This window comes from Brevundimonas sp. GW821-FHT10A07, from assembly GCF_059415785.1.
The window spans coordinates 1-54,580 of record NZ_JBWKNX010000007.1; the positions used below are offsets into that span (position 1 = coordinate 1).

Here is a 54,580-nt window from a genome sequence, read left to right on the forward strand (position 1 = left end):
GACATCGGGATCAAGTGGCGCTCGGACTATATCTCGGGCGTGGTGCGGCGCGAGGACGGCTTCGTCGTCCTGATCGATCTGCCCCGACTGCTGTCCAGCACCGACACCGTCTCTCTGGCGTCCTTCCCCAACATCGATCGAGCGGCCTGACGGTCGCAGCCGGTTTCTCAGAAAGAGCATCGCCTTGTCCCACGCCGCGCTGGAACAGTCCTCGCCTCCCGTCGATCAGATCAGCGCCCGCAATTTCGAGCGGATGGCGGCCTATATCTACGACTACAGCGGCATCAAGATGCCGTCGTCCAAGCGGACCATGCTGGAGGGGCGGCTGCGCCGCCGTCTGCGCAGCACGGGCTATGCGACCTTCGACGACTATTGCGACTATCTGTTCAAGGAGGACGGGCTAGAGGCCGAGTCCGTCTTCCTGATCGACGCGGTGACGACGAACAAGACCGACTTCTTCCGCGAACCCCGCCATTTCGACTATATGACGTCCCACGTGCTGCCCGAGTTCAAGGCGGCCGGGATGCGGCGGATCCGGGCCTGGAGCGCCGCCTGTTCGATGGGCGCCGAGCCCTACACCATGGCCATGGTCATGCAGAAATTCGCCGATGAACAGGGCGGCCCAGACTATCAGATCCTGGGCACGGACCTGTCCACCGATGTGCTTGAAACCGCGCTGCGCGGCGTCTATCCGAACGAGATGCTGACCCCGGTCCCCGCCGAAATGCGGCGCTGGGTCATGACCGCACGCGACAGCGGACGGCGCGAGGGCCGCATCCATCCGTCGCTGCGGGCGAAACTGTCGCTGGCGCGGGTCAATCTGATGGATGAGACCTATTCGGTCGGCGATCCATTCGATATGATCATGTGTCGTAACGTTATGATCTATTTCGATAAACAGACCCAGGCCAAGGTTCTGAAACGGCTGTGCGACCGGCTGAAGCGCGGCGGCTATCTGTTTATCGGCCATTCCGAGAGCATCACCGGCATCGAACTGCCTCTGGTGACTGTCGCCAACACCATTTTCCGAAAGACCTGATCCCATGCCCAAGGTCCGCGTTCTGGTCATCGACGACTCGGCCAGTGTGCGCCAGACTCTGGTCGACGTCCTGTCCGCCGACCCCGGCATCGAGGTCATGGGCGTGGCCTCCGACCCCTTCGTCGCCGCGCGTCGCATCGCCGAGGACGTGCCCGACGTCATCACCCTGGACGTCGAGATGCCGCGCATGGACGGCATCACCTTCCTGCGCAAGCTGATGGCCCAGCGGCCGATCCCGGTGGTCATGTGCTCGTCCCTGACCGAGGCCGGATCCGAGACCCTGATGCAGGCGCTGGAGGCCGGCGCGGTCGACATCATACTGAAGCCGCGCATCGGGGCGGCGGACCATCTGGCCGAGAGCGCGGATCGCATCCGCGATGTGGTCAAGGCTGCGGCGCGCGCCCGGCTGGGCGCAAGGCGAACGACGACGCGAACGCTGGATCCCGGAACCAAGCTGACGGCTGACGCCATGCTGCCGCCCCCGACCGGGGCCGCCATGGCGCGCACGACGGAGATGGTGGCCTGTCTGGGCGCCTCGACAGGCGGGACCGAGGCGCTGCGCGAGGTGTTGCAGGCGCTGCCGGCCAATGCGCCCGGCATCGTCATCGTCCAGCACATGCCGGCGGGCTTCACCGCCGCCTTCGCCAAACGGCTCAACAGCCTGTGCGAGGTCGAGGTCAAGGAGGCCCAGAACGGCGATCCGGTCCTGCGCGGCCACGTCCTGATCGCACCGGGCGACAAGCACATGCTGCTTGAACGCCACGGCGCCCGCTATCAGGTGGCGATCAAGGACGGGCCGCCCGTGTCGCGCCACCGCCCCTCCGTCGACGTCCTGTTCCGCTCCGCCGCTCGGGCGGCCGGACGCAACGCCATGGGCGTGATCATGACCGGCATGGGCGATGACGGCGCACGCGGCCTGCTGGAGCTCAAGGAGGCCGGGGCCGTCACCGTGGCGCAGGACGAGGCGACCTCGATCGTCTTCGGCATGCCCAAGGAAGCCATCGCCCGCGGCGCCGCCCAGAAGGTCATGGCGCTGGAGCATATCGCGCGCGAGATCATGAACGTCGACCGCTCTCGCTGACTGCGGCCCCGCGGCCCCGCGGACAGACAGACAGGCAGACGGACGGGGCAGGCCTGCGCCTATCGCGCCCGACCGCCCCCCGGATCAGAACAGAAGGTCGTCGAACTCATCCTCGGCGGCGGCCGTTTCACCGGCTGTTTCCGTCGTCGCCTCGTCGGTCTTGTCGGTCTCGGTAAAGACCGCATGGGCCGCGTGGACCGTCCGCTCGCGCGCCATGGTGTAGCAGCGCCCGATTTCGGTCATGGCGGCGTCCACCACTCCGGCGATATCGGTCAGGTCCTCGACCACCGGTCCGGCGGCCTCGGCCAGGGCGATGGCGGCGGTGTGCAGGGCGTCGCCCAGGTCTTCCTTCAGGCCCAGCTGGTCGGCGGCCAGGGCCAGCGACCGGGCCGTGGCCTCGCCATGGGCGCCCAGACCGACCAGATCGTTCTCGACCACGTCGGCGGCGCGGCGCAACTGGCTCTGCACCCCGTTCAGCCGTCCGGCGTCCACGTGCGCGTCGCCGGATTGGGTGGTCTCCATCCCGTTGGCCAGGCCGGCCAGGGCGGTCAGGGAACCCAGGGTCTGGTCGGCGGCGTCTTCCAGATGGCTGGCGTGGCTGCTCAGCTCGATGGCGATGACGCTCAGGGGCTTGCCGATTTCCCCCAGACGATTGCAGCGCAGGCTGCTGTTGATCGCCATCTGCTGGATGTCGCGTTTGACCTTCTGGATGGCGTCCACCCGTCGGGCCAGGGCCTCGACCGCCGAGACGGTCTCGCCGCTGATGCGCTGGGCGTTGGTCATGGCCGCTGTGACGTCATCAATCAACAGACCGGCCCGACCCAGACTGATCTCGAGGTCGCGCAGGTCGCCCCCGCCGTCGGACAGGCCGTGAATGACCATGATCTGTTTGGTGTCCTGGGCCATGCCGGACAGGCTGTGGACGACCTTGGCCGCTTCGGCCTCGAAATCGGTGGCGATGTCCGCCATCTGGTCGGCGACCATGTGCAGCAGGCGGCGTTCGGCCCGGTCGCGCGCCTCGGGCGACAGGTCCGCCTCGCGAACCGTGCGGGCCGCGACCTGGATGCCCAGCTGGACGTGTTCGATCCGCTGGCGGGTGATGTCCCCGATCTGCAGGGCCATCAGGGCCTTGCCGACCTTCATCTGGATGTCGCGCGCGATGGCGGCGACCGAGGCGGCGACCTCGGCGATGCGGGCGTGGTTCACGCGGAGCGTCTCGGCGTCGAGCGCCAGCTTGTCCGGCACCGCCGGAATCAGCTCCTTGTACTTGCCGCCCAGCCCCTCTTCGAAGGTCAGGGCGCCGTCCAGTTGGCGTGCGAGCCGCGTAAGCTCCTCGGCCAGTTGATCCAGTTGCGACACGCCGAAGTCCAACTGTTCACACATCCGCTCGGCGAAGCCGGCGAACTCGTCTGCGGCCCGGATGGTCGCGCCGGCCGTGATCTTCACGTTCAGGGCGAAGGCGCGCAGATAGCGCAGCGTGGTGCGCATCACGTCTATATCGGCCTCCAGCAGGGCGCCGGCGGTCTTCAACTGATCCAGATCCGCCACCCGCCGTTTCTGCGTAAGGGGCAGGGCGTTCAGGCTTTCCGCCGTCGACAGCAACTCGTTGCTGGTGTGCGAAACGGATTCGACGTTCAGCGTCAGGCCCAGCCGGTCGAGCGCCTCGATCAGCCGGCCGACCATTTCGAGCGATCCGGCCAGGCGTTCGCCCGCGTCGGAAAAACGGCTCTCGACCAGGGCGCGCGCCGCCTCGAGCTGATCCGTGACGTCAGAAGCGACGACGGGCGCGAAGAAGGGGGGGGCGGAATCAACGCCTGAATCGACGACGGCGTCGGCGGTCGCTGCGGGATCGAAATGCTGCGCTTGCGCCTGCATGCTGGGTCTCATTCTGAGAGTCATGAACCCAGGTTACGCGGCACAGGAAAACCGACCGTAAACGCCGACTCGAATTTCTGCGCTGGGCGGAAGAGATCAGGGCAGGCGATCCCAGGCGATGGCGTGAACCTTGTCGCGGCCCAGGACGGCCGTCAGGGGCTCTGTGGCAAACAGGCCGGCGATGACGGGGTCGCGCACGTCCAGCCCGCCGGTGAAGGCGCCAAAAGCGGGCAGGATCAGGCGTGATCCGTCGGTGACGAAACAGGGACGACGCACGCCGCGGCCGTAGGCGACGACGCGGGCGGCGGGGTGCAGGTGGCCGGCGACCTCGCCCTGGCGGTCGTCCGCCGGCGTTCGGGGCTCCGGCTCGTGGGTCAGGCGCAGGGCGCCCAGGGCCATGTCGCCCACGACCCGGCCGGGCAGGGACGCCTCGGTCCGGGCGTCGTCGGCCAGGGCCTTGTGGTCATGATTGCCTTCCAGCCACAGCCAGTTTCGGCCGCCCGCCAACCGGTCCAGCCGCGCCCGGTCCTCATCCGCCATCCGTCCGATGGCCCGGGCGTCATGGAAGCTGTCGCCCAACAACACGACAAGGCCGGGGTCGAGGTCGGCGATCTCGGTCTCCAGCCGGTCCAGGGTGGCGCGGCTGTCGTAGGGCGGCAGCATCTGGCCGCGCGCGGCGAAGGCCGAACCCTTCTCCAGGTGCAGGTCAGCGGCGATCAGGGCGCGATGGGCCGGGAGCCACAGGGCGCCCGAACAGCGCAGCACGCAGGTCTCGCCCGCGATCTGAACGCGCAACGAACCGCAGGGCTTGCGCGCGGGGGACAGGGTCTGGCGCAGGGCGGCGTTCATGGCGCGTCCTCGTCCATGACTTCGGCGATCAGATGTTCGGCGCTCTCATCCAGGATCATTTCGGCCGCGTCGCCGCCGACCCGCTCGCGCCCGATCTGGACCAGAACCGGCACGCAGAAGGGCGAGGGACGGGTCAGGGCCTGATGCCGGATCCGGCCCTCGATCCGCGCCAACATCTGGCCCAGCCGCGCCACGTCCAGCAGGCCCGAGGCGGCGTCGGCGCGGGCGGTCTTCAGCAGCAGATGGTCGGGCTGGTGGCGGCGCAGCACGTCGTAGATCAGGTCGGTGGAGAAGGTGACCTGACGCCCGGTCTTCTCGGCGCCCGGCTGGCGGCGCTCGATCAGGCCCGAGATCAGGGCGCAATTGCGGAAGGACCGCTTCATCATGAAGCTTTCCTCCAGCCAGGCCTCCAGGTCGTCGCCCAGCATGTCGGACTGGAACAGGGCGTCCAGGTCGATCTGGTCCATGGGCTTGATCGACCAGATGGCCAGAGAATAGTCGGTGACGACGAAGCCCAGCGGCCCGACGCCCAGCCGGTCCAGCCGTCGCGTCAACAGCATGCAAAGCGTTGTGTGGGCCAGATTGCCCTCGAACGGATAGGCGACCAGGAAATGCCGACTGCCGCGCGGGAAGGTCTCGACCAGCATGGATTCGGCGTCGGGAATGGCCGAGCGCTCGGCCTGGAGTTCCAGCCATTCCTGCACGTCGGGCGGCAGGACGCGCCAGTGATCCGGGTCCTGGACCATGGTGCGCACCCGGTCGGCCAGGGAGGTGGACAGCGGGAATTTGGACCCGCCCCAGGAGGGGATCTTCGGTTCCTTGTCATTGGCGTGGGTGACCAGGGCGTCGGTCCCGACAATGCCCTGAAACGCCCAGACCTGGCCCGCGAACAGGAAGGTGTCGCCGGGCGTCAGCTGTTCGAAATACCATTCCTCGGCCTCGCCCACCTTGCGACCCGCAACCAGTTGGCGCGAGGCGCCGCCGCGACGGCCCGCCACGCGCACGTTCAGGGTTCCGGCCGAGACGATGGCGCCGACATTCATCCGGTGGCGCTGGGCGATATCCTTGGTGCGGGCCTTCCAGCGGCCGTCCGGGGTGCGGACGATACGGGCGAACCGATCATAGGTGCGCAGCGCGTATCCGCCGGTGGCGACGAAATCGACCACCTCCTCGAACTGCTCCCACGCCAGGTCGCGATAGGGGCCGCAGCCGGTGATTTCGTCATACAGGGCCTGCATGTCGAAGGCTTCGGAACAGGCGACGCCCATGACGTGCTGGGCCAGCGCATCCAGCGTGCCGATATGGATCGGCTCCCAGTCGAAGGCGTTGTCGGCCACCGCTTCGCGGGCCGCCTGGCATTCCAGCATCTCGAACCGGCTGGCGGGCACCAGAAGGGCGCGCGACGGTTCGTCCAGACGGTGGTTGGCGCGGCCGATCCGCTGGACCAGACGGCTGGAGCCCTTGGGCGCCGCCATCTGGATGACCAGATCGACGTCGCCCCAGTCGATGCCGAGGTCGAGGGTCGAGGTGCAGACCACGGCCCTGAGGTCGCCGCGCGCCATCGCCGCCTCGATCTTGCGCCTCTGTTCGGCCGCCAGGGAGCCGTGGTGCAGGCCGATGGGCAGATTGTCGTCGTTGATCGCCCACAACTGCTGGAAGACGAACTCCGACTGCCAGCGGGTGTTGACGAAGATCAACGCCAGGCCCGCGCGCTGGATAGCGGCGTAGACTTCCGGGATGGCGTGGCGGCCGGTGTGGCCCGCCCAGGGGACCTTGCCCTCGGAGATCAGCACGTCGATCACGGCCGGGGCGCCGGGGTCGCCGCGGACCAGAGCCACATCCTCGACGGCGGGGGTGGGGCTCAGCCACCCCCGGATCAGATTCGGATCTTCGATCGTCGCGCTCAGCCCGACCCGCCGCATGCCCGGCGCAAACTGTTGTAACCGCCCCAGTCCCAGCGACAGCAGATCGCCGCGCTTGCCGCTCCAGATGGCGTGGACCTCGTCCAGAACGACGCATTTCAGGTCGGCGAAATAGGACCGGGCGCCATCCCAGGCGCAGAACAGGGCCAACTGCTCTGGCGTGGTCAGCAGGATGTCGGGCGGGAAGTCGCGCTGACGCTGGCGTTTGGATTGTTTGGTGTCGCCGGTGCGGGTCTCGACGTGGATGTTCAGCCCGATCTCGCGGATCGGGGTCGTCAGATTGCGTTCGACGTCGGTGGTCAGGGCCTTCAGCGGCGACAGATACAGGGTATGCACGCCCGAGCCCGGCCCGTGTTGCGGCCGGGGCCCCCGTTCGGCCAGGTCGATCAGGCTGGGCAGGAAGCCGGCCAGGGTCTTGCCCCCGCCGGTCGGCGCCACCAGCAGGGCGTGCCGACCCGCCTGGCCCGCCGCCACCATCTCCAGCTGATGCCGCCTGGGCGACCAGCCGCGCCCCGCGAACCAGTCGGCGAAGAGAGGGGGAAGGGACGTCACCCCAGCCGAGCGCCTACGCAGGCGTGGCCGTTCCATACGCCGCCTGCATCAAGACAAGAATCCTGGGCGACAAATCCCCTGATCTTGGGCCAGGCGGCTAATCCAGCTACGCCGACGACCATCGCCGCCAGCAGGGTCACAGCCAGCAGGCCGTTAATGGTCAGGAGTTTTGTCTTAGCGGCCATGGCCGACAATTAGCGCGCAAGAGCCTCAATCGCTAGATGTTCTCGTTCCGTTTCTATCTCAGGCCCGCTATCTATCGCGCGTGTCCGACGAATCCGTCCTTGTTGAAACCGGCCTGAGCGCCTTCGCGCCTCAGCAGCCTCTCCCGCCTGCGCTGGCGACCCCGCCAGGCGCAGGCGCGGTATGCGACGACGCGGGAGCGCGCAAGATCGGGCGGGGGGCGGCTGAGGGCTTCTTCACCGGCGGGCCGGTGATGGTGGCCCACGCCTCGTTGACGGCGCGGCGGCTGGGGCTGACGCCACCGCCGCGATCAGCGGATCTGATGGATGTGCTGGAGCTGTACGCCTTCGTCCGGCCGGCGCGGTTCTGCGCCCCGTCGCCGACGGGCCTGGCCCTGTCGCTGGGCCTGGCGGAGCCTCGGTCGGCCGAGGATCAGGCGGGCGCGCTGCGCGAGGCGGCGGGTCTGCTGCTGGGCGAACTGGCGGCGCCCGCCTATCTCGAGCGCGAGGCCGCCTATGTGCTGGCTCTGACGATGCAGCGCGCCGGCTGGGCCTGGGGCGACCGGGTGGTGCAGGCGCTGAAGGACGGCGGGGTGCGCGCGCGTCAGCATCGCGGTTCGGGCCTCGACGTCTGGAGCCGGCTGACGGAATGGGAGGACGAGGCCCCGCGCGGCGAGGCGGGGTCGGCCCCGGTCGATTCCGAGTCCGCCCGTATCCGGCTGGAGAAATTGTTGCAGGCCTCGGGGCTGGACGAGACCCGGCCAACCCAGTCGGACTATGCGGCCGAAGCCGCCTTCGCCTTTTCGCCGCGGAATGAGGAGGGGAGGCCGCGCGTGCTCCTGGCCGAGGCCGGGACCGGCACGGGCAAGACCCTGGGCTATCTGGCGCCGGCCTCCCTGTGGGCCGAACGGAACCAGGGGGCGGCGTGGATCTCGACCTACACCCGAGCCCTGCAACGCCAGATCGACCGCGAGAGCCATGCCCTGTGGCCCGATCCGGAAGAGCGCAAGAAGAAGGCGGTGATCCGCAAGGGGCGCGAGAACTATCTCTGCGTCCTGAACCTGCAGGACATGGTCCAGGCGGCCCAGCTGGGGAACGGCGACCTAGTCGGCCTGGCGCTGGCGGGGCGCTGGGCGGTGCATACGCGCGACGGGGACATGACGGGGGGCGACTTTCCCGGCTGGCTGCCGGGCCTGTTCGCCATGCCCGCGGCCCATACGGCGGGGGCGGCCAATCTGGTGGACCGGCGTGGCGAATGCGTTCACGCCGCCTGTCCCCACTATCGCAGTTGTTTCGTCGAAAAGACCATCCGCGCCAGCCGCCGCGCGGACCTGGTCATCGCCAACCACGCCCTGGTCCTGACCCAGGCCGCTTTCGACGGCGCGCGCTCGGCCCGGGGCCAGAAGCAGGACGGCGAGACGGCCGCCCTGAAACGCATCGTCTTTGACGAGGGCCACCACCTGTTCGACGCCGCCGACAGCGCCTTTTCCGCCTGTCTGTCGGGCCAGGAGGCGGCCGAGCTGCGCCGCTGGATCCGCGGTCCTGAGGGGCGAGGTCGGCGCGGGCGCGGGCTGGAGCAGCGGCTGGGCGACATGGTCGGCGACAACGAGGCGGCGCTGAAGGCCTTGCAGGACGCCATCCGCGCCTCGGCCGCCTTGCCGGGCGAAGGCGTGTCGGGCCGCGTCGCCCCGGCCTCGGGCGAGGTCAACCCGATCGGGCCGATCGAGGCCTTTCTGGCCGCCGCGCTGGACCAACTGCGGGCGCGCACGGCCGAGGCCGGCGGCAATGGCGGATTCGGGGGTGGTCCGGAGTTCGGCATGGAGTGCGCGTTGAAGCCGGTGACCGATCCCGTGGCCGAGACCGCCCGCGCGGCGGCCCAGGCCCTGGCCGCGCTCGAGGCGCCGCTGCTGGCCCTGTCGCGGCATCTGGAGGACATCCTCGACGACGAGGCGGCGGAGCTGGACGGGTCGCAGCGGTCGCGGATCGAAGGAGCGTTGCGCGGCCTGGACCGGCGTGCGCGCATGACCCTGCCCGGCTGGCGCTCCATGTTGGCGGCGCTGGAGGACGGCACCGATCAGCCGGATCCGGACTTCGTCGACTGGCTGTCGGCCGAGACCGCGTTCGGGCGCATCCATGACGTGGCCCTGCGCCGCCACTGGATCGATCCGACCGTGCCGCTGGAAGCCGCCGTGATCGTGCCGGCGCACGGGGTGCTGGTGACCTCGGCCACCCTGTCCGACCCCTTGCAGGAAGACCCGTTCGACCTCGCGCGTCTGCGCACCGGCTCGGCCCGGCTGATCGAGCCGCCGCGCACCCTGAAGGTCGAGAGCCCCTTCGACTATGCGTCCAACAGCCGGGTCATCGTCGTCAACGACCTGGTCAAGGACGATCCGCGCCAGACGGCGGCGGCGATGCGCGAACTTTTCCTGGCCGCCGGGGGCGGAGGGCTGGGCCTGTTCACCGCCATCCGGCGGTTGAAGGCGGTCTATGAACGGCTCGGCCCGGATCTGGCGAAGGCCGGCGTGCCCCTGTACGCCCAGCACGTCGATCCGCTGGAGGTCGGGGCCCTGGTCGACATGTTCCGGGTCGAGGAGAACTCGTGCCTCCTGGGCACGGACGCCGTGCGCGACGGGGTGGATGTGCCGGGGCGGTCGCTGCGGGTTTTGGCCTTCGACCGCGTGCCCTGGCCCCGCCCGGATCTGCTGCACAAGGCGCGGCGCGAACGGCTGGGCGGCCAGTTCTCGCAAGGGAGGGGCTATGACGACGCCCTGGCCCGCGCCAGGATCGCCCAGGCCTTCGGGCGGCTGATCCGGCGCGGCGACGACAAGGGGGTCTTCGTGATGCTGGACGCGGCCACTCCCACCCGCCTGTTCGCCAGCCTGCCGCCGGGCACGGAGGTCCAGCGCATGGGCCTGGCCGACGCCGTGGCGCTGACCCGCGGTTTCCTGAACCCCGAGATGACCTGAAATGTCGAAGACCACGCCCGCGACCGTCGCCCTGACCAAGGCCGGGGTCGCCTTCGAACTGTTCGCCTATGACTATGACCCCGAGGCGCCGCGCGTGGGGCTTCAGGCGGCCCAGGCTGTAGGAAAAGCCCCGGAACAGGTGTTCAAGACCCTGATGACCCTGGTCGACGGCGCGCCGGCCTGCGTCATCGCGCCGTCCGACTGCGAGGTCAGCATGAAGAAGCTGGCGGCGGCCATCGGCGGCAAGTCGGCGCAGATGATGAAGCCCGCCGATGCGGAACGGTTGACCGGCTACAAGGTCGGCGGCGTCAGTCCCTTTGGGCAGCGCAAGACCGTACCGACGGTGATGGACGATACGGCCGTTCTGTTTGATCAGATCCTGATCAACGGCGGCCAGCGCGGGCTGTTGCTGGGGGTCGCGCCCGAAGCGGCGGCCCGGGCGGCGGGGGCCCGGCTGGTCGACATCACGGCCTGAACGCCTTGGGCGGTCGTCCTTCCTTGGGCTATAGCCGTCTCGACCCCGGAGTTTGAATGACCGACGCACCGACCCAGCGACCCAGCCGTGCGGGCCTCTACGCCCCCTTCATCATCGTGCTGATCGCCCTGGCCGCCTGGACCGGCTGGTGGTTCTATCTGACGCGCCAGATCGACGCCGGGCTGGAGGCCCAGTCGGCCGCCCTGCGCCAACAGGGCTGGGACGTGCGCTACGCCGACAAGCGGATCGTCGGCTGGCCCTTCCGCGCCAATGTGAAACTGACCCATGTGACGATCGCCGCCCCGTCCGGTCACGCCATATCCGCGCCGGAGCTGAACGCCGAGGCCAACGCCTATCAGCCGACCAAATGGGTCGTGGTCGCGCCCGAAGGTCTGGTCCTGACCCGGGCCGGCAAGGGCAAGGTCGCCATCAATGGCGACGCCATCCGCATGAGCGCCAGCGGCATCGACCAGCGCTGGCCCAATCTGGCGCTGGAACTGGTCAATCCGATCTTCACCGTCCATCCCGACGGCGAGCCCTTCCCCATCGCCCGGGCCGCACGGATCGAATTCTATTCGCGGCCCCATCTGGCAGGCTCGACCGCCCCGAGCGACGCCATCGACGTGATGTTGCGGCTGGTGGACGGCCAGGGACGCCGCGACGGACCGGTCGAGGGCTTCGCCCAGGACGGCCAACTGACCACCCAACTGGAGGCCACCGTCGGCCGGGCCGACCTGCTGAAGGTCGGGGATGCGGCGGGGGTGTTTTCCCAATGGACCCAGGGCGGCGGGACCTTCCGCAATCTGCGCGGCGATCTGCAGGCCGGCGACAGTCGCGCCACTCTGAGCAGCGACGTGCTGCGGGCCGATGCGAACGGGCGCCTGGTCGGCCAGGTGGCCCTGCAATCGCAAAAACCCTTGCCGGCCCTGTCGGGCCTGTTGGAGTCGCGCCAGGGGGCGGTGAACCGGGTCGGGGCGGCTGGAGCCGCCGCTGCTGCGGGGGCGGCGGATGCGGCGGGGCGTGAGGATGTGGCCCTGACCCTGGTGTTCCGCGACGGTCGGACCTGGCTGGGACCCTTCCCCCTGGCCCCGGCGCCCAAGCTGTTCTGATGGGGCTGCTGGAAGCGGCTTCGCCGGACGAGGACCTGCTGGGGTTGGACCAGGCGGTGGCGGCGGCGGTGCGCGCCCGTGTCGCCGCCGGGATGGCGGACCGGTTCGACGCCTCGGTCATCGTCCTGCGCGGCCTGCTGGCGGACGCCGGTCCGGCTGAAGCCGCCGCGCTCAAGGCGGTCTGGGGACGGATCGAGGCGGCGGCCGGGCCGGCGCTGACGGCGAGCGGCGGCATGGCCCAGATCCTGGCGGCGGACCGCTACGGCCTGGGCGTCCGGCCCCTGTCGGCCGACGCGGCGCTGAAGGCGGTCGAGGGCGGCGGGCGCGCCCTGATCGACCTGTCGTCCGATCGGCCCTGGTGGGGGCGCCTGCTGGCCCGGCCGGACCTGAGGATCGTCGCCGCCCTGCCGGACGACCGCGGCGCCCGGCCCCAGGCGGTCCTTGTGTCGAAGGCCGTCTCGGGCCCGACGGGCGACGACCGCAGCTTCTGGGTCACTGACAGCGGCTTGTCCGACGCCAGGATCGTCGAGGCCCTGGGCGAGGCCGGACTGGCCGCCGAACCCCTGGCGGCGGCGGGCGGCTTGAAGCTGTTCCTATTGGCAGGCTATGTGCAGGCCGAGGACGGACGGCTGAGCGCGGCCCCCGGCCGCCTGACCGGCGTCATCGGCGCCGCGCCCGTCTTCTGACTTCCCCTCATCTTCCGAGTTCAAGGCTTCCCATGACCGACGCGCCCCAAGGACCCCAGGCAAAGCCCGGCATCCTCGACATCGCCCCCTATGTCGGCGGCAAGTCGTCCATCGCCGGCGTCGCCGAGCCGATGAAGCTGTCTTCCAATGAGAACATGCTGGGGGCCGGGGAAAAGGCGCGCGCCGCCTATGAGGCCGCGATCAAGTCGATCCACATCTACCCGGACGGCCGGGCGACCAAGCTGCGCGACGCCGTGGCGGAAAAGCATGGGCTGGAGCCCGAGCGGCTGATCTTCGGCAATGGCTCGGACGAGGTCTTCGCCTTGCTGAACCAGACCTATCTGACGGCGGGCGACAATATCGTCTGCGGCCAGTACGGCTTCCTGGCCTATCGGATCAGCGCCCTGGGCTGCGAGGCCCAGGTCAAGCTGGCGCCGGAGCCGAACTTCAAGGCCGAGGTCGACGCCCTGCTGGCCCAGGTCGATGACCGGACCAAGATCGTCTATGTCTCCAACCCTTCGAACCCGACCGGCAGCTACAACACGGGCGAGGATATCCGCCGCCTGCACGCCGCCCTGCCGGCTCATGTGATCCTGGTGGTCGATGAAGCCTATGCCGAATATGTGACCGAGGCCGACTGGGAGACCGCCTTCCCCCTGGCCAAGGCGGCGGAAAACATCGTCGTGACCCGCACCTTCTCCAAGATCCACGGCCTCGGCGGTTTGCGCATCGGCTTCGGCTATGCGCCGCTGAAGGTGGCCGAAGCCATCGACCGCATCCGCCTTCCGTTCAACGTCTCCGTGCCGGGGCTGGAGGCGGCGACCGCCGCTCTGTTCGACGAGGCGCACCAGACGGCCTCGCGTGAGCTGGTGTCGAACTGGAAGCCGCGCCTGACCCAGGCCCTGCGCGGCTTCGGCCTTGAGGTCCTGCCCAGCGCCGGAAACTTCGTGCTGGTCGTGTTCGACGGGGCTGAACGGGCCGCCGCCGCCAATGAGTATCTGAACACACGGGGCATCATCGTGCGGCCGGTCGGCGGCTATGGTCTGCCCCAGGCCCTGCGCATCACCATCGGCACGGAAGACCAGAACCGCGCCGTGATCGACGCGCTCAGCGAGTTCGCGGCGACCTGATCGGTCGCCGCCTTTCCCTCAGCCGCCGAAGCGACGGGCGAAGAAGACGCCCGTGCGGAGGGTGTCGTCTTCCTGGGACAGGGGGCTGTCGGCCACGTCGCCCAGGCGTCGTTCATAGTTGACCAGGGCGCCGGCGCCCCATTTGTCGTTGATCGGGACCAGCAGGAACAGGCTGGCGCCGGCGCCTTGCAGGCCGCTGCCCGGCGAATAGGCGTCGATGCCGTTGCGGGCGGCCTCGGCGGCGCTGACGCCGTAATAGGCGTCGGCCAGCTTGGCGTCGCCGCCGCGCGCATAGACCGAGACATTCATCAGACCGATCGGCGTCACGCGCTGGTGGCCGACCGAGGCGTAGTATTCCGTGCCTTCGCTGACGTTCGTCACGTCGCGGCTGACCCGGCCGCCGACCACGATATTGCCGGGCAGGCGTTTGAAGGCGTAGGCGGCCACGTCGGCGCCGAAGTCGGGACGATCCAGGTCCAGACCCTCGATGTCTTCGGGCGAGAAGCGCGGACGCAGTTGCAGGCCGGCGCGGAAGTCGTCGGTCTTGATCGCGTTCCAGCCCAGACCGTCGATGGCGCCCAGATAGACGACGTCGCGGTAATTGGCGGAGACCCAGGGCACGACCCGGGTCTCGGAGCCCGTGTCGCCGCCGCTGTCCTTGCTGTAGAGGGCGCCGACGCCGAGATCGACGGTCCAGCCGTCGGGCGCGGGGCGCATCTGCTCATAGGGCTGGGACTGGGCAAGGGCTGAGCCGGCGAAGGCGGTTGCGGCGGCGGCTGTCAGGGCCAGGGTGCGCAAGGACATTTGGAGCTTTCTCGTACGGAATAGGTCAGTCCATACGTTCGAGCTGGGCCTTTGGCTCCAGCAGGGCCGCAGATGCCGTCTCTATGCGACTTTCCAGCAACGCCATCATCGCCCCGCGCTTCAGGCCGGCGGGGATCGGCTCGAGGAATTCGAACACCACCTTGCCCGGATAGCGGCGGAATCCATGGGCCGGCCAGTGGACGCCGGAGTTGGTGGCGACCGGCCAGCAGGGGCCTTCCAGATCGCGATAGATGGCGGCGACGCCGGGCTTGTAATCGCCGGGCACGCCGGGATCATTGCGCGTGCCCTCGGGGAAGATGACGATCTGGCGGCCTTCGGACAGGCGTTCGCGCGCCTGGCGGGTCATGTCCTTCAGCGCCTTGGCGTGGCCGGCGCGGTCCACAGCGATCATCTTGGCCTTCCAGGCGAACCAGCCGAAGAAGGGCAGGGGCATCAGCTCCTTCTTCATCACGAAACAGGCGTCGGGCAGGACGGCCAGCAGGGCGACGATGTCCAGCATCCCCTGGTGTTTCGACGCGATCAGGGCGGCGCCCGACGGGGCGTGCTCCAGCCCCCGCACCTCGACCTTGACCCCCGCGATCCAGCGCAGGCCGAACAGGACGATCTTCGCCCACAATTTGCAGACGCCCTGCACATAACGGTGCGGCGCAAGCAGGATGGGCGACAGGCCGACGGCGACGATCGGCATCGACAGATAGAGCCAGGCGGTGAAGAGCAGGGAACGCAGGATGTTCACTTAGGCAGGGGCCTTTTCGGCGGAGGGTTCGGACGCGGGGGCGACGCGGCTGAGGCGGCGAATCCCCTCGCGGCCCAGGGCGGCGAGATATTTCATATATTCCAGCGTCATGCGCCGCGCCGTCACCGTCGCGCGCCACCAGTGCCGGTTGTCCAGCGACGGGGTCGAGACGGCGTAGGGGGTCAGCTTCACGCCCGGCAGCTGGCCCCGGATCTCCACCAGCGAGCGCGGCATATGATAGTCGGAGGTGACGACGATCAGGTCGTCATAGCCCTTGGACCGGGCCCAGGCCGCGATTTCCTGGGCGTTGCCGACGGTGTCCTCGGCCTCGAAGCCCAGATCGACGCAGCAGTTGAACAGACGGCTGGAGCCCGGCGTCAGCTCACGCAGCTCGCGACGGCGGACCTCGCGATTGACGCCCGAGATCAGCACGCGCTGGCCCTTGCCCTGCTCCAGCAGGCGGATGGCGGCGTTGACCCGTTCGGCCGAGGGGCCGGTCAAGGCCACGATGGCGTCGGCCGGGGCGGGATCTTCGGCGGGCGTCAGTTCGCGCACCCGATGGGCGAAGGCGAACAGGCCGACCAGCCAGATCAGGGCGACAATGCCGATGACGACGAGCAGTCTCATCCCTACCCCCGACCTGAACCCAGAACCTGCATGGCGGCGAATCTGGCCGCGACAAGCGCCACCGTAGCCGCCAGCAGCGGACATGGCGAGAGCAGCAGCAGGTCGCCCCAGGTCACGGGCAGGGCCTGGGTCAGACCGTCCGATCCGCCCAGGAACCGCAGGAAGGCCAGGAGCAGCCCCGCCAGTCCCGCCCCAATGGCCCCGGCCCCGGCTGCGATCAGGGCGAAGCGGCGCTGAAACAGCCAGGCGATGCGGCCGTCGGTCGCGCCGTTCAGGCTCAGGGTCTCGATCACCCCGCGCCCGGCGGCCAGGCCGGCGCGGGTGGCGTAGGCGATGGCGGCGGCGGCGGCGAAGGCCGTGGCCAGGAAGGCGGCGCCGGCCAGGGCGGTGATCAGGGCGGCCGAACGTTCGACCTCGCCGCGCCAAAGGCTGTGGTCGTCGACCGTGGCGTCCAGCCCGGCCTCGGCCAGGGCGCGGCTGAGGCTGACCGCGCTGGCGGGGGCGTTCGGGTTCAGCCGCACCGTGACCAGATGGGGCAGGGGCAGGTCGGGCAGGACGGCGTCGCCCAGCCAGGGCCGCAGCAGATCCTCGGCCGCCTTGCGGTCCAGGGCCGCCGCCTCCTCGACCCCGGCGACGCCGGACAGGGTCTCGGCGGCGCGGGCGGCGGCGGTGTCGCCGGTCTCGCCGACGCGGGGGCGGACCTGCACCGTCGCCTCGGACCCGAGCTGACGCGCCCAGCCGTGGGCGGCGCGGTCGGCGGCCGAGGCGGCGACGGCGGCCAGACAGGCCAGGAAGCACAGGACGGCGATGACGGTCATCAGCCAGGGCTCGCCGGCGGCCGCCGGGGGCAGCAGGCCGGGACGTCCCCGTGAAAGCCGGAAGTCGGACAGGCGGATCATGCGGCGGCTCGGGCGGCTTCGGTCAGCCGGCCCTGGTCGAGCCGCAGGACCTGGGCGCCCGAGCGCTCGGCCAGGGCCTGGTCATGGCTGGCGATCAGGACGGTGGCGCCCAGCCGGTTCAGCGACTGGAACAGGCGCAGCAGCTTCTCGGCCATGACGGCGTCCACGCTGCCGGTCGGCTCGTCGGCGACGATCAGGCCGGGGCGGGTGATGACGGCGCGGGCGATGGCCAGCCGCTGTTTCTCGCCCCCGGACAGGGCCGGGGGGCGGGCGTCCATCCGGCGGCCCAGGCCGACCCATTTCAGCATTTCCTCCACATCGGCGGCGTAGTCGGCTTCGTGCCCGCCCGCCAGCCGCAGGGGCAGGGCGGCGTTGTCGAAGGCGGACAGGTGGTCCAGCAGGCGGAAATCCTGGAACACCACCCCCATGCGGCGGCGAAAGGCCGGGATGTCGCGCCGGTCGATGTCGGACACATCGGCGCCGAACAGGCGAATGGTCCCCGTGGTCGGCCGATCCACCAGGGTCAGAAGCCGCAGAAGCGAAGACTTTCCGGCGCCGGACGGCCCGGTAAGGAAGTGGAAAGAGCCTCGCGTCAGAATGAGGTTAACGTCTCGCAGCACGTCGGGCGCGTCCGCATAGCCGAAACCCACGCCCGACAGGCGGACGGTCTCGGTCACAGGGGCGGAATCGACGGCGCTGGGTGGCGAGGACGGCATTGAGATTTGTTTCAGGGACAGGGCGCGAAATCGCGCCTTACAGGAGGGGGCGACAGCCTCGCAGTCAGCCACATGATACTGACCTGCCCCGCCTGCGCCACCAGCTATTTCATTCCCGACGACGCCGTGGGCGCGAACGGGCGCAAGGTGCGCTGCAAATCGTGCGGCGAAGTCTGGCGCGCGACCAGCGACGAACCGCTGGAACTGAGCGTCGCGCCCGAACCGCGCGTCATCTCCACGCCCGAGCCGGACGCGGCCTCTGAGCCCGCCAGCCTGGCCGAGACCCCGGCGCCGGAACTGCCCAAGGCCTTCCGCGCCCGCGCCGAACAGCAGCGCCGCCTGCGCCGCGCCGCCACCCATGGCGTGGTGTGGGCGGGCCTGGCCAGCGCCTTTGTCGGCCTGATCGTCTCGGCCTTCCTGTTCCGGGTCGAGGTGGTCGAGGCCTTCCCGCGCGCCGCCGCCGCCTATGCCGCAGTCGGGACGCCGGTGAACCCGGTCGGCCTGGACTTCGAGGCGATGACGGCCAAGGAGGTTCCCAATCATCCCGGCATGGTTCTGGTGTCCGGCGCGCTGCGCAATGTGCGCGACGCCGAGATCGTGGCCCCGCCCGTCCGGGTCGCCCTGCTGGACGAACATGGCGCAGAGGTCGGGTTCAGGATCGTCGCCATCGACGCCGCCCCCGTCCTGCCCGGCAAGGTCCAGGGCTTCGCCGTCCTGATCCCCGATCCCGGCGGTCATGCGGCCGACATCGGGGTCAATTTCGTGACGCCCGACGCGCCTCACGCCAAGCCGGCCGCTGCTCACGCCGCGCCCGCCGAAGCGGCGCCGGCGGCGGATCACGGCGAAGATCATGCTGCGCCTCAGGCGGCTCCTCATGCTGCCCCTGCTCACGAGCCCGATCACGCGCCCGCCGAAACGGGCGGCGGTCATGCGCCGGCGAACGCTCATGCTGAGCTTGCGCCCGCCTCCAACGGCCTGAGATCGGCGGTCGCGCCGGGCGTCGCCGCGCGCAACGCCCAGGCGCCGATCGAGGCCCGACCCATTCGCGTGGTGGACAACGGGCACGGCGAGGCGGTATCCGCCTCGCATGGCTGATCCCTCCCCCAAGCCGACCGTCCTGCTGGCCGAGGCCGACATCGCCCGCGTCGTGGCGGACCTGGCCGCGCGCATCGCCCCCGTCATCGACGACGACACGGTCGCCGCCGTTCTGCTGACCGGCGGTCTGTGGTTCGCCGCCGACCTGACCCGCGCCCTGTCGCGACTGGGCCGTAATGTCCGGTTCGACGCCCTGTGGCTGGCCTCTTACGGCGACGACAAGACCAGCCGGGGCAAGATCGACGTCTACGCCCCGTTCCAGCGGCCCATCGCCGGGCGGCGCGTGCTGATCCTGGACGATGTGTTCGACACCGGCCTGTCCCTGGCCGAGGCGGGACGGATCGCGCGCGAGGCCGGGGCCTCAGAGGTCCTGACCTGCGTCTTCGCCCGCAAGCCCTGGCCCGCGCCGCGCGCCCCCGAGCCGGACTTCGTCGGCTGGGAGGCCCCGGACCGTTTCTTGGTGGGCTACGGACTGGACAACGCCGGCGGATTGCGTGGCCTTCCGGACATCTGCGCGCTGGATTAGAGATCTCAGCGATAGAGAGAGGCGCGATCCAGCGGCAAGCCCGACTTACCGGCGCGTCGCTTCTGGGCCATGGTCTGGTAGACGAGGATGGAGCCGCGTTCGAAGCCCTTGGCGCACATGGCGAAGAATATCAGCCACAGGCGGGTGCGTTCCTCTCCAACCATGGCTATGGCCTCGTCCCTGCGGGCCATCAGGCGGCGGGACCATTCGGCGGTGGTGGCCTGGAAATGTTCGCGCAGGTTCTCGACGTCCAGCACCTCGAAACCCAGGCGGCCGAGGTTGGTTACGGTCATGCCGATGGTGTCCAGCTCTCCGCCCGGGAAGATGAAGCGGCCGATCGTGCGCGTTGCGGTCGTCTGGGGGGTGATGTTGCCGATATCGCGGCCGCCGCGGCGGACGGAGGCCTGGTGGAAATACAGGCCTCCCGGCTTCAGCAGGCGATGCATCTCCAGGAAGTGACGGTCGTGGTTGGCGAAGCCGACGTGTTCGAACATCTCCACCTGGCTGATGGCGTCGAACCGTCCGGTCATCTCCAGGTCGCGATAATCCTTGAGCTCCAGGGTGATCCGGTCCTGCAGGCCGAGGCGGGCGATCTTGGCGTTGGCGAAGGCGAGCTGTTCCTCGGACAGGGTCACGCCGTGGACCTTGGCGCCATAGTGCCGGGCCGCCCAGCACGACAGACCGCCCCAGCCGCAGCCGATGTCGAGCAGGGTTTGGCCGGGCTTGAGACGGAGCTTCCTGCAGATGAGGTCCAGCTTGCGGGTCTGGGCGTCCTCCAGCGACTGGTCCGCGTCGGCGTAACAGGCGCTGGAGTAGACCATCTCCGGGTCCAGGAAGAGGCCGTAGAAGTCGTTGCCGACATCATAGTGGAAGGCGATGAAGTCCTTGTCCGTGCGGGCGGACTTGTCCTGACGCTGGCCGGCCTCGCCGGTGGGGTCATAGGCGGCGTCGCCGACGGAGCGCGCGCGGCCCGCCAACAGGAAGGGGATCAACGCGCGCGCGATCAGCCCCTTGTTGACCCGGCGCGGCAGGTGGACGGCGCGGCCATGGTCCCACCGATCGGCGGCTTCCAGGGGCGATCCGCCCTCGATGCGCACGTCGCCGGTAGCGTAGAGCTCGAACAGGGTCATCAGGCCGGGTTTCAGCATCAGCCGGCGTACGGCGGAGGGGTCGGACAGCACGATGCGGATGTCGTCCCTGGCGTCAGGACCCAGCGGAAGGATTTCGCCGGTCCAAAGCTGCAGCGACAGGTCGGCCTGTAGATGTCCCGCGATATGCGCAACGATCCGACGTGCGGCGGCCGTGCGCGAATCCTGGCCGCCTGTAGCGACGGTGGTCATGTGATCTTGTCCTCAATTTCGTGCAGGCCGCGACCTTACCGGATTGATCGAGCGGCGCTAGATGACGGGGTGAAATGCTGCGCCGCTTGAATTTCCGCCGTGTGCAGCGTTGACTCCGAGACGCCCTTCCGTATATGTCGCCGCTCTTCGCCCCCGGGGGTCTCTCCGGAGGGCGTATTCATTTTTGCGTTTGCGCTGAGGCTTCAACATGTACGCGGTGATCAAGACCGGCGGCAAGCAGTACCGGGTCCAACCGGGCGATACGATTGTCGTCGAAAAGCTCGATGGCGACGCCGGCTCGGAGCTGAAGTTCGACAGCGTCCTGATGCTGGGCGGCGACAAGGGCGTGACCCTGGGCGCTCCCCTGATCGACGGCGCCTTCGTCGGCGCGACCCTGGTCGAAACCCGCAAGGGTGAGAAGATCAAGATCTTCAAGAAGACCCGTCGTCAGGGCTATCGCCGCACCAACGGCCACCGCCAGATGGAATCGGTCCTGCGCATCACCGGCATCGAAGGCGCCGGCGAGACCGCCAAGTGGGACGGCAAGGTCGATCTGACGACCAAGGCCGAGATCAACCTGCGGGCCCGCAACCTGGCCACCCGCGGCGCGACCTCCGCGCTGGGTTCGATCGAGACGGTCGTGACCGACGTGGACGGCGCCGAGGTCAAGGGCGTCGTGGTCGAGAGCTCGGCTCCCGCCAAGAAGGCCCCGGCCAAGAAGAAGGCCGCGCCCAAGGCTGAAGCCGCCGGCGACGAAGCCTAAGACATTTCACCGGCGCTTCACCGCGCCAAACGGTATCACGGACGCGCTCAAGTAGGCCGAAAGGCCGGTAGCGCACCAAGAAGAGACGGAGCGGCAAGATGGCTCACAAGAAATCCGGTGGTTCGTCGCGTAACGGTCGCGACTCCGAGTCGAAGCGCCTCGGCGTGAAGAAGTTCGGCGGCGAGCGCGTGCTGGCCGGCAACATCATCGTGCGCCAACGCGGCACCACCTTCCACCCGGGTGAGAACATCGGCATGGGCCGTGACCACACCCTGTTCGCCCTGACCCACGGCGCGGTGAAATTCACCAAGAAAGCCGGCGGCCGATGCTATGTGTCGGTCCTCGCGGCCAATGACGACGCCGCCCAGGCTATGGCGGCCGAGTAACGCAGTCTGGAACACTCCGGATCGCGTTGCTCCTGAAAGCAGCCGATCCGGACCAGGGAAGATATTCCGCGGGGAGTCTGGATCACCAGGCTCCCCGTTTGCGTTTCCCCGCCTCGTAGCCCGCCCGAGCCCTCCAAGGTGGCGGTCCTTACGAAGAGGCGACTGTCATGTGCGTCATCGAAACCTCCCCCATCGTCGAGACGCGGCGTCTGGTGCTGCGCGCGCCCGCGCCCCAGGACGCGCCGCGCATCGCCGCCCTTGCCAATGATCTGGACATCGCGCGCATGACCAAGCGGATGCCGCATCCGTTCCGGGTCGAGGACGCCGACGACTTCGTGCTTCAGGTCGCGTCGCAGGATCCTGCGCGGGCCAACACCTTCGTCATTGAACATGAGGCGGCCGGGCCGGTCGGGGTCATCGGCCTGTTCGAGGGCGAGGATCGGGTTCCGGAGGCGGGATACTGGATCGGGCGCGACTACTGGGGGCGGGGCTTCGCCACCGAAGCCCTGGACGCCGCCCTGGTCTGGGCCAGTCGCAAGTGGCGGCGACGCGCCCTGGTGGCCGGGCATTTCGCCGACAATCCCGCCTCGGGCCGGGTGCTGGAGAAGTCCGGCTTTCTCTACACGGGCGAGACCCGCCGGGCCTGGAGCCGGGCGCGGCGCGCCGAGATCGAGACGCGGATGATGGTGTGGCTGGCCTGAGCCAGCCCTAGCCCCAATCAGCCCGCCAGGCTGGGGCCGAAGACGGCGGCGGCGCCGACCAGGCCGGCGACCAGCATGGCTACGGCCCCGGCGACGAAGGCCGTGGCTGTGCGGGCCCGACGGCGCCGTGCGCCGCCCGCGCGGTATTTGCGGATCAGGATCATGGGGCCTCGGGTAAAGGCCTCGGACCCGATGATGTTGTGCTGGGACAAGAAGGCGCTCCCCGACTGTCTCTTGAGCAGGGATCTGTCCGGGGTCGGAGTGGTCAGAAGATGGCGATCCGCGTTACCGGGGTCGCATCTTCGTGAGGCGCAGACGCTTTAGAGGCGTCGCGACCTCGGTCAGCCGCAGAAGACGAGCCGGCCGTCATAGGTGCGATAATAGCCGCTGGCTGGGTCGTAGGAGCGGTAGGCGCTGCGGCACCAATCCACCCGGCGGGCGTCTCGATCATGGCCATAGGCCGAGCCCCCGCCGGGATAGACCAGGTCCGGCCGGCCATAGGCGCCGGGATAGACGCCGGGGCCGCTGGAATAGCTGTAGCCATAGCCGGTAGAGCGATAGCGCCGCGTCTGGGCCGGCCGCTGGTCGCGCCAGGCGGCGCCGCAGTCGGTGCGGGCGGCGTCCCAATAGGCGTCGCAGCGATAGTCGCCGGGCCGGTCGGCCTGGCCGTTGAAGTCGTAGCGAGCGCCGGAACCATAGGTCTGGTTGCGTCCATAGGAACGATAGGCGTCCCGCCCCTGATACGCCCCGTCACGGGGATGATCATAGCGGGGCGGGGCGTCGTACCAAGTCTGAGCCACAGCCGGGGCGGTGGACAGGGCCGCGGCGACGGCGGCGACTAGAGCGAGTTTCATGGTCAATCCCAGTACGGCCGTCGGGGCCGGGCGGATGGGAACGCTTGGATGACGCCTACTGTATCGAACGACGACTTACAGGCCGGTGCTACAGGCCGGTGTTACAGGGCGACATTGACGACGCGGCCGCCCCGGGTGTCAACGCGGCGCATCAGCACCAGGGGGGCTTCGTCGCCTGTCCGGACCGGGACGATCAGGAACCAGCCGCCGTCGGGCAGGCCGCTGAACCGGAAACGGCCGTTTTCGCAGCGCGTGTCCCGGACGAAGCCGCTGTAGTTGGCGTTGGCGTCCGGCACGGTGCGGGCGCGGACCACGGCGGCGGGCACGGCGGCCCGCTCGGTCGAGCCGTACAGGGTGCGGAAGCGGGCGCGGGTATAGGGGGTGTCGGGCGTCAGGCCGGCCGAGGCGACGCAGGCGTAGGCCTTGCCGTCCTGAGTATAGGTGACGCGGCCCTCGATGGCGGCCTGGCCCGGACGTTCCGACCAGGCGAAGTCCGCGGTGTTGAAGGCGGCGGGGCCGCCGACGGGGGCGCCGGTCGGGAAGGTGGTGGGGGCGCAGGCCGACAGGGCGCCGACGGCGAGACCCAGGACCAGGGCGGCGGGGGCGAGGGGGCGGATCGACATGGGGCTTCCTCCGGAAATCCGGACCGCCCTGGGGGGAGGCGGGGCCGGAAATGATCGTGGACCGGTCGCGAGGGTGCGACGGTCCATCTATCGCACGAGCGACAACGCGACTGCCACGGTCAAGGTTGCGCCCTCTAGACCGGGAACCGACAAAGCGCGAAAGAAGCGCGAGAAAATTCGTCGGGCGATCGCCCGGCGGCAGAGTGGAATCCGATCATGACCGTCACCTTCGCCGATATCCAGGCTGCTCAGGGCCGAATCGCCGGTCAGGTGGACCGCACCCCCACCCGCCATTCCCGCAAGCTGTCGCAGCTGACCGGGGCCGAGGTCTGGGTGAAGTTCGACAATCTGCACTTCACCGGCAGCTTCAAGGAGCGCGGGGCGTTGAACCGGCTGCTGATGCTGACGCCGGAAGAGCGCAAGCGCGGGGTGGTGGCGGCCAGCGCCGGGAACCACGCCCAGGCCCTGGCCTATCATGGCGGACGGCTGGGGGTGCCGGTGACCATCGTGATGCCGGAGGGGACCCCCTTCGCCAAGATCAACGGCACCCGGTCCCACGGGGCGACCGTGGTGATCGAGGGGCTGGACTTCACCGGATCGACCGAGGCGGCCAAACGGCTGGAGGCGGAGAAGGGTTATGTCTTCGTCTCGGCCTTCGACGACGAGGGGATCGTGGCGGGCCAGGGGGTCTGCGCCATCGAGTTCCTGGAGGACGCGCCGGATCTGGAGGCCCTGCTGATCCCCATCGGCGGGGGCGGGCTGATCGCCGGCTGCGCCATCGCGGCCAAGGCGATGAAGCCGGACATCAAGGTGTTCGGGGTCGAGGCGGCGCGCTATCCGTCCTTCACGGCCCGGCGAGCCGGCAAGCCGCCGGTCTGCACCGGCCAGACCATCGCCGAGGGCATCGCCATCAAGGCGGTCGGCGACATCCCCTTCGCCCTGGCGAACCCCTTGGTGGACGAGGTCTTCGTCTGCGAGGAGGCGGGCTTCGAACGGGCGGTGGCCTCTTACGTCACCTATGAGAAGACGGTGGCGGAGGGGGCGGGCGCCGGCGGTCTGGCGGCGCTGCTGGCCTATCCCGAGCGGTTCAAGGGGATGAAGGTCGGGCTGGAGCTGTGCGGCGGCAATATCGATGCGCGGATGCTGGCCGTGGTGCTGAATCGCGAGATGGTCCGTGAACGGAGGTTGCTGGTTTACCGGATCCTGGGCGACGACCGGCCGGGCATGTTGTCGGCCATGGCGGCGGTGATCGGGGGCCTGGGCGGTAATATCATCGACGTGGTCCACAACCGCCTGGCCCTGGACGTGCCGGCCAAGGGCGCCGAGTTCGACATCATGGTCGAAACGCGCGATAGCGCCCACGCCGACGAGATCGGCGAGGCCTTGAAGGAACGCGGCTATGAACTTCGGATGGGGTAGGGCGGCGCTGCTCGCCAATCTCTTGGGGGCCGTTCTGATGCTGGCGGGCTGCGGCCGGTCTGCGCCGGTCGATCCGAACGCGGGCAAGGCGGAAGCCGCCGCCTTCATGGAGAAGAACGCCAAGGTGGAGGACGTCCAGACCCTGGCCAGCGGGCTGCAGTACAAGGTCGTCCAGTCGGGTCCGGCGGGCGGCGTCAGCCCGGACCGCAACGACCTGGTCAAGGTCGATTACGAGGGCAAGCTGGTCGACGACACCGTGTTCGACAGCTCGTTCGCGCGCGGGGCGCCGGCGGTGTTCACGCCCGAGACCGTGGTGCCCGGCTGGACCGAGGCCTTGCAGAAGATGCACGTCGGCGACGAGTGGATCCTGTTCGTGCCGCCGGCGCTGGGCTACGGCGAACAGAGCAGCCCCAAGATCCCGGCGAACTCGGTGCTGATCTTCCGGCTGAAACTGCTGGACGTGGCCAAGGTTCCGGGCGGCGGATCCGGCGCAGGGACGGCGATGGGGTGATCCCCGTCTTCTGCGCGAGGCCGCTTGCGCAGAATTAGGCGCTCAGGCCCTGCCATTCGCGCAGAACCTGGGGGTCGGTCTCTTTCGTCGCCTGACGCAGGACGGCGAAGTCGGCGGGGGCCATCAGACGCGACAGGGCCCAGACGGCGGCGCCGCGCACCAGGGGGGCGGGGTCGGCCAGCAGGGCTTGCGTCGGGGCGATCAGGGTCGGGTCGTTGGAATTGCCGACCGCATAGAGGACGTTCCTCAGAAACCGGTCGCGGCCGATGCGCTTGACGGGGCTCTTGGTGAACACGGCGCGGAAGGCGGCGTCGTCAAGCGTCAGCAGGTCGTGAAGGCGCGGGCTGTTGAAGGCGGGGCGGGGCGCCAGCCGGATCTCGCGGGCTTCCTGGGCGAACTTGTTCCACGGACAGACGGCTAAACAGTCGTCGCAGCCATAGATGCGCGAGCCGGTCAGGGTGCGGAACTCCACCGGCCATGGCCCGGCGAACTCGATGGTCAGGTAGGAGAGGCAGCGCCGGGCGTCGAGCTGGAACGGGGCGGGGAAGGCGTTCGTCGGACAGGCGTCGAGACAGGCGGTGCAACGGCCGCAGTGTTCGGTCTCGGCCGCGTCCGGTTCGATCTCGGCGGCGGTCAGGATCGTGCCCAGGAACAGCCAGTTGCCGTGGGTGCGGCTGAGCAGATTGGTGTGCTTGCCCTGCCAGCCCAGTCCGGCGCGCTGGGCCAACGGCTTTTCCATCAGGGGGGCGGTGTCGACGAAGACCTTGATGTCCGCGCCGTTGCGGGCCGCGATCTGGCCCGCCAGTTGTTTCAGCCGGCCCTTGATGACCTCGTGATAGTCGTCGCCCCGCGCATAGACCGAGATATAGGCGGCGGAACGGTCGGCCAGCTGGTCCAGCGGATTGTCGTCGGGGCCGTAGTTCATGCCCAGGACAATGGCGGTCTTCGCCTCGTCCCACATGGCGGTGGGGTGCTGACGGCGGTCCAGCGTCGTCTGCATCCACTCCATGTCGCCGTGCCGGCCCTCGTCCACGAAATGGCGCAGCCGCTCGCCCGCCGGCCAGGCGTCGGCCGCCGAGGCGAAGCGGCAGACATCGAAGCCGAGTTCGGCCGCGCGTTGGCGGATGAAGGTTTTCAGGCGGTCGGACACGGGGCGGGGGATAGCACGAAATGGGGCGAGGAAGACCTTCCCCCGCTTGCGGGGGAAGTGTCAGGCCGTGGCGCGAAGCGACACGCCTGACGATGGGGGAAGTTTTCTTTTGAGCGACACTTCCCTCTCCGACCCTGGTCCGCTGCGCGGACGCCGGGCCACCTCTCCCGCAAGCGGGAGAGGGTCTTGGGGCGGTCATTCGTCCGATGCGGCCTCGCCGTCGAACAGTTCCAGAATCTGGCCCTGGATGTCCGTGGGCCACGGCGCGATCAGGGCGGCGAGCCGGTCGCGGTCGCCGGCGAACAGGGCGCGGCTGGCCTCTTCGAAATCGGGGGCGTCGCCGGCTATCTCGACCATGAACCCATAGGCGGCCTCGGTGCGGCGACGTCGCGCGTCGCCGTCCGCGCCGGTCTTGCGGGCCTGGTCCACCAGACGACGCAGGACGGCCGAGGCGCCGCCGGGCTGGGCCGCCAGCCAGTCCCAATGGCGAGGTAGAAGCGTGACTTCGCGTGCGGCGACGCCCAGGCGCGGACGGCCGCGCTTGGGAGCCGGAGCAGGTTCTTGTTCGCGGAGGTCCAGGTCGACCGGGCGGCCGGTCGCCAGATCGAACACGCGCAGCGCGGCTTGAGGCGAGGCCGCCAGGGCCTTGCGGAAAGCGGCCACGACAGCGGCGTCCGAGCCTCTGGCGATGCGGTTGGGGCCGTCGAACAGCACCAGATCGCGATCTTCGTCGCTCATGTATTTACCCGGATAAAATTAGCTGTCATGTTTATACCCGGATAAATAAGAGAGCGCCATGACCCAGACAAATCGCAAGAGCCTGATCGCCGCATACAAGGAGCGGCCCACCATCGCCGGGATCTACGCCGTGATCTGCAGCGCGACGGGCCAGGTCTGGGTCGGCAAGAGCCGCCACATCGACACCGAACAGAACGGGCTGTGGTTCGCGCTGCGCCACGGCGGCAGTCCGTACCGGTCGCTTCAGGCGGCGTGGAAGGCGCACGCGCGCGAGGATTTCCGCTTCGAGCAGCTGGATCGCTTGCCGGAGGATATCTCGGACCTTCGTCGCAAGGACGAACTGGTCAGCCGGGCGAAGCTGTGGATCGCGCGGTTGGGTGCGGAGGCGTTGTAGAGGGGGCGAGCTTTTTAGAAATCCAGGTCCGCGTACCAGGCCGACGGCGGCACCCCGACGAAGCGGTCCGCCAGCAGGGGGCGGAAGCAGGGACGGGATTTGAGTTTGGAGTACCAGGTCTTCAGCGACGGCCAGTTGGCCCACTGGATCTCGCCGAAATAGTCGAGCACCGACAGATGGGCGGCGGCGATCAGGTCGGCCTGGCTGAGGCGGCGGCCGGCCAGCCAGTCGCGGGCGGCGACCAGGTCTTCCAGCATGGCGAGGTGGGATTTCAGGGCGTCGCGGCCGTGGCGCAGGGCGCGGGCCTCGGGCGGGCCCAGTTTGAGCAGGGGTTTCTCCATCCGCTCATGCAGCAGGACGGCGTCGACTTCATCGGTGAAGCGGCGCTCGAACCAGCCGGTCAGGCGGCGCGCCTCGGCCCGTTCGGCGGGGTCGGCGGACAGAAGCAGGGGGGCCTTCTGCTGATCCTCAATCCAGCCCAGGACGGCGGGGAGTTCGCACAGGGTCAGGGGGCGGCCGCGATCCGTGGTCTGGACGACAGGCGGCAGGCCCGAGGGGTTGAAGTCGTTGACCGGACAGTCGTCCTCCCACGGACGGACCGGGGTGTCGGTCCATTCGATACGCGCCTCGCCCAGAGCCAGACGCGCGGCGCGCGAGGCGGGCTGGAAGGCGAAATGGAACAGGACGGTGGACTCGGACATCGCCGCTTGATGCGCCGACACCCGTTAATGTCCATTTACCGGATCGCGATCAGGACAGGATCAGGACCAGGGGCCTTTGGGCGGGGTGGTCGTGGGGGCGACGGTGCGTGGTTCGGCGTCAGCTGTCGATTCCGACGCACCGGGTGCGGCGAGCGGCGGCGTGTCGGCAGAGGGCGGGCAGACCCGGCCGCGCGGATCGGCGTGAATCAGGATGTCGGCGGCGGGAAAGTGGCTGAGCACCCGGGTCTCGGCTTCCACCACGATGGCGTGGGCGGCGTCCAGCGTCAGGTCGGGGTCCAGATCGACGTGCATCTGAACCATCATCACCTGGCCCGCCATGCGGGTGCGCAACTGGTGGACGCCTGAGATGCGCGGGTCGGCGAGGACGGCGTGGATGACGGCGGCGCGGTCCGTCTCGGGCACGGCGCGGTCCAGCAGATGGTCGGCGGCGGCCTTCAACATGCCGGTCGCCCCCCAGAACAGCCAGACGGCGACCACCAGGCCGGCGGCGGCGTCCAGGCCGGGCGCCCCCAGGAAGGCGCCCGAGATCACCCCGATCAGCACCACCAGATTGGCGGCCAGGTCGGCGGCGTAGTGGGCGCGATCGCCGGCGACGGCCATGGAGCCGGTCTTCTTAAGGGCCCGGGTCTGCATCCAGACCAGCCAGGCGGTGATGGCGATGGAGACGATCACCACCCCGGTCGCCCAGCCGCCGGAGGTGACGGGACGCGGATCGAAGATGCGCTGAATTCCCTCCCACCCGATGAAGATGGCGGAGGCGAAGACCAGACCGGCCTGGACCATGGCGGCCAGGGCCTCGCCCTTGCCGTGGCCGTAGCGATGATCTTCGTCCGCCGGTGTGGCGGCCCAGCGCACGGCGAAGAAGGTCGCCAGCGAGGCGACCAGATCCAGCACCGAATCCGTCAGCGTCGCCAGGATGGAGACCGAACCGGAGGCGCCCAACGCAAAGGCCTTCAGCACGATCAGCACCAGAGCGACCCCGACCGACAGTCGCGTGATGCGGCGGGTGGCCAGATGAGCGTCTTCAAGGGGCGCGGGTGCGGGAGGAGGAGCGGGCGACGTCATTCCCGCCTCTTGTCGCGCAATCGTGGCGGAATGCCAACCGCAGGCCCTAATTCGAGCGCCTCCTTTGGATTGCGGCTGCGTTAGCGTTAAGGACACACAACGGCGCTATGTCGAACGCCGTACATAGTTGATGGGCATCAGTCGTGGGGACGACATGAGCGCTGACGAACGCTGGATCGCGCGGAGCGAGGCCCTGACCCGGCTTGGGGTCAAGGCCCAGACCCTGTACGCCTATGTCAGTCGCGGCCGGATCGCCGCCCGACCCGATCCCACCGATCCCCGACGCAGTCTGTACGCCGTCTCCGACGTGGCGCGGCTGTGCGGCGAGGGCGGCGCCGAGACGGACGGCCCCGAAGTGCGGGCGCCGGTCATGGGGGCGGCGGCGCGGGGCGAGGCGGACATCCAGTCCTCGGTGTCGCTGATCGCCGACGGTCGGCTGTTCTATCGCGGTCTGGACGCGGTGCAACTAGCGGAGACCGCGACCATAGAGACGGCGGCGCGCGCCCTGTGGGACGCCCACGAGACCAATCCCTTCGCCGATCTGAAGCCTCGCATCGACCCCATCGTCGGCGGATCCACCCAGAGGCGGGTCCTGGCCGTGCTGGGCCGCCGCGCCATCGAGGACCGGGCGCTTCGGACCCATGACCCCGTCAGCCTCAAGCGCGAGGCCGCCTCTCTGCTGAGCGAGGTGGTGGACAGCGTCTCCGGGCCGGGACCCCGCCTGTATCTTCACCAGCGGCTGGCGCGCGGCTTCAAGGCGGCCGAACGCGACAGTCATCTGATCCGTCGCGCCCTGGTGCTGGGCGCCGACGCCGGCCTGGACGACGCGGTCCTGGCGACCCGGGCGGCGGCGGGCGGGGGCGCGCCCCTGGCCGGCGCCGTTCTGGCGGGCGCGACCACCCTGGGGGGGACGCCGCTGACGGAAATCGACGATGTCGTGGCCTATGTCGGCGAGGCGCGGCGCGATCCGACCGGCGCGGCGCGGCGCTGGATCGGGCTGAAGGGGTGCGCGCCGGGCTTCGCGGCGGATACGGAATTCGGCCGGGTCGATCCGCGCGCCCCCGCCCTGTTGGATGCGGCGGACCTGACGGCGGACCTGAAGGCGGTCTGGACCGAGGGCGAGGCGGCGGGCGGACTGCCGCCGGGCTTCGGTCTGGCCCTGGCCCTGACGGCGCGCCGACTGGACCTGGGTCCGACGGGGGCGGGGGACCTGTTGATGCTGGGGCGTCTGATCGGCCTTCTGGCCCATGCTGTGGATCAGGCGGCGGACGGCTCGCCTATCCGGGCGAGATTGCGCTATGTGGGGCCCGAGCCGGGCTCCCACTGACGTTTTTCGGTCAGGCGGGCCGGCCCCACGGGGATATCATGTCTGACTGGCTTGCAGCGATCATTCTCGGTCTGGTCGAAGGACTGACCGAGTTCATACCGGTGTCCTCCACCGGCCACATGCTTCTGCTCGGCCATTTCATGGGCTTTCAGAGCTCGGGCAAGACGTTCGAGATCGTCATCCAGCTCGGCGCCCTGCTGGCCATCGTCAGCGTCTATTTCAAACGGCTGTGGACCCTGGCGACGCGCTGGCCCTTTGATGTCGAGGCGCGGCGGTTCCTGATCGGCCTGCTGGTCGCGTTCGCGCCGGCGGTGGTGATCGGTTTTATGGCCTATGGCTTTATAAAGGACGTGCTGTTCGAGACGCCGCAGGTAATCTGCGTCGCCCTGATCGTCGGCGGGATCCTCCTGCTGCTGCTGGACCGGATGGACAAGCGGCCGCAGTGGCTGGACGCGAACGCCTATCCGATGCGGGTCTATTTCCTGATCGGCCTGTTCCAGTGCCTGGCCATGATCCCCGGCGTGTCGCGCTCGGGCGCCACCATCGCCGGCGGCCTGCTGCTGAAGACCGACAAGCGGTCGGCGGCCGAGTTCAGCTTCTTCCTTGCCCTGCCCACCATGGGGGCGGCGGTGGCCTATGACCTGCTGAAGAACCACAAGACGCTGGATTTCAGCGACGTCGGCCTGATCGCGGTGGGCTTCCTGGTGGCCTTCCTGACGGCCCTGGTGGTGGTGCGGTTCCTGCTGGATTTCGTGTCCAAGCACGGGTTTGCGCCCTTTGCCTGGTGGCGGATCGTGGTCGGGGTGGTTGGGCTGGCGCTGTTGCAGGCGGGGTTCTGAGTCCCGCGACGCTGGCGAATTGCAGCGTCTGCCTCTAAGGGGCGGTCATGACCACGCTTCTTTACGGCCGACCGCCGGTCGTCTTCGATCCACCCGGCACTGGAGCGGGCGCCGCGATCCAGACCTCGCCCCTGATCCCCGGCTCCACCGCGCTTGAGACCGTGCCCGAGGGCTCGGCCGACGATATAATGATCTACGCCCCGCCCGGCGTGTTGGAGCGGCGCTATGTCCTGGCCCTGGCGCTGAGGGCGTTGAAGGTCGGGGGGCGGCTGGACGTCATGGCCCTTAAGGACAAGGGCGGGTCGCGGCTGAAGAAGGAGCTGACCGGCTTCGGCGTCGAGGTCGGTGAGACGGCCAAGGCGCACCACCGCCGCTGTATCGTGATCAAGCCCGAGACGATGGCCGGGATCGACGAGGCCATAGCCGAGGGCGCGCCGCGGATCGTGCCGGGGCTGGAGGCCTGGTCGCAGCCGGGGATCTTCGCCTGGGACCGGATCGACCCGGGCTCGGCCCTGCTGGCGCAACATATGCCGGCGCTGAAGGGGGCGGGCGTCGATCTGGGCTGCGGTTACGGCGCCCTGGCGACGGTGGCCCTGCGGTCGGCGGCGGTGACGTCGCTGCGGCTGATCGACCTGGACCGCAGGGCCGTCGAGGCGGCGCGAAAGAATGTCGAAGACCCGCGTGCGGGCGTCGAATGGGCCGACGTGCGGACGATGACCGCGGACGGCGAGCTGAACTTCGTCGTCAGCAATCCGCCCTTCCACGACGGCGGGGCCGAGGATCGCCGGCTGGGGCAGGCCTTTATCAGGAAGGCGGCCGAATTGCTGAAGAAGGGCGGGGTCGCTTGGATCGTGGCGAACCGGCACCTGCCGTACGAGGCCGAGTTGAATACGGCGTTCAACCGGGTGCGGCTGGTCGCGGATGCGGGCGGGTACAAGCTGTTCGAGGCGGTGAAGTGAGTCCGCGCTCAAGCAGCCCGAAGGGCGATAGCGCATGAAAAAAGTCCCCACCTCCCGCGTCGACCGTCTGCTGGGGTCGATGGGCTATGGCTCGCGGGCCGAGATGGCGCGGATGGCCAAGGCCGGAGGGATCGTGCTGGACGGGGCGGACCTGACGGATGTGTCCAGGCGGATCCCGGTGACGCGCGACCTGCCGACGCGGATGGAGATCGACGGCGAGCCGCTGGATCCGGTGCAGGGTCTGGTGATCCTGCTGAACAAGCCGCTGGGCATGACCTGTTCGCACAAGGAAGAGGGGGCGCTGGTCTATGACATCCTGCCGGGGCGTTGGCGGTCGCGCGATCCGGCCATCTCGACCATCGGGCGGCTGGACAAGCAGACCACGGGCCTGTTGCTGCTGACCGACGACGGGGATCTGCTGCACCGGGTGATCAGCCCCAAACGCCATGTGGCCAAGGTGTATCGCGCCGGGCTGGCGCGGCCGTTGACGGGGACGGAAGGCGCCTTGTTCGCCTCGGGCGAACTGGTGCTGGAGGGCGAGGACAAGCCGCTGGCGCCGGCGGTGCTGGAGGTGGTGTCCCCGACCGAGGCCCTGCTGACGGTGACGGAGGGCCGCTATCACCAGGTGCGACGCATGTTCGCCGCCGCCGGCAACCACGTCGAGACCCTGCATCGCGAACGGCTGGGCGGCCTGACGCTGCCGGCCGATCTGGCGCCGGGGCAGTGGCGGCTGCTGACGCCGGAGGAGATCGCATCGATCTTCGTCTGAGCCGAGATTGTGGACTTTTGACGCCAGATGGCTATCTTGATGGCCATGTCCAGCTACTCCGTCGCCGAAGCCAAGAACAACCTGCCCAAGCTGCTGGATCGCATGCTGGCGGGCGAGGCCGTGACCATCACGCGGCGCGGCGTCCCCGTCGCGCGGCTTGAGCCGGCTAAGGTGGCCGTCCCGACATCCGGCCCCATCGACATGGCCTGGTTGGAAAAGGTGCGCATCAAATCGGAAGCGCCCATGGACTCCGTCACCCTGGTCCGGCGTATGCGGGATGAAGAGATTTGACTCTCTATCTCGACACCAGCGTCCTGGTGTCCCTTTTCCACGCCGATAGGCACACGCCACGTGCTTTGGATTGGATCGCCGGTGTCGATGATTTCGTGCTTAGCAGCTGGGCGTTGAGTGAGTTTTCTTCAGCCCTCGCGGTGAAGAGCCGTATGCGACATCTGCTCGACAAGGACCGTCGCGCCTTGGAACGGCAGTTGGATCAGTGGTTGAAGACGCGCACAGTTCTGTCGGTGATCGACGGCGACATCGTGGAGGCGCGTGTGATGGTTCGGAGTGATGCAAGGCTGCGCGCGCCGGACGCCTTGCATCTGGCGATCGCGGCGCGGAATGATTGCGTCGTCGCCACCTTGGATGCGGATATGGCGGCAGTGGCCTGCGACCTCGGCCTAGAGGTCGTGATCCCATGACGACGGCCATCAAGATCTGCGGCCTGACGACCGCCGACACCCTGGACGCCGCCCTCAACGGGGGGGCGGATTTCGTGGGGGCGGTGGTGTTTCCCAAGAGCCCGCGCCATCTGGCGCCGGAAGCCGCGGCGCGTCTGTTCGAACGGGCGCGGGGGCGGGCGAAGATCGTGGCGGTGACGGTCGATCCGGACGACGCCTTGCTGGAAGAGATCGCGCGGACGCTGAGGCCGGATTTCATCCAGCTGCACGGGGCGGAGACCTCGGCGCGGGCGGAAACTGTTCGGGCTCTGACCGGGGCGGGGGTGATCAAGGCCCTGCCCATCCGGCATGGCGACGACTTCGCCGCCGCCGACGAATGGGATTATCACGCCGATCACCTGATGTTCGACGCCAAGCCGCCCGAGGGGTCGGTTCTGCCGGGCGGGGTGGGGCACAGCTTCGACTGGACCCTGCTGGCGGACCGGGCGTTCCGCCATCCCTGGTTCCTGGCGGGGGGGCTGAATCCCGACAATGTGGCCGAGGCGCTGCGGACCACCGGGGCGCCGATGCTGGATGTGTCCTCTGGCGTCGAAAGCGCGCCGGGTGTTAAGGACGCCGACCGGATCGCGGCCTTCATCCAAAACGCGCGCCGGACGTAATTACGACGCCTCCCTGCGTGAAAGTTGGACTCGTGAACGCTCAAACCCCCATCCAGACCCCTGATCCCGCCCAGCCGTTGTCCAACGCCTACGCCTGGCCGGACGCGCAGGGCCGGTTCGGTCCGTATGGCGGGCAGTTCGTGGCCGAGACCCTGATGCCGCTGATCCACGAGCTGGACGCGGCCTATAAGGCGGCCAAGGCGGACCCCAGTTTCCAGGCCGAGCTGGACGGTTTCCTGACCCATTATGTCGGGCGCGAGAGCCCGCTGTATTTCGCCGAACGCCTGACCGAACATTTCGGCGGGGCGCGAATCTGGCTGAAGCGCGAGGACCTGAACCATACGGGCGCGCACAAGATCAATAATTGCATGGGCCAGATCCTGCTGGCGCGGCGCATGGGCAAGACCCGGATCATCGCCGAGACGGGCGCGGGTCAGCACGGCGTGGCGTCAGCCACCGTGTCGGCGCGGTTCGGCCTGCCCTGCACCGTCTATATGGGCGCGGTGGACGTCGAGCGGCAGCAGCCGAACGTGTTCCGCATGCGTCTGCTGGGTTCGGAAGTCTTCTCGGTCACGGCCGGCGCCGCGACCCTGAAGGACGCGATGAACGAGGCGATGCGCGACTGGGTCACCAATGTCTCGGACACCTATTACATCATCGGCACGGCGGCGGGGCCGCACCCCTATCCGGCCATGGTGCGCGATTTCCAATCGGTGATCGGCAAGGAGATCAAGACCCAGTCGATGGCCCGGATGGGCAAGCTGCCGGAGGCCGTCGTGGCCTGTATCGGCGGCGGGTCGAACGCCATCGGCGCCTTCCACCCCTTCATCGACGACGCGACCGTGCGGCTGATCGGGGTCGAGGCGGCGGGTCACGGGCTGGATACGCCGGACCATGCGGCGTCGCTGAAGGGCGGGCGGTCGGGCGTGCTGCACGGCAACCGCACCTATCTGCTGCAGGACGAGGACGGAAACATCGTCGAGGGCCATTCGATCTCGGCCGGTCTGGACTATCCGGGCATCGGACCGGAACACGCCTGGCTGCATGACATCGGCCGGGCCGAGTATCGCTCGGCGACCGACAATGAGGCGCTGGAGGCCTTCCAGCTGTGCTCGAAACTGGAAGGCATCATTCCGGCGCTGGAACCGGCCCACGCCCTGGCGCGGACGGGCGAAGTGGCGCGCGAAGTCGGTAAGGGCGGCGATATCGTCCTGCTGATGTCGGGCCGGGGCGACAAGGACATCTTCCAGGTCGCCAAACATCTGGGAGTCGAACTGTGATCCGCAGCCTTCTGGCGGCGACCGCCGCGCTGAGCCTTTCGACCGCCGTTCAGGCCCAGACCTCGGCTGCGCCTGCACCGGCGCAGGTCCAGCCCGCCGAGGTCGCCCTGCTGCCCGGCGCGCAGCTGTCGCCGGATTGCGGCGGCCTTAACAATCTGGCCGGCCGGGCCTGGTGCGTCACCGCGCCCCTGGGGCAGGTCGGCGCCCTGGCCGACGCCTACATCGCCGATCTGGCGACCAAGGGCTGGCTGGCGGCGGGCGGCGACGAGAACCGCGTGGTCTTCGTCAAGCGCCGCGAGGCCGGCGGCTGCGACGGCATGCAGATGGTCGCCTTCTACGACACCACCAAGACCGCCGTCGCCGAACTGCCCGCCTATCTGGGCTTCGCCACTGTGCCGGGCGATGTGTGCGCCCAGCCCGCCGCCGAGAAGCCCGCTTCGGAAACCACGCCGCAATGACCACCGCCCGTATCGACGCCTGTTTCGCTGCGCTGAAGGCCGAGGGCCGTGCGGCCTTTATTCCCTATGTGATGGGGGGCGATCCGTCGCGCGAGGAGGCGCTGGAGCTTCTGCGCGGCCTGCCCGCCGCCGGGGCCGACATCATCGAACTGGGCTTCCCGTTCAGCGATCCGATGGCCGAGGGGCCGCCGATCCAGCGGGCCGCCATTCGCGGGATGAAGGCCGGGTTCGGCCTGCGCACCACCATGGATCTGGCGCGTGAATTCCGTAAGAGCGACGACGCGACCCCGATCATCCTGATGGGCTATCTGAACCCGATCGAGAGCCTGGGCTATGACGCCTTCGCCGCCTACGCGGCCGACTGCGGCGTCGACGGGCTGATCGTGGTGGACTGCCCGCCCGAAGAGGCCGGGCCGCTGATCGACGCGCTGGACAAGGTGTCGATCTCGTTGATCCGGCTGGCGACGCCGACCTCGGACGACGAACGGCTGAAGATCGTGGTCCAGGGCACGTCGGGCTTCGTCTATTATGTCGCCGTCGCGGGCGTGACGGGCGTCAAGGAGGCGAACGCCGAGGTGGTGGCGCCGGCGGTGGAGCGGGTGCGCAAGGCCTCGGGTCTGCCGGTCGCCGTCGGGTTTGGGGTCAAGACGCCGGAGCGGGCGGCCGAGATCGCGCGGGTGGCCGATGCGGTGGTGGTCGGGTCGGCCCTGGTGGACGAGGTGGCGGCGGCGTTGGAGGCCGGGGAACCGGCCGCGCCGCGCGTTCTGGCCCGGGTCAAGGCGCTGGGCGACGCGGTTCGGTCGGTGCGGACTGGTGCATCCCTGACGGAAACCGTCTAAGAGCCCGCCCATGGTCGACAAGAACAAACCCCAGGAAAAGCGCGGCGGCTGGCTCAGCCGTTTCGCGCCCGGCGTCCGCAAGATCGTTTCGCGCCGCGACACTCCCGACAATCTGTGGGTCAAGGACCCCGATACGGGCGAGATGCTGTACCGCTCGGACCTGGAGGCCTCGCTGTGGGTGACGCCGTCGGGCCGTCATATGCGGATCGACGCGCCGACGCGGCTGAAGGCCACCTTCGACGGCGGCCAGTATGAGTCCATCGACACACCGGACGTGCCGGAAGACCCGCTGAAATTCTCGGACGGCAAGTCCTACAAGGACCGCCTGAGCGCCGCGCGCAAGGCGGCGGGGCGTAAGGACACCATGGCCATCGGCTATGGCGTCGTCGGCGGTCAGGAAGCCGTGGTGATCGTGCAGGACTTCACCTTCATGGGCGGGTCCCTGGGCATGGCGGCCGGCGAGGCCTTCATCAAGGCCGCGCGCGAGGCCGTGGCCCGCAAGGTTCCGATGATCTGCTTCACCGCCGCCGGCGGCGCACGGATGCAGGAAGGCGCCCTGTCGCTGATGCAGATGGCGCGCACCACCCTGGCCATCCAGGAGCTGAAGGCCGCGACCCTGCCCTACGCCGTAGTCCTGACCGATCCGACGACGGGCGGCGTGACCGCCTCCTACGCCATGCTGGGCGACGTGCATCTGGCCGAACCGGGCGCCCTGATCGGCTTCGCCGGTCCGCGCGTGATCGAGGCCACCATCCGCGAGAAACTGCCGCCGGGCTTCCAGCGCGCCGAATATCTGCAGGAAAAGGGCATGGTCGACCGGGTGGTCGTGCGCGCCGACCTGCCGCGCGTCCTGGGCCAGATCCTGTCCATGCTGATGGGCGGAAACCGCCAGGCGGCCTGACGGCGCTTGCTCAACCTAGTGACGCGATTCATACTCGCCTAAAGGAGGCAGTTATGGGCGACGTTCTGTCCTGGCAGCAGATTGGGAGCGCTGGCGCGTTCACCACCAGCCAAGTCGCGCGCCTTGTCCGCCGTGATTCGTCTGAGGTTCTTCGGTGGACCAAAGGTGATCCGCCCCTTGTCGTGTCTGATTACGAGCCAATTCAAAATCGACCAGTCTTATCGTTCGAAGCTCTGCTCGAAGCTAGGTTTGTGTCCCACATGCTCCGGGAAGGCGTTCCTATGCGGCTTCTTCGCAAGGTATCGGAGAAGTTGAGACGCCAAGGAGTGCCTCATCCATTTGCTGCGGATCTGAGAATCGTGTCGGATGGTTTTCGTCTTTTCGAAAGTTCCGACGGTCGCCTGATCAATCTGGTCAACGAATGCTATGCTGAACCCGATTTAATGCGGCCCGCGCTTGAGGGCCGTGTAGTCTTTAAGCGCGGCGTGGCACGCTATTTTGAGCCCTATCCGCAAGATTTACCGCTTGTTCGGATTGATCCGAGGCTTGCCTTTGGTCGCCCGGTCGTTGTCGATGGCGACGCTGCGGCCCCAACCGCCAAGTTGGCGTCTGTGGCCGAAAGCGAAGGGATCGAAGCGGCGGCGGACTGGTATTTGATTTCCCAAGACGCGGTTCGACAGGCCGCCGAGTTTGAGCAGCGGTTGGCCGCGTGACCCTGATCCGGTTCGACGAAAACATCTCTCGTCGAATTCCGGACGCTCTCCGCCAGTTGAGGTTGCCTGAAGATGTCGAGATCGAAACTGCGTTCGAGGCGAATGCGGTCGGTCAAGCAGACGTAGATTGGTTGGCGGACTTCGCTCTTCGAGAGGGCTCCTGCATAGTCTCTGGCGATGAGAGAATGCGAGATCGGCCTGCGGAACGCGCCGCTTTGCAAGCGGCAGGCATCATAGCAGTCTTCCCTCCTGAGGGAAGATTTTGGACGCCTTTGCGCTTGTATGGGCAGGCAGCGTTTCTTATCCGCTGGTTTCCCATAATCGTGCGTTTGGCGCAGGATTCTGAACCCGGAGAGCATTTTCGCCTGCCCTCGAGTTGGACTTTGGATATTGAGTCAGTCCGAAAGCTTCCTCGTTTAGACTGAGATTGATGGACCCGATTTCCGAGCGGCTGCGCGCGCGACATCCGCAGAGGATCGATCTGTCGCTGGATCGGATGAAGGCCCTGTGCGCGGCGCTGGGCGATCCACAGCATAGACTGCCGCCGGTGGTCCATGTGGCGGGGACGAACGGCAAGGGCTCCACGGTCGCGATGATCCGGGCCATCGCCGAGGCGGCGGGGCTGAGGGTGCACGCCTACACCTCGCCCCATCTGGTGCGGTTCAACGAGCGGATCCGGCTGGCCGGTCGGCTGATTGAGGACGAGGCGCTGAACGCCGTGCTGGACCGGATCGAGGCCGCGATGGCCGAGACGGGCAGCGAGGCGACGGTGTTCGAGAGCACCACAGCCGCCGCCTTCCTGGCCATGGCCGAGACGCCGGCCGACCTGGCCATCGTCGAGGTCGGGCTGGGCGGGGTGCTGGACGCCACCAATGTGATCGAACGGCCGCTGCTGAGCGTGATCGCCCCGGTCGACTACGACCATGCGGAGTTCCTGGGCACGGACCTGGCCGGGATTGCGGCGGAGAAGGCCGGGGTGCTGAAGGCGGGGGCGCCGGGCGTGATCGCACGCCAGCAGGAGGCGGCCATGGCCGCCATCGAACGCGCCGCCCAGGCGGTCCATGCGCCGCTGACGGTCATGGGCGTGGATTTCGACGCCTGGGCCGAGCGGGGCGGGATGGTGTTCCAGAACCAGGAACGGTTCCTGGACCTGCCGGCGCCGGGCCTGGCGGGCGCGCACCAGATCGACAATGCGGGCGTGGCCGTGGCGGCGGCCCTGGAGCTGGACCTGCCCGAGGCGGCGATCGCGCAGGGGCTGAAGGCCGTGCGCTGGCCCGCGCGGCTGCAGAGGATTTCGGCCGGCCCGTATGGCGAGGCGGCCAAGGCGGCCGACGCCGAACTGTGGCTGGACGGGGGGCATAATCCCCACGCCGGGCGGGCGCTGGCGGCGTTTCTGGCCGAGCGTCAGACGCGGGCGCCGCGTCCGCTGGCCCTGATCTGCGGCATGCTGGCGAACAAGGACGCGGGTGGTTTTTTCGCCGCCTTGAAGGACACGGGCGCAACGGTTTTCACGGTCGACTTCGACGGGGCGGCGGCCGAGCCGGCGGCCCTGGCGGCCGTGGCGCGCGGGCACGGGCTGGCGGCGACGCCGGCGGGATCGGTCGGCGAGGCGGTGGATCTGGCGCTGCGGTTCGGCGCGGGGCGGGTGGCGATCTGCGGGTCGCTGTATCTGGCGGGCGAGGTGCTGGGGGCGAGCCGAGAGACCTGGCCGGAGTGACGTCGTCTCCCTCCCCCTGCGGGGGAGGGGCGTCGCGCAGCGACGGGGTGGGGGCGGCAAGGCAAAAGCGCACTGATCTGACTTGAGATGTGTCGCCCTGCCGTTCCCACCCGGCTCCGGCTACGCTTCCGCCCCCCTCCCCCGCAGGGGGAGGGAGAGTCTGGTGTGTTGGCCTTACTTGCTCATCCAGGGGCGGGACTTGCCGGCGGCGATGCGGGCGTTCTGTTCGCGCTGGAACCGGCCGCCGCGTGGGGCCTGGGGACGGGCGTCGAGCGCCGCCTTCTTCAGGCGCAGGGCGCGCTGGACGGGGGTTTCGCCGGGGATGTCGTCAGCCGGGATCGGTGTGTCTTCGTCGCTCATGAGACTCTCCTAGCATGAAAAACGCCCGCCGGTCGGAACCGGCGGGCGCTTGATCTTCAATGGAGCGAGACGATCAGGCGTCGGCCTTGACGCCGGCCTCGGCCAGCCATTCGACGATCTTGCCCTTGGGCATGGCGCCGACCTTCATCGAGGTCATCTGGCCGTCCTTGAACAGCATCAGGGTGGGGATGCCCTTCACGCCCAGTTTGGACGGGGTCATGGGACTGTCGTCGATATTGATCTTGGCCACGGTGACCTGACCGCCCAGTTCGTCGGCGATCTGTTCCAGAGCCGGGCCGATCTGTTTGCAGGGGCCGCACCATTCGGCCCAGAAGTCGACCAGGACGGGGGTGGAGGATTTCAGAACGTCGGCGTCAAAGCTTTCGTCCGTGACTTTTACAGTCGCCATGAATGGCTCCTTGGGGCGCTATCGCTCGGCCCGCGGGCCTCGCTGCTTGAGCGCATGTTGATGTTGGCCGGAGCGTCCGGGTTCGGAGGCAGATGTGGGAGCGAATCGCGGGCAATTCAACTGTTCGCCAACGCCGCGTCCAGCATGGCCTGCGGGATCGGCATCAGTTTAGGGCCATCGGTCCAGACCAGGGCGGCTTCGACCGGGCGGTCGGGGTAGAGGCGTTTCAGGACGGCGACATAGACGGCGGCCTGAAGCACATAGGCGGGATCGACCCGGTCCAGGGCGTCGGGGGCGGGGCGGTTGGTCTTGTAGTCGATGACCAGCACCCGGTCGGGCGTGACCACCAGCCGGTCGATGCGGCCGTTGATCGCCACGCTCGACGGGCCCGGCAGGGCGCCGGTCAAGGCGACCTCGGCGCGCGAGCCGGGGCCGAAGACGGGGGCGAAACGGGCGTCGTCCAGCACCGAGAAGGCGGCGGCGATCATTTCGGCGCGCTGGGCCTCATCCAGATCGGTCTCGCGCGCCAGAAGGCGTCGGGCGGCGTCGGGGCGGTCGGCGGGCGCGATCTCGGGCAGGCGCTCCAGCAGCCGGTGGATCAGGTCGCCGCGCCGGAACCGGCCCAGCGATGCGCCGCCGGCCGCGCTGCGCGCCAGGGGCGAGGGGGCGGGGATGCGGATCGACCCCTCCATCCGCGACGGCGCGGCGAAACGGGCGGCGGCGTCGGCGGGGGGCGGCGTGGCGGCCCAGGCGGGAAGGGCGGCGGTCGTGCGGTCTGGGGCGGTCGTGGCAGGGCGGCGTTCAGGATCGACGCCGAAGCGGCGGACGCCGTTCTCGACCTCGCGCACCTGATCCCCCAGCCGGTCGAAGGTCTCTTCGATCACCGACCACCAGCTGCCGGGCTCGGCGCCCCGGCTGGAGGCGCGGCCCATGACGATGACTCGGTCGCGGGCGCGGGTCAGGGCGACATAGAGCAGACGCAGGGTCTCGTCGTCGGTGCGGGCCTGGCGCGCCGCGCGGGCGTCGGCCGAGGCGGGGCAGTCGTCCTTGGCCGAACCGGGCGCCATCAGCCAGGCTTCGCCTTCGCCCTCGGGCGTGACGGCCGGCATCAGGGACGGCCCCTGCGCCTTCGCCTTCATCGTGGTGTCGGGCAGGATGACGATGGGCGCCTCCAGCCCCTTGGCGCCGTGGACGGTCATGACGCGGACCTCGCCGCGCGCCCCCTCCAGTTCGCGTTTCACCTCGACGTCGGCGGCCTCCAGCTGGGCCAGGCAGGTCTCGAGGTCGATCGCGCCGCGGTTCTCGGCCGCCAGGACCTGGTTCAGGGTTTCGTCCACGGCTTCTTCCGCCTCACGGCCCAGGCGGGCCAGGATGCGGGCGCGGCCGGAGCGGCCCGTGTCGTCCACCCGGTTCAGGGCCATGGAGAAGAAGGCGAAGGGATCGCCGCCGCGTGCATCGACGGCGGCCTGGAGCGCGTCGCGGGCGCGGGCCCATTCGGGGCGTTCGTGCGCCCGGTCGCGCAGGTCGCGCCACAGCTGGCCGGCCTTGCGGTTCTCGCGGCCGGCCAGGGCGTAGAGGCCGTCCTCGTCCACGTCGCACAGGGGGCTGCGCAGCACCTCGGCCAGGGACAGGTCGTCGTCGGGGAAGAGAGCAAATCGGGCCAGGGCGATCAGGTCGTCGAAGACGATATGGCTGGACAGCTTCAGCCGGTCGGCCCCGGCGACGGGCACGCCTTCGGTCTTCAGCGCGCGAATGATCTCCTCGAAGGTGGCGTCGCGGCGGCGGACTAGGGCGATATAGTCGCCGTATCCAGCGGGGCGCAGCTCGCGGGTGCGGCTGTCGAAGACGGCGAGGCCGCTTTCGACCTGGCGGCGGATCTCGCGCGCCAGGTCGCGGGCCAGGCGTTTGCGGGCGCTGCCGACGCTTTCCTGATCGACCGGATCGTCCCAGGCGTCGGTCTCGGGCGCGGGTTCGTCGAGGAACAGGGGCCACAGGTCGATGGCGCCGTGCTGGCCGATCCGGGCGGGGATGTGGCGGGCGATGTCGCCCTGGGGGCCGGTCAGGGCGCGGGTGCGGTCGGGATCGGCGAAGACGGCGTCGACGAAGGCCAGCACCTCTTCGGTCGAACGGTAGGAGGTGTTCAGCTCCGGCCCGGCGAAGGGCTCGCCGGCGCCCTCGGCCAGGGTCAGGAAGTCGGCCCGTTCCTGGCGCAGACGTTCTGGGCGGGCGCCCTGGAAGGAGTAGATCGACTGTTTCTCGTCGCCGACGGCGAAGACGGTGCGGCCCGAGGTCTGACCTGAGTAGAACTCTCCGGTCAGGGCGCGGACGATGGCCCATTGTTCGGGGGCGGTGTCCTGGGCCTCGTCGATCAGGACGTGATCGACCCCGCCGTCCAGCTTGTACAGCACCCAGGCGGCGGCCCCGCTGCGGGTCAGCAGGGCGGCGGCGCGGGCGACCAGGTCGGGGAAGTCGAGGGCGCCGCGTTGGGCCTTGGCGGCCTCGTAGAAGGCGGCGTGGGCGCGGGCCAGGGTCAGGACCTTGATCGTGTCGTCGGCGATCCGCGCCTTGCGCAGGGCTTCGCGTGTGGCGAGGAATTTGGTCTGGAGGTCCAGCAGCCAGCCGACCGCGCCTTGTGGCGCCGACTTGGTGCCCATGCTCTTTCGCGGCTCGCCCGCCTGGGTGCAGAAGACTCCGGCCAGGGCGGCGAAACCGGCGTGGGGCGGGGCGGCGACGCTCATGGCGTCGGCGATCTTGCGGTCGTTGGTCGAGCCGGTCTCCATGGCCTCGGCCATGCGGTTCCATTCGGCGGGGTCGATCCAGGCGACGAAGTCGTGTTCGAGCTCTTCGGGGCTGCGGCCCGGTTCGGCGCCGGTCAGGGCGTAGGGGTCAGGCGCGGTCCCGGCCTCGGCCCGGTCGATATAGTCCAGCAGATCGGCGCGCTTGGCCTCGATCATCGACAGCAGGGCCTGGAACCTCTGCCAGTCCAGTTCGACGGCGAAATGGCTGTAGGCCAGGCCGATGGGACCGTCGGGGGCGGCGACGGCGGCGCGGGCCAGATCCTCGCGCGCGGAATGGCTGAGGGCGGTCGCGGCCTGGTCTTCCAGAACCGTGAAGCGGGGCGAGACCCCGGCTTCCAGCGGAAAACGACGCAGCAGTTTTTCGCAGAAGGCGTGGATGGTCTGGATCTTCAGCCCGCCCGGCGTCTCCAGCGAGCGGGCGAACAGTTTGCGGGCGCGGGACAGGGCCTGGCCGTCGAGGGTCTTCGGATCGCGCCCGTCCAGTTCCGCGACCTTTTCGGACAGTGTCTCGTCGTCCAGCACGGCCCAGCCGCCCAGCTGGTCGAACAGCCGGGCCTGCATCTCGGCGGCGGCGGCCTTGGTGTAGGTGACGCACAGGATGGCGCCGGGATCGACCTGGTCCAGCAGCAGCCGCGCCACCCGGTTGACCAGGGTGGTGGTCTTGCCCGAGCCGGCGTTGGCGGTGACGAAGACGGTCAGGCGCGGGTCGGCCGCGACGATCTGGGGGGACACGCTCATTCTTCGTCCCCGTCGCCGATCACCGACCACTCCCAGACGCGGGCCAGATGGTCGTAGTTGCCGCCCTGGTTGCCCATGAACTGGGGCGCGGCCCAGGAGACGTAAGGCGTGTTCTCGTCGTCGAATCGGGCGATGCGGCGCTTCAGCCCGTCCAGCGCCGCCTGGGCCAGGTCGGCGGCCTCGGCGCCCGAGGCGCGGGTGATGACCTCGCCCGCCGTCTTGCGGCCGACGACGCGGACATAGGTCAGTTCGTCGGGCGTGACCGGGCCGTTGGTGCGTTCGAACCCGCCGTCGGCCAGGATGGCGGCGGTCAGGGTCAGTTGCGGGGCGAAGCCGGACTTGACCTGTTTGGCGCTGGGGGCTGCGCCGGTCTTGAAGTCCATCACCGCGGCCCCGTCCGAGGCCAGCTCGATCCGGTCGGCGAAGGCCTTGACGGTGAAGGGGCCGGCGGGGGCGTCGAAGGTCATGGTCCCCTGCTGCTCGACCAGGATGTCGATACCCCGCGCGCGGCGGCGGCGCTCGAAATCGGTCAGCCAGCGGGCGCAGTTGCGGGCCAGGGGCGCCTCGCGCGCCATGGCCGCATCCTCGAACCCGCGCGCGCCCAGTTCGCGCAGCAGATGGTCGTGCAGTATGGCTTCGCAGTCGTCGGGCAGGTTGTCGGGCCAGTCCAGGGTCAGCCGTTCGATGGCGGCGTGGACGGCGTTGCCACGGGCGAGCGCTTCGGCAGAAGCGCCGGGACGCTCCATCGCCTCCAGCCCCAGCACCCACAGGGCGTAGATGGCGTAGGGGTCGCGGACCCAGCGTTCGATGCGGGTGACATAGAGGCTGCGCGGGCGGCGATGCACCGGGGGGCGCGGCTCGGGCCGTTTGGCGAAGCGCGGCGGGCCGGGCGGGGGCGCGTCCAGGGCGCGGGCCCAGTCCAGGACGGTGCGGGGCCGGGGCAGTTCGACCGGGGTTTCGGCGGAATGGGCGCCGCGGGTCAGCATCTCCAGCCGCCACAGCCAGCGGGACCGCACGGCTGGCTGGCCGCCGCGCCGTTCGCTGTGGACCAGGATCACCTCGTCGGCGCAGGCGGCCTGGACGAAGTCCTGGGCCGTCTGACCCAGGCGGCGTTCGGGCGGTGGCAGGCCCAGGGCCTTGCGCATCGGGCGCGACAGGAAGGGGTCGGTGGGCGCGGCCTGGGGCCAGACGCCTTCCTCCAGCCCGGCCAGGATCATCCGGTCGGCGCGCACCAGCCGCGCCTCGATGGCCCCGAGAATCCGCAGCGAAGGATGGGTGGCGCCGCCGGTGCGGACCACGGTCTCCTGCACTAGGGACGCGACCAGTTCCGCCAGTTCGGCGCAGCGGATGCGGCCCAGGGAGGCCCCGCCCTCGATCAGGCCGGACAGAAGGGCGGCGGCGGCCTCGCCGTCGGGGCCGGCCCAGGCGTCCTGACCAGCCAGGGCCTCGATCAACCGGGTCAGGGCCGAGGCGGCCGTGTTCAGATCGGCGTCGGGCGTGAAGAGGGCGGTCGCGGCCTCGACGGCGGTTTGCAGATGGTCGATCAGGCGGGTGGCGGCCGACAGGCGCTCGCGCTTCCATTCGGGCGGGGCCTTGCCGCGTCGATCCGGTTTGACCGCCTCGAGCAGGCGGCGGCGCAGTGCGGCGAAGTCGCGGGGGCGGGGGCCGCGCAGGGCGTGCTCCTCCAGCGCGGCGACGGCGGCGGCTTGAGGGGAGCCGCCCAGGTCGAACCGGGCCAACGGATGTTTGACGACGGCTAGCAGCAGATGGGGCTGGACCGGATCGGCGATCCAGCGGGCGCACAGATCGACCAGAGCGCCGGCAGGCAGGCGGGACAGGGGGGCGCCGGCCGAGGAATCGGGGATGACGCCCCAGCGTTCCAGCCGCGCGGCGACGCGGCGGCCCAGGGCCTGATCCGGCGTGACCAGGGCGCAGGTCTTGCCGGGGATTTCCAGCGTCTCGCGCATCATCAGGGCGATGGCGGCGGCGGCCTCTTCCTCGGCGCGGACGGTCAGCAGAGACAGGCCTTGCAGACCCTCGGCGATGGGGTCGCGGGCCTCGCCGCGCGCGGCGGCGGTCGAGCGGAGGTCGCGGATGGCGCGGCGCCAGTCGTCGGTGGCCTCGGCGGGGCGCAGGGCCTCGTTGACCAGGCGCTGGCGGGCCTGGCCACGGGCGAGGTGCGCGGGGAGCTGGGACGGGGCGAACCAGGGGCGAACATCGGCGCGGGCGACCTCGACCCGGTCCAGCAGTCGCTTCATCGCGCTTTGCGGATGCTGCTCGTCCAACTGGTCCCAGACCGCCGCATCCAGATCGAGATCGAGGCCGGGCAGGACGACACAGCCCAGGGGCGCGCGGGCTACGGCGCCCAGGACGTCGGCGGCTGCGGGGACGGTGCCGGTCGAACCGGCGGCGATGACAGCTTGCGCCGGAGGCGTGTGGTCCCACAGTTCGGCGAGGCGGCGCAGCAGGGTCGCGCGGCGCCAGGCGGGATCGACCAGGCCCAGTTCGGCGAGGCGCTTCGGCCAGGCCTCGACCGCCAGCCCCAGGAACTCGGCGGACCGTTCCCAGTGCTCGGCCATTTCGCCGTCCACCAGTGTGGCGATCCGTTCGGGGTTTTGGACTTCCTCCAGCTGGCAGGAATCGAGGAAGCCGCCGAGCGCATCCGCCAGATCCAGGGCGCGCATCGGCGTCAGGCTATTGTCGAACTGTTCGACGATCATCCGCGCCATCTCGAACCGGCGGGTCAGGGCGGGGATGGCGGGCGGCAGGTCGAGGCCGAGGGCGCCGGGCGTGAAGGGCGGCTCGTCCTCCTCCAGATCGCCCAGCGGCCGGACCTGGGGCAGCAGGATGGGGCGGCCCTGGGACAGTTTCGACAGGGCGCCGGTGAAGGCGCGGGCGGCGCGCCGGTTGGGCAGCAGGATGGTGGCGTCCGACAGGCTCTCGGGCGGCAGATCGCCCAACCAGGCCAGGACGCCGGCGGCCAGGTCCTCGAGGAAGGGCCGGTGCGCGGGGACGGCGTACCAGCGGGGGCTGGAGGCCGTGAAAGGATCGAACGCGCTCACGCGGCTCCCGCCAGTTTCGCCTCGGCCTGATCCCGCGCCTGGGGATCGCCGACGTGCATCCAGTCGCCGTCCAGGACGCAGCCGTAGAGGCGACCCTCGGTGGCGGATTTTCGCCACAGAGGGCTGAGGGAGAAGGCGCCGTCGGGGCCGTGGTCGGCATATCCGGGGCGGGTGATGTGGACGCCCATATAGGCGAAGGGGGCGGAGGGGGCGTCGCCACGGAAGGTCAGCCTGCCGTCGTCGGCCAGGAAGAAATCGCCGTCGCCCTCGAAGCCGATGGAGCCCTCGCGGCGGGCCAGCAGCAGGGCGGCGTCCATGGTCTCCGGGTTCCACAGACGGATCAGGTCTGACAGGGCGTCGCCACGGTCGATCCATACGCTGTCGATATTGGCGACGAAGATCGGATCGTCGCCCAGCAGGGGATGAGCCTTCTTCAAGCCGCCGCCGGTCTCCAACAACTCGGCCCGCTCGTCGGAGATGACGATCCGTGGGCCGCGTCCGCGTGCGGCCAGATGGGCTTCCAGGCGGTCGGCGAACCAGTGGACATTGACCACTGCTGTCTCGACCCCGGCGTCCGCCAGCCGATCCAGCACATGGTCGATCAGGGCGCGGTCGCCGACCTCGACCAGGGCCTTGGGCCGGTCGTCGGTGAGGGGGCGCATCCGGGTGCCCAGGCCGGCGGCCAGCACCATTGCGGTCTTGGGAGCGGTCATGCGCGCACCTCGGCTGGGACGTGGCGGTCAAACCAGCGGGCGACGGGCGCCAGGGCCGGCTGTTCCAGATTGGCGTTCAGATGCCGCCACATGCGCGGCAGGAACTGACGATAGCGGGGCTTGCCGTCGCGGGCGATCAGCCGGGCGAAGATGCCGATGATCCGCGCCTCGTTCAGGGTGGCCAGGCCTGAGTAGTCGGCCATGAAGGCGGCGCGGTCCACGTTGGGCCGCAGGGCGAAATAGCGGTCCAGAGCCTCGGCCTCCAGCGCCGGCGACACGTCGCGGCGAGCGTCCTGAAGCAGGGAGTGCAGATCCCAGGACGGGTGGGCGCGCACCGCGTCCTGGAAGTCGATCATGCCGACGCGGGCGGCGCCTTCCCGCTCGGGCAGCCAGATCAGATTCTCGGCGTGATAGTCGCGGTGGGCCATGACCGAGGCGCCGCCTGCGCCCGAGGCGACCAGGGGCGCCCAGGCCTCGCGCCACGCCGTCACGGCGGCGGCGTCGAAGGCGACGCGGTCGTCCAGCCGGGGCAGCCAGTCGACGAACAGATCCGCCCCGCCCTGAAGCGCCGTCTCGTCATAGGTCAGCAGGGGCCAGTCGCCGCCGGGGCCGTGCAGGGTTTGCGGCGGGTTTCCGGCGTCGTGCAGGGTCGCCAGGGCTTCGATGGCGGCCAGATACAGCGGCGTCTCGTCGGCGCCGTCCTCGATCACGCGGGCGAACAGGGCGTCGCCGAAATCCTCCAGCACCGCCAGGCCGTTGGGCGCGTCGAGGGCCGGGATTTCGGGAGCGGACAGGCCCAGCGCCTTCAGATGGGCGGCGACGGCGGCGAAGGCCTCGATCCGTCCGGCCGACAGACGGGCGACGGCGTTCCAGCCGGCGGCCTGACGCTGCTGCGGCGTCCAGGCCGGGTCGGCGGGGGGGCTTTCGGCCGCCGGGGCCTGGTCCATCAGCATCAGACTGGGGCCGTCGGCCGGGGTCAGCCGTTCGTAGCGCCGCGTCGAGGCGTCGCCGGGCAAGGGGGCGCGGGCGGCCTGGGCCAGGCCGGCGGAGGCCAGGAAGTCGAGGCGAAGCTGTTCGCGGTCAGAAACGGACATGGTCGATCAGGTCTTCCCACCGGCCTGCGCCGGAAACGGTCGCAACACGGCCGTCGCCGTGTTCGGAAATTTCGATGACCAGCCGGTCCGGCCCCAGGAACCGCTCGGGCGCCTCGCCCAGACGCTCGGGCCATTCGATGATTGCGCAGCCCTCGTCCAGGGCGTCGTCCAGGCCGATCTCGAACGCTTCTTCCGGTCGGGTCAGGCGATAGAGGTCGAAATGGGCGACGGGCGGGTCGGATTCATAGAACTGAACCAGGGTGAAGGTCGGGCTGGGCACGTCCTCGTCCGGCGTGGTCAGGGCGCGGATCAGGCCGCGCGCCAGGGTCGACTTGCCCATGCCCAGCGGGCCGTACAGCAGCAGGCTGTCGCCCGGCGCCAGCAGGGGGGCGATGGCGTGGCCCAGACAGGTGGTGGCCTCGGCGTCGGGGAGTTCGATCTTCATGGGAACACCGCGTCGGGATCGGCGGCCAGGGTCCGTTCGGTGAACTGTTTCAGGGCCACTGTGGCCTTGACGGCGTCCCCGTCCAGCCGTTCGGGCGGGATCGGCCGGCCCACCACGATGTCGAACGGCTTGCCCGCCTTGTTCAGCAGTTCGTGGAACAGGGTCACGTCGCGCAGTTCCTGCGAGACCTTGTCGAACAGGTGGAACAGCCGATTGTAGGGGCCGGTCACGTGCATGGGAATGACCGGAGCGCCGTATTTGCGCGCTAGGGAGGCGGCGGTCGGCGCCCATTCGGGGTCGGTCAGGACGCCGTTCTTCTCGCGGGCCAGGCGGCCGGCGGGGAACATGACGACGCAGCGTTCGGCCTCGAAGGCCTCCTTGGCGGCGTTCAGCGTGGCGCGAGTCTTTTCGCGGGTGCGCTTGTCGTGGACCCATTCGACCGGGATGACTGTCTCGGCCAGTCGCGGCGAGACGCGCAGGGCGTCGGCGTTGGCGAAGAAGATGGCGTCGGGGCGGCGCTGGCGGACGGCGTCATAGACCGCGACCCCGTCTGCGATGCCGGTGGGATGATTGGCGACCACGACGCACCGACCCGTCGCGGGCAGCCGATCCAGATGGGCGGTGGACACCTTCAGGCTCAGCAGGTCCGAGACATGGTCCAGGGTCTCGGCGCCTGACAGGTTCTGGATGGCGTCGGCCATATGCACGGCCGCTCTGTAGTTCAGCACGGAATACAGGGCCGGCCGCACGACCGGCCAGAAGGGAGAGGCGGTCAGACGCGGGGCGCGCTCGGCGATGAGGACATCGACGATATGGGGCGAACGGCGTACGGGAAGGGCGGCGGAATTCATGGACGACCGCTTGTCGCCGGTTCGGCGAAAGGGAGCAAGCCTACCAGAGGCGCGCCACGCCGAAGCTGTCGAACACCTGTTCATTGGAGACGAGCGTCAGGTTGTTGATCAGGCCCTGGGCGATCAGCAGCCGGTCGAACGGGTCGCGGTGCGTATGGTCCAGCCGGCCGGCGTGGGACGCCTCGCGGGCGGTGATCGGCAGGATGTCAAAACCTTCGAGATCGACCTCGGCCTCGAACCGCTCGGCCAGCAGCCCAGCCTTGGGCAAACTGCCCATGCCGTGTTTCAGGGCGATCTCATAGGCTGATACAGCGCTGACGAAGACATGGACGTCGCCGTCGCGTATGGCGGCCTCGGCGGCCCGACTTAGCCCCGCTTCCCCCGACATCCACCAGATGAGGGCGTGGGTGTCGAGCAGCAGTCTCATTCGCCTCGGCCCTCCCACAGACGCAGTTCGTCTTCCGGCAGGGGGTCGAAGAAACGATCATCCATGGCGACGAGGCCCTTCAGCCGACCCGGCTTGCGCTCGGGCTTGGTCGCCGGCTCGAAGGGCACAATCCGTACTGCGGGCTTGTCGCCGCGCGCAATGACGACCTCTTCGCCGCGTTCGGCGGCGGCGATCAGTTTGGAGAGATGGGTCTTGGCGTGGTGGACGGTGACAGTGGTCATGTCGCGCTCCTTGGTCCAAGCAACTTAGCTAACTTCTGAGCTGTCAGCAACTTTCGCCTGGCGAACGGTGGTGCTACGCCTCGCCGCTGCAAGTTTTGCGAGGAATGCCCCATGCGCCACCGTTCTCTCTTGTCCGCCGCCTGCGCGGGAATTGCCTTGTCGGGCGCCCTGATGAGCGCCGCTCCGGCCCTGGCCCAGGTTCCGCCCGCGCCGGTTCCGGCTGCGCCCGCGACGCCCGACGCCTTCACCTATAAGGATATGATCACGGCCAACCGGCTGGGAGATCCGCAGGTGTCGCCGGACGGGCGCTACGTCGTCTATTCGGTGACGACGACGGATGTAGAGGCCAACCGCCGCGCCGGCAGCCTGTGGATGCTGGACCTGAACACGCCGGACGTGGCGCCGCGCCGACTGGCCATCTCGGACCAGGGCGCCAACACCGCCCGCTGGGGCGGGGACGGCAATCTGTACTTCCTGTCGGGCAAGTCGGGCGCCAGCCAGGTCTGGCGCGTGGCCTCGCCCACGGCGACGCCGGTGCAGGTGACCAATCTGCCGCTGGACGTGAACGCCTATCGCATCAGCCCCTCGGGCGACAAGGTGGCTGTGTCCCTGGCCGTCTATCCGGACGCGGCCGATCTGGACGCCTCGGTCGAGATGGGCAAGGCCGTGGCCGAGCGGAAAACAACCGGCCAGGTCTATGACCGGATGTTCGTCCGCCACTGGGATACGTGGAACGACCACACCCAGAACCATCTGTTCGTCCAGTCGATCGGCCGCAACGGTCAGGCGACCGGAACTCCGGCCTGGGTGACCAAGGGTTTTGACGGGGACACCCCGTCCAAGCCGTTCGGCGACGAGAGCGATTTCGTCTTCACCCCTGCGGGCGACTCCATCGTCTTCTCGGCGCGCCTGGCCGGCAAGACCGAGCCTTGGAGCACCAATTTCGACCTGTGGAAGACCAACGGCCTGACCGGCGACGGGACCTTCACCAACCTGACCCAGGACAATCCGGCCTGGGACGCCGGTCCGGTGTTTTCGCCGGACGGCCGCACCCTGGCCTATCGCGCCATGGCGCGTCCGGGCTTCGAGGCTGATCGCTATCAGATCGTGCTGATGGATGTTCAGAGCGGTCAGAAGCGCGAGATCGCGTCGAACTGGGACCGTTCGGCGGACACCCTGCAATGGTCGCGCGACGGCCAGACCCTGTACACGACCGCCGGCGACGTGGGTTCGACCAGGCTGTTCGCCGTGGACACGCGCAACGGCGTCGTCACCCCGGTCACCGGCCCCGGCCACGTCTCGGCCTTCCAGCAGACGCCGTCGGGCTTCGTCTTCGCCCAGGACAGTCTGAAGTCACCCAGCGATCTGTATTTCAAGACCTATCTGGGTCGTGAAATGCCCCGCCGCCTGACCCAGGCCAACCCGGCCTTCGACGCCAAGGCCTTCGGCGAATACGAGCAGTTCAGCTTCCCCGGCTGGAACAACGAGACGGTCCACGGCTACGTCATCAAGCCGGTCGGCTATGAGGAAGGGAAGAAGTACCCCGTCGCCTTCCTGATCCACGGCGGACCCCAGGGTTCGTTCGGCGACGGCTGGTCCTATCGCTGGAATCCGGAAACCTACGCCGGCGCCGGCTATGCGGTGGTGATGATCGATTTCCACGGCTCGACCGGTTACGGCCAGGCCTTCACCGACGCCATCAGCCAGCACTGGGGCGACCGGCCTTTGGAAGACCTGCAGAAGGGCTGGGCGGCCGCTCGGCAGAAGTACGCCTTCCTGGACGGCGACAACGCCTGTGCCCTCGGCGCCTCCTACGGCGGCTATATGATCAACTGGATCGCCGGCAACTGGTCCAATGAATTCAAGTGCCTGGTCAACCACGACGGCGTCTTCGACACCTTCGCCATGGGCTATTCGACCGAGGAGCTGTGGTTCACCGAGTGGGAATACGGCGGCACGCCGTGGGACAAGCCCGAGGGCTATCAGAAGTTCAACCCGGCCAACCACGTCGAAAACTGGAAGACGCCGATGCTGGTAGTGCAGGGCGACCACGACTTCCGCATTCCGACGGCCCAGGGCCTGTCCACCTATACGGCGCTGCAGCGTCGGGGGATCGACAGCCGCCTGATCGTCTTCCCGAACGAGAACCACTGGGTGCTGAAGCCGGCCAACAGTCTGCAATGGCACAATGAGGTGTTCGGCTGGCTGAACAAGTATCTGACCCCCGCCCAATAGGGCCGGGGCGTCGCAGACACGAAAGAGGGGCGCAGCCGCAAGGCCGCGCCCTTTTTCGTTAGAGACCTGCGCGGGTCTCGGCCAGTTGATTCAGACGGGCGTATTCGCG

General features: G+C 69.1%; 57 protein-coding genes (1 of these 57 cut by a window edge). 30 read left to right on the plus strand and 27 right to left on the minus strand.

Going from position 1 to position 54,580, the window contains the following annotated elements; all coding sequences use genetic code 11:
* Window positions 1–184 precede the first annotated feature (184 nt).
* Complete coding sequence (locus tag AC07NC_RS07160) at window positions 185–1,039, plus strand: CheR family methyltransferase (protein ID WP_008261775.1); 855 nt, start codon at window positions 185–187, stop codon at window positions 1,037–1,039.
* 4 nt (window positions 1,040–1,043) lie between these two features.
* The gene (locus AC07NC_RS07165; protein WP_494569077.1) at window positions 1,044–2,120 is read left to right on the plus strand and encodes a protein-glutamate methylesterase/protein-glutamine glutaminase; all 1,077 of its coding nucleotides are present in this window, start codon (window positions 1,044–1,046) and stop codon (window positions 2,118–2,120) included.
* Between the two features lie 84 nt (window positions 2,121–2,204).
* Here the strand turns inward: AC07NC_RS07165 and AC07NC_RS07170 are convergent, their stop codons facing one another.
* From AC07NC_RS07170 to AC07NC_RS07180, 3 genes are all read right to left on the minus strand, one after another.
* Window positions 2,205–3,995 (minus strand): hypothetical protein, encoded by a 1,791-nt coding sequence (locus tag AC07NC_RS07170; RefSeq protein WP_494569078.1) that lies wholly within the window; start codon window positions 3,993–3,995, stop codon window positions 2,205–2,207.
* 96 nt (window positions 3,996–4,091) lie between these two features.
* A complete protein-coding gene (pdeM, locus tag AC07NC_RS07175) occupies window positions 4,092–4,844 on the minus strand; it encodes a ligase-associated DNA damage response endonuclease PdeM (RefSeq protein ID WP_008264137.1) in 753 nt (250 codons plus the stop codon).
* Window positions 4,841–7,354 (minus strand): ligase-associated DNA damage response DEXH box helicase, encoded by a 2,514-nt coding sequence (locus AC07NC_RS07180; RefSeq protein ID WP_494569079.1) that lies wholly within the window; start codon window positions 7,352–7,354, stop codon window positions 4,841–4,843. The genes pdeM and AC07NC_RS07180 overlap by 4 nt, the downstream gene beginning before the upstream one ends.
* Window positions 7,355–7,583: 229 nt before the next feature.
* Here AC07NC_RS07180 and AC07NC_RS07185 point away from each other — a divergent pair, with 229 nt between their 5' ends.
* Genes AC07NC_RS07185 through hisC form a run of 5 tightly spaced genes read left to right on the plus strand, consistent with a single transcriptional unit; the run spans window position 7,584 to window position 13,866 of the window.
* Window positions 7,584–10,466 (plus strand): ATP-dependent DNA helicase, encoded by a 2,883-nt coding sequence (locus AC07NC_RS07185; RefSeq protein ID WP_494569080.1) that lies wholly within the window; start codon window positions 7,584–7,586, stop codon window positions 10,464–10,466.
* A gap of 1 nt (window position 10,467) precedes the next feature.
* On the plus strand, window positions 10,468–10,941 hold the full coding sequence (gene ybaK, locus AC07NC_RS07190; RefSeq protein WP_494569081.1) for a Cys-tRNA(Pro) deacylase: 474 nt from the start codon (window positions 10,468–10,470) through the stop codon (window positions 10,939–10,941).
* A 56-nt stretch (window positions 10,942–10,997) separates the two neighbouring features.
* Window positions 10,998–12,050, plus strand: coding sequence for a DUF2125 domain-containing protein (locus AC07NC_RS07195; protein WP_494569082.1), 1,053 nt, complete (start codon window positions 10,998–11,000; stop codon window positions 12,048–12,050).
* The gene (locus AC07NC_RS07200; RefSeq protein WP_492071785.1) at window positions 12,050–12,736 is read left to right on the plus strand and encodes a hypothetical protein; all 687 of its coding nucleotides are present in this window, start codon (window positions 12,050–12,052) and stop codon (window positions 12,734–12,736) included. Before AC07NC_RS07195 ends, AC07NC_RS07200 begins: the two co-directional genes overlap by 1 nt.
* Before the next feature lie 32 nt (window positions 12,737–12,768).
* Window positions 12,769–13,866, plus strand: a complete 1,098-nt coding sequence (gene hisC, locus AC07NC_RS07205; protein WP_494569083.1) for a histidinol-phosphate transaminase — start codon at window positions 12,769–12,771, stop codon at window positions 13,864–13,866.
* 18 nt (window positions 13,867–13,884) lie between these two features.
* Here the strand turns inward: hisC and AC07NC_RS07210 are convergent, their stop codons facing one another.
* From AC07NC_RS07210 to AC07NC_RS07230, 5 genes are read right to left on the minus strand one after another with little or no spacing between them, the layout of a single operon-like run.
* The gene (locus AC07NC_RS07210) at window positions 13,885–14,670 is read right to left on the minus strand and encodes a MipA/OmpV family protein (protein ID WP_494569084.1); all 786 of its coding nucleotides are present in this window, start codon (window positions 14,668–14,670) and stop codon (window positions 13,885–13,887) included.
* A gap of 25 nt (window positions 14,671–14,695) precedes the next feature.
* Entirely contained in the window at window positions 14,696–15,427 is a 732-nt protein-coding gene (locus AC07NC_RS07215) for a lysophospholipid acyltransferase family protein (RefSeq protein ID WP_426026370.1), read from the minus strand.
* Entirely contained in the window at window positions 15,428–16,054 is a 627-nt protein-coding gene (locus tag AC07NC_RS07220) for a YdcF family protein (RefSeq protein WP_291753167.1), read from the minus strand.
* Window positions 16,055–16,056: 2 nt separating this feature from the next.
* Window positions 16,057–16,953, minus strand: coding sequence for a cell division protein FtsX (locus AC07NC_RS07225; RefSeq protein WP_008258898.1), 897 nt, complete (start codon window positions 16,951–16,953; stop codon window positions 16,057–16,059).
* Complete coding sequence (locus tag AC07NC_RS07230; RefSeq protein ID WP_035309785.1) at window positions 16,950–17,669, minus strand: cell division ATP-binding protein FtsE; 720 nt, start codon at window positions 17,667–17,669, stop codon at window positions 16,950–16,952. Before AC07NC_RS07230 ends, AC07NC_RS07225 begins: the two co-directional genes overlap by 4 nt.
* Before the next feature lie 72 nt (window positions 17,670–17,741).
* Here AC07NC_RS07230 and AC07NC_RS07235 point away from each other — a divergent pair, with 72 nt between their 5' ends.
* On the plus strand, window positions 17,742–18,764 hold the full coding sequence (locus AC07NC_RS07235; RefSeq protein ID WP_494569085.1) for an MJ0042-type zinc finger domain-containing protein: 1,023 nt from the start codon (window positions 17,742–17,744) through the stop codon (window positions 18,762–18,764).
* Window positions 18,757–19,290 (plus strand): phosphoribosyltransferase, encoded by a 534-nt coding sequence (locus AC07NC_RS07240; protein WP_008263870.1) that lies wholly within the window; start codon window positions 18,757–18,759, stop codon window positions 19,288–19,290. The genes AC07NC_RS07235 and AC07NC_RS07240 overlap by 8 nt, the downstream gene beginning before the upstream one ends.
* Window positions 19,291–19,295: 5 nt before the next feature.
* Here the strand turns inward: AC07NC_RS07240 and AC07NC_RS07245 are convergent, their stop codons facing one another.
* Complete coding sequence (locus AC07NC_RS07245; protein ID WP_494569086.1) at window positions 19,296–20,630, minus strand: class I SAM-dependent methyltransferase; 1,335 nt, start codon at window positions 20,628–20,630, stop codon at window positions 19,296–19,298.
* Window positions 20,631–20,838: 208 nt separating this feature from the next.
* Here AC07NC_RS07245 and rplU point away from each other — a divergent pair, with 208 nt between their 5' ends.
* The 3 genes from rplU (at window position 20,839) to AC07NC_RS07260 (ending at window position 22,480) form a co-directional block, all read left to right on the plus strand.
* Window positions 20,839–21,393: a 50S ribosomal protein L21 gene (gene rplU, locus AC07NC_RS07250; protein WP_292150744.1), complete on the plus strand. Its 555-nt coding sequence runs from the start codon at window positions 20,839–20,841 to the stop codon at window positions 21,391–21,393.
* 98 nt (window positions 21,394–21,491) lie between these two features.
* Window positions 21,492–21,779, plus strand: a complete 288-nt coding sequence (gene rpmA / locus AC07NC_RS07255) for a 50S ribosomal protein L27 (protein WP_035309791.1) — start codon at window positions 21,492–21,494, stop codon at window positions 21,777–21,779.
* A 167-nt stretch (window positions 21,780–21,946) separates the two neighbouring features.
* The gene (locus AC07NC_RS07260) at window positions 21,947–22,480 is read left to right on the plus strand and encodes a GNAT family N-acetyltransferase (RefSeq protein WP_040349887.1); all 534 of its coding nucleotides are present in this window, start codon (window positions 21,947–21,949) and stop codon (window positions 22,478–22,480) included.
* Between the two features lie 17 nt (window positions 22,481–22,497).
* Here AC07NC_RS07260 and AC07NC_RS07265 read toward each other — a convergent pair whose 3' ends face one another.
* The 3 genes from AC07NC_RS07265 to AC07NC_RS07275 form a co-directional block, all read right to left on the minus strand.
* A complete protein-coding gene (locus AC07NC_RS07265) occupies window positions 22,498–22,692 on the minus strand; it encodes a hypothetical protein (RefSeq protein ID WP_035309794.1) in 195 nt (64 codons plus the stop codon).
* A 129-nt stretch (window positions 22,693–22,821) separates the two neighbouring features.
* Window positions 22,822–23,334, minus strand: a complete 513-nt coding sequence (locus tag AC07NC_RS07270; protein WP_494569087.1) for a BA14K family protein — start codon at window positions 23,332–23,334, stop codon at window positions 22,822–22,824.
* 101 nt (window positions 23,335–23,435) lie between these two features.
* On the minus strand, window positions 23,436–23,957 hold the full coding sequence (locus AC07NC_RS07275) for a hypothetical protein (protein WP_372705606.1): 522 nt from the start codon (window positions 23,955–23,957) through the stop codon (window positions 23,436–23,438).
* A 216-nt stretch (window positions 23,958–24,173) separates the two neighbouring features.
* On the opposite strand from AC07NC_RS07275, the gene AC07NC_RS07280 reads away from it, so the two are divergent.
* Window positions 24,174–25,376 (plus strand): threonine ammonia-lyase, encoded by a 1,203-nt coding sequence (locus tag AC07NC_RS07280; RefSeq protein ID WP_494569088.1) that lies wholly within the window; start codon window positions 24,174–24,176, stop codon window positions 25,374–25,376.
* Window positions 25,357–25,887, plus strand: coding sequence for a BamJ family beta-barrel-assembly machinery protein (gene bamJ, locus AC07NC_RS07285; protein ID WP_494569089.1), 531 nt, complete (start codon window positions 25,357–25,359; stop codon window positions 25,885–25,887). Before AC07NC_RS07280 ends, bamJ begins: the two co-directional genes overlap by 20 nt.
* Window positions 25,888–25,921: 34 nt before the next feature.
* On the opposite strand, the gene queG is transcribed toward bamJ, so the two are convergent.
* Complete coding sequence (gene queG / locus AC07NC_RS07290) at window positions 25,922–27,037, minus strand: tRNA epoxyqueuosine(34) reductase QueG (protein WP_494569090.1); 1,116 nt, start codon at window positions 27,035–27,037, stop codon at window positions 25,922–25,924.
* A gap of 195 nt (window positions 27,038–27,232) precedes the next feature.
* Complete coding sequence (locus AC07NC_RS07295) at window positions 27,233–27,775, minus strand: DUF2239 family protein (protein ID WP_494569091.1); 543 nt, start codon at window positions 27,773–27,775, stop codon at window positions 27,233–27,235.
* Between the two features lie 58 nt (window positions 27,776–27,833).
* Between AC07NC_RS07295 and AC07NC_RS07300 the strand changes: the two genes are divergently transcribed.
* Complete coding sequence (locus AC07NC_RS07300) at window positions 27,834–28,169, plus strand: GIY-YIG nuclease family protein (RefSeq protein WP_494569092.1); 336 nt, start codon at window positions 27,834–27,836, stop codon at window positions 28,167–28,169.
* A gap of 14 nt (window positions 28,170–28,183) precedes the next feature.
* On the opposite strand, the gene fzlA is transcribed toward AC07NC_RS07300, so the two are convergent.
* Together fzlA and AC07NC_RS07310 are read right to left on the minus strand one after the other, a co-directional pair.
* On the minus strand, window positions 28,184–28,870 hold the full coding sequence (gene fzlA, locus AC07NC_RS07305) for an FtsZ-binding protein FzlA (RefSeq protein WP_008263197.1): 687 nt from the start codon (window positions 28,868–28,870) through the stop codon (window positions 28,184–28,186).
* 60 nt (window positions 28,871–28,930) lie between these two features.
* Window positions 28,931–29,956, minus strand: coding sequence for a cation diffusion facilitator family transporter (locus tag AC07NC_RS07310; protein WP_492071766.1), 1,026 nt, complete (start codon window positions 29,954–29,956; stop codon window positions 28,931–28,933).
* Window positions 29,957–30,110: 154 nt separating this feature from the next.
* On the opposite strand from AC07NC_RS07310, the gene AC07NC_RS07315 reads away from it, so the two are divergent.
* From AC07NC_RS07315 to AC07NC_RS07380, 14 genes are all read left to right on the plus strand, one after another.
* On the plus strand, window positions 30,111–31,283 hold the full coding sequence (locus AC07NC_RS07315) for a citrate synthase family protein (protein ID WP_494569093.1): 1,173 nt from the start codon (window positions 30,111–30,113) through the stop codon (window positions 31,281–31,283).
* A gap of 38 nt (window positions 31,284–31,321) precedes the next feature.
* A complete protein-coding gene (locus AC07NC_RS07320) occupies window positions 31,322–32,122 on the plus strand; it encodes an undecaprenyl-diphosphate phosphatase (protein ID WP_494569094.1) in 801 nt (266 codons plus the stop codon).
* Window positions 32,123–32,169: 47 nt separating this feature from the next.
* Complete coding sequence (locus AC07NC_RS07325; RefSeq protein ID WP_292100302.1) at window positions 32,170–33,081, plus strand: class I SAM-dependent methyltransferase; 912 nt, start codon at window positions 32,170–32,172, stop codon at window positions 33,079–33,081.
* Between the two features lie 34 nt (window positions 33,082–33,115).
* Entirely contained in the window at window positions 33,116–33,850 is a 735-nt protein-coding gene (locus AC07NC_RS07330) for a pseudouridine synthase (RefSeq protein WP_494569095.1), read from the plus strand.
* A gap of 27 nt (window positions 33,851–33,877) precedes the next feature.
* On the plus strand, window positions 33,878–34,141 hold the full coding sequence (locus tag AC07NC_RS07335) for a type II toxin-antitoxin system Phd/YefM family antitoxin (RefSeq protein WP_494569096.1): 264 nt from the start codon (window positions 33,878–33,880) through the stop codon (window positions 34,139–34,141).
* Window positions 34,138–34,551, plus strand: a complete 414-nt coding sequence (locus tag AC07NC_RS07340; RefSeq protein ID WP_292150293.1) for a type II toxin-antitoxin system VapC family toxin — start codon at window positions 34,138–34,140, stop codon at window positions 34,549–34,551. The genes AC07NC_RS07335 and AC07NC_RS07340 overlap by 4 nt, the downstream gene beginning before the upstream one ends.
* Complete coding sequence (locus AC07NC_RS07345) at window positions 34,548–35,189, plus strand: phosphoribosylanthranilate isomerase (RefSeq protein ID WP_494569097.1); 642 nt, start codon at window positions 34,548–34,550, stop codon at window positions 35,187–35,189. Before AC07NC_RS07340 ends, AC07NC_RS07345 begins: the two co-directional genes overlap by 4 nt.
* A 77-nt stretch (window positions 35,190–35,266) precedes the next feature.
* Entirely contained in the window at window positions 35,267–36,469 is a 1,203-nt protein-coding gene (gene trpB, locus AC07NC_RS07350; protein WP_426026666.1) for a tryptophan synthase subunit beta, read from the plus strand.
* Window positions 36,466–36,927 carry a hypothetical protein gene (locus AC07NC_RS07355; protein ID WP_494569098.1) on the plus strand — a complete coding sequence of 154 codons (462 nt, stop codon included), beginning with the start codon at window positions 36,466–36,468 and terminating at the stop codon, window positions 36,925–36,927. The genes trpB and AC07NC_RS07355 overlap by 4 nt, the downstream gene beginning before the upstream one ends.
* Window positions 36,924–37,766: a tryptophan synthase subunit alpha gene (trpA, locus tag AC07NC_RS07360; protein WP_494569099.1), complete on the plus strand. Its 843-nt coding sequence runs from the start codon at window positions 36,924–36,926 to the stop codon at window positions 37,764–37,766. Before AC07NC_RS07355 ends, trpA begins: the two co-directional genes overlap by 4 nt.
* 10 nt (window positions 37,767–37,776) lie before the next feature.
* Window positions 37,777–38,667: an acetyl-CoA carboxylase carboxyltransferase subunit beta gene (locus AC07NC_RS07365; RefSeq protein ID WP_494569100.1), complete on the plus strand. Its 891-nt coding sequence runs from the start codon at window positions 37,777–37,779 to the stop codon at window positions 38,665–38,667.
* 53 nt (window positions 38,668–38,720) lie between these two features.
* Window positions 38,721–39,380 (plus strand): hypothetical protein, encoded by a 660-nt coding sequence (locus AC07NC_RS07370; RefSeq protein ID WP_494569101.1) that lies wholly within the window; start codon window positions 38,721–38,723, stop codon window positions 39,378–39,380.
* Window positions 39,377–39,805, plus strand: a complete 429-nt coding sequence (locus tag AC07NC_RS07375) for a PIN-like domain-containing protein (RefSeq protein ID WP_494569102.1) — start codon at window positions 39,377–39,379, stop codon at window positions 39,803–39,805. Before AC07NC_RS07370 ends, AC07NC_RS07375 begins: the two co-directional genes overlap by 4 nt.
* A gap of 5 nt (window positions 39,806–39,810) precedes the next feature.
* Window positions 39,811–41,097 (plus strand): bifunctional folylpolyglutamate synthase/dihydrofolate synthase, encoded by a 1,287-nt coding sequence (locus AC07NC_RS07380; RefSeq protein ID WP_494569103.1) that lies wholly within the window; start codon window positions 39,811–39,813, stop codon window positions 41,095–41,097.
* Between the two features lie 174 nt (window positions 41,098–41,271).
* Here the strand turns inward: AC07NC_RS07380 and AC07NC_RS07385 are convergent, their stop codons facing one another.
* The 10 genes from AC07NC_RS07385 to AC07NC_RS07430 form a co-directional block, all read right to left on the minus strand.
* Window positions 41,272–41,457, minus strand: a complete 186-nt coding sequence (locus AC07NC_RS07385; protein ID WP_008258864.1) for a hypothetical protein — start codon at window positions 41,455–41,457, stop codon at window positions 41,272–41,274.
* Between the two features lie 73 nt (window positions 41,458–41,530).
* Entirely contained in the window at window positions 41,531–41,866 is a 336-nt protein-coding gene (gene trxA / locus AC07NC_RS07390; protein WP_008259544.1) for a thioredoxin, read from the minus strand.
* A gap of 116 nt (window positions 41,867–41,982) precedes the next feature.
* On the minus strand, window positions 41,983–45,402 hold the full coding sequence (addA, locus tag AC07NC_RS07395) for a double-strand break repair helicase AddA (protein ID WP_494569104.1): 3,420 nt from the start codon (window positions 45,400–45,402) through the stop codon (window positions 41,983–41,985).
* Window positions 45,399–48,464, minus strand: a complete 3,066-nt coding sequence (gene addB / locus AC07NC_RS07400) for a double-strand break repair protein AddB (protein ID WP_494569105.1) — start codon at window positions 48,462–48,464, stop codon at window positions 45,399–45,401. The genes addA and addB overlap by 4 nt, the downstream gene beginning before the upstream one ends.
* A complete protein-coding gene (gene murU / locus AC07NC_RS07405; protein ID WP_494569106.1) occupies window positions 48,461–49,177 on the minus strand; it encodes an N-acetylmuramate alpha-1-phosphate uridylyltransferase MurU in 717 nt (238 codons plus the stop codon). The genes addB and murU overlap by 4 nt, the downstream gene beginning before the upstream one ends.
* The gene (amgK, locus tag AC07NC_RS07410; RefSeq protein ID WP_494569107.1) at window positions 49,174–50,271 is read right to left on the minus strand and encodes an N-acetylmuramate/N-acetylglucosamine kinase AmgK; all 1,098 of its coding nucleotides are present in this window, start codon (window positions 50,269–50,271) and stop codon (window positions 49,174–49,176) included. The genes murU and amgK overlap by 4 nt, the downstream gene beginning before the upstream one ends.
* Complete coding sequence (gene tsaE / locus AC07NC_RS07415; RefSeq protein WP_494569108.1) at window positions 50,258–50,716, minus strand: tRNA (adenosine(37)-N6)-threonylcarbamoyltransferase complex ATPase subunit type 1 TsaE; 459 nt, start codon at window positions 50,714–50,716, stop codon at window positions 50,258–50,260. The genes amgK and tsaE overlap by 14 nt, the downstream gene beginning before the upstream one ends.
* Window positions 50,713–51,567 (minus strand): GNAT family N-acetyltransferase, encoded by an 855-nt coding sequence (locus AC07NC_RS07420; RefSeq protein ID WP_494569109.1) that lies wholly within the window; start codon window positions 51,565–51,567, stop codon window positions 50,713–50,715. Before AC07NC_RS07420 ends, tsaE begins: the two co-directional genes overlap by 4 nt.
* 40 nt (window positions 51,568–51,607) lie before the next feature.
* The gene (locus AC07NC_RS07425; protein WP_494569110.1) at window positions 51,608–51,994 is read right to left on the minus strand and encodes a type II toxin-antitoxin system VapC family toxin; all 387 of its coding nucleotides are present in this window, start codon (window positions 51,992–51,994) and stop codon (window positions 51,608–51,610) included.
* Window positions 51,991–52,236, minus strand: coding sequence for a type II toxin-antitoxin system Phd/YefM family antitoxin (locus AC07NC_RS07430; protein ID WP_008262555.1), 246 nt, complete (start codon window positions 52,234–52,236; stop codon window positions 51,991–51,993). The genes AC07NC_RS07425 and AC07NC_RS07430 overlap by 4 nt, the downstream gene beginning before the upstream one ends.
* A gap of 111 nt (window positions 52,237–52,347) precedes the next feature.
* Between AC07NC_RS07430 and AC07NC_RS07435 the strand changes: the two genes are divergently transcribed.
* Window positions 52,348–54,471, plus strand: coding sequence for a S9 family peptidase (locus tag AC07NC_RS07435; RefSeq protein ID WP_494569111.1), 2,124 nt, complete (start codon window positions 52,348–52,350; stop codon window positions 54,469–54,471).
* 58 nt (window positions 54,472–54,529) lie between these two features.
* Here the strand turns inward: AC07NC_RS07435 and AC07NC_RS07440 are convergent, their stop codons facing one another.
* Window positions 54,530–54,580, minus strand: partial view of a hypothetical protein gene (locus AC07NC_RS07440; protein WP_008264222.1) — the 3' end only. 264 nt of this gene lie beyond the right edge of the window; 51 of the gene's 315 nt are visible here — the last part of the coding sequence; its start codon lies beyond the right edge, outside the window — the gene reads right to left on this strand; the stop codon is at window positions 54,530–54,532.

Bases quoted from the DNA above. Each gene is read 5' to 3' on its own strand.
- AC07NC_RS07420 (WP_494569109.1), bottom strand. From the start codon at position 51,567: ATGAATTCCGCCGCCCTTCCCGTACGCCGTTCGCCCCATATCGTCGAT.
- AC07NC_RS07180 (WP_494569079.1), bottom strand. From the start codon at position 7,354: ATGGAACGGCCACGCCTGCGTAGGCGCTCGGCTGGGGTGACGTCCCTT.
- rplU (WP_292150744.1), top strand. From the start codon at position 20,839: ATGTACGCGGTGATCAAGACCGGCGGCAAGCAGTACCGGGTCCAACCG.
- AC07NC_RS07225 (WP_008258898.1), bottom strand. From the start codon at position 16,953: ATGATCCGCCTGTCCGACTTCCGGCTTTCACGGGGACGTCCCGGCCTG.
- AC07NC_RS07310 (WP_492071766.1), bottom strand. From the start codon at position 29,956: ATGACGTCGCCCGCTCCTCCTCCCGCACCCGCGCCCCTTGAAGACGCT.
- AC07NC_RS07430 (WP_008262555.1), bottom strand. From the start codon at position 52,236: ATGACCACTGTCACCGTCCACCACGCCAAGACCCATCTCTCCAAACTG.
- AC07NC_RS07300 (WP_494569092.1), top strand. From the start codon at position 27,834: ATGACCCAGACAAATCGCAAGAGCCTGATCGCCGCATACAAGGAGCGG.
- AC07NC_RS07380 (WP_494569103.1), top strand. From the start codon at position 39,811: ATGGACCCGATTTCCGAGCGGCTGCGCGCGCGACATCCGCAGAGGATC.
- AC07NC_RS07270 (WP_494569087.1), bottom strand. From the start codon at position 23,334: ATGAAACTCGCTCTAGTCGCCGCCGTCGCCGCGGCCCTGTCCACCGCC.
- AC07NC_RS07195 (WP_494569082.1), top strand. From the start codon at position 10,998: ATGACCGACGCACCGACCCAGCGACCCAGCCGTGCGGGCCTCTACGCC.
- AC07NC_RS07245 (WP_494569086.1), bottom strand. From the start codon at position 20,630: ATGACCACCGTCGCTACAGGCGGCCAGGATTCGCGCACGGCCGCCGCA.
- addA (WP_494569104.1), bottom strand. From the start codon at position 45,402: ATGAGCGTGTCCCCCCAGATCGTCGCGGCCGACCCGCGCCTGACCGTC.
- pdeM (WP_008264137.1), bottom strand. From the start codon at position 4,844: ATGAACGCCGCCCTGCGCCAGACCCTGTCCCCCGCGCGCAAGCCCTGC.
- murU (WP_494569106.1), bottom strand. From the start codon at position 49,177: ATGACCGCTCCCAAGACCGCAATGGTGCTGGCCGCCGGCCTGGGCACC.
- fzlA (WP_008263197.1), bottom strand. From the start codon at position 28,870: ATGTCCGAGTCCACCGTCCTGTTCCATTTCGCCTTCCAGCCCGCCTCG.
- AC07NC_RS07280 (WP_494569088.1), top strand. From the start codon at position 24,174: ATGACCGTCACCTTCGCCGATATCCAGGCTGCTCAGGGCCGAATCGCC.
- AC07NC_RS07345 (WP_494569097.1), top strand. From the start codon at position 34,548: ATGACGACGGCCATCAAGATCTGCGGCCTGACGACCGCCGACACCCTG.
- AC07NC_RS07315 (WP_494569093.1), top strand. From the start codon at position 30,111: ATGAGCGCTGACGAACGCTGGATCGCGCGGAGCGAGGCCCTGACCCGG.
- AC07NC_RS07210 (WP_494569084.1), bottom strand. From the start codon at position 14,670: ATGTCCTTGCGCACCCTGGCCCTGACAGCCGCCGCCGCAACCGCCTTC.
- tsaE (WP_494569108.1), bottom strand. From the start codon at position 50,716: ATGAAGATCGAACTCCCCGACGCCGAGGCCACCACCTGTCTGGGCCAC.
- AC07NC_RS07230 (WP_035309785.1), bottom strand. From the start codon at position 17,669: ATGCCGTCCTCGCCACCCAGCGCCGTCGATTCCGCCCCTGTGACCGAG.
- AC07NC_RS07165 (WP_494569077.1), top strand. From the start codon at position 1,044: ATGCCCAAGGTCCGCGTTCTGGTCATCGACGACTCGGCCAGTGTGCGC.
- rpmA (WP_035309791.1), top strand. From the start codon at position 21,492: ATGGCTCACAAGAAATCCGGTGGTTCGTCGCGTAACGGTCGCGACTCC.
- amgK (WP_494569107.1), bottom strand. From the start codon at position 50,271: ATGTCCGTTTCTGACCGCGAACAGCTTCGCCTCGACTTCCTGGCCTCC.
- AC07NC_RS07200 (WP_492071785.1), top strand. From the start codon at position 12,050: ATGGGGCTGCTGGAAGCGGCTTCGCCGGACGAGGACCTGCTGGGGTTG.
- bamJ (WP_494569089.1), top strand. From the start codon at position 25,357: ATGAACTTCGGATGGGGTAGGGCGGCGCTGCTCGCCAATCTCTTGGGG.
- AC07NC_RS07370 (WP_494569101.1), top strand. From the start codon at position 38,721: ATGGGCGACGTTCTGTCCTGGCAGCAGATTGGGAGCGCTGGCGCGTTC.
- AC07NC_RS07235 (WP_494569085.1), top strand. From the start codon at position 17,742: ATGATACTGACCTGCCCCGCCTGCGCCACCAGCTATTTCATTCCCGAC.
- AC07NC_RS07275 (WP_372705606.1), bottom strand. From the start codon at position 23,957: ATGTCGATCCGCCCCCTCGCCCCCGCCGCCCTGGTCCTGGGTCTCGCC.
- AC07NC_RS07365 (WP_494569100.1), top strand. From the start codon at position 37,777: ATGGTCGACAAGAACAAACCCCAGGAAAAGCGCGGCGGCTGGCTCAGC.
- trpA (WP_494569099.1), top strand. From the start codon at position 36,924: ATGACCACCGCCCGTATCGACGCCTGTTTCGCTGCGCTGAAGGCCGAG.
- AC07NC_RS07385 (WP_008258864.1), bottom strand. From the start codon at position 41,457: ATGAGCGACGAAGACACACCGATCCCGGCTGACGACATCCCCGGCGAA.
- hisC (WP_494569083.1), top strand. From the start codon at position 12,769: ATGACCGACGCGCCCCAAGGACCCCAGGCAAAGCCCGGCATCCTCGAC.
- AC07NC_RS07295 (WP_494569091.1), bottom strand. From the start codon at position 27,775: ATGAGCGACGAAGATCGCGATCTGGTGCTGTTCGACGGCCCCAACCGC.
- AC07NC_RS07425 (WP_494569110.1), bottom strand. From the start codon at position 51,994: ATGAGACTGCTGCTCGACACCCACGCCCTCATCTGGTGGATGTCGGGG.
- AC07NC_RS07240 (WP_008263870.1), top strand. From the start codon at position 18,757: ATGGCTGATCCCTCCCCCAAGCCGACCGTCCTGCTGGCCGAGGCCGAC.
- AC07NC_RS07335 (WP_494569096.1), top strand. From the start codon at position 33,878: ATGGCTATCTTGATGGCCATGTCCAGCTACTCCGTCGCCGAAGCCAAG.
- AC07NC_RS07170 (WP_494569078.1), bottom strand. From the start codon at position 3,995: ATGCAGGCGCAAGCGCAGCATTTCGATCCCGCAGCGACCGCCGACGCC.
- ybaK (WP_494569081.1), top strand. From the start codon at position 10,468: ATGTCGAAGACCACGCCCGCGACCGTCGCCCTGACCAAGGCCGGGGTC.
- AC07NC_RS07325 (WP_292100302.1), top strand. From the start codon at position 32,170: ATGACCACGCTTCTTTACGGCCGACCGCCGGTCGTCTTCGATCCACCC.
- AC07NC_RS07260 (WP_040349887.1), top strand. From the start codon at position 21,947: ATGTGCGTCATCGAAACCTCCCCCATCGTCGAGACGCGGCGTCTGGTG.
- trxA (WP_008259544.1), bottom strand. From the start codon at position 41,866: ATGGCGACTGTAAAAGTCACGGACGAAAGCTTTGACGCCGACGTTCTG.
- AC07NC_RS07320 (WP_494569094.1), top strand. From the start codon at position 31,322: ATGTCTGACTGGCTTGCAGCGATCATTCTCGGTCTGGTCGAAGGACTG.
- AC07NC_RS07435 (WP_494569111.1), top strand. From the start codon at position 52,348: ATGCGCCACCGTTCTCTCTTGTCCGCCGCCTGCGCGGGAATTGCCTTG.
- AC07NC_RS07220 (WP_291753167.1), bottom strand. From the start codon at position 16,054: ATGAGACTGCTCGTCGTCATCGGCATTGTCGCCCTGATCTGGCTGGTC.
- AC07NC_RS07330 (WP_494569095.1), top strand. From the start codon at position 33,116: ATGAAAAAAGTCCCCACCTCCCGCGTCGACCGTCTGCTGGGGTCGATG.